Below are 57671 nucleotides of genomic sequence, written 5' to 3'. Positions count from 1 at the left end.
CGGCCCGATGGCGCCGGTCGAGGCGATCAGCATGCAGGGCGTCACGCACAACCTGCCTGTCGACGCCGCTCAGGTGATCCGCTTCTTCGGGCTGGACGGCACGACACCGCCGACCACGCCTCCGCCGACGACTCCGCCGCCGACCACGCCTCCGCCGACGACTCCGCCGCCGACGACTCCGCCGCCGACCACGCCTCCGCCGACGACTCCGCCGCCGACCACGCCGCCCCCGACGACTCCGCCGCCGACCACGCCTCCGCCCGGTGTGGATGCGTGCCGCGTCGGTTACACGGTCAACGCCTGGAACTCGGGCCTCACCGCGAGCGTGGTCATCACCAACACCGGCGCCGCCGCCGTGAACGGGTGGGCGCTGACCTTCACGCTGCCCAGCGGTCAGACCATCACCGGCGGCTGGAACGCCACCTACTCCCCGACGAGCGGAGCGGTGACCGCCCGCAACGCCTCCTACAACGCCACCATCGCCCCGAACGCGTCGGTCGAGATCGGTTTCCAGGCCACCCACCAGGGCGGCACCGGCAAACCCTCGTCGTTCGCCCTCAACGGGGCCACCTGCTCGGTCTCCTGACCGGGCACCACCACCGAGAAACGGAGCCGCAGGAGATGATTCGCACGAAATGGAGGGCGGCGTCGAGAGCCGCCCTCGCGCTGACCGGGGCGGGCGCGCTCGCCGCCGGTATGGCGCTGGTCCAGGTGGCACCCGCCGCCGCCGGCACCACCCTCGGCGCGTCCGCCGCCGAGAAGGGCCGCTACTTCGGTACGGCGGTGGCGGCGTACAAGCTCTCGGACAGCGCGTACACCACGATTTTGAACCGTGAGTTCACCATGGTGACGCCCGAGAACGAGATGAAGATCGACGCCACCGAGCCGCAGCAGGGCCGGTTCAGCTACGGCTCTTCCGAGCAGATCGTCAACCACGCGCGCAGCCACGGGATGCAGGTGCGCGGCCACACCCTGGCCTGGCACGGCCAGCAGCCGGGGTGGATGCAGGGCATGGAGGGCACCGCGCTGCGCACCGCGATGCTCAACCACATCACGCAGGTGGCGACCCACTTCAAGGGACAGATCTACTCCTGGGACGTGGTGAACGAGGCGTTCGCCGACGGCAACTCCGGTGGCCGTCGGGACTCGAACCTGCAGCGCACCGGCAACGACTGGATCGAGGCCGCGTTCCGGGCGGCGCGGGCGGCGGATCCGGGCGCGAAGCTCTGCTACAACGACTACAACACCGACAACTGGACCTGGGCCAAGACACAGGGCGTCTACAACATGGTGCGGGACTTCAAGTCCCGTGGGGTGCCGATCGACTGCGTGGGCTTCCAGTCCCACTTCAACAGCGACTCCCCGTACGCCAGCAACTACCGCACGACGCTGTCGAGCTTCGCCGCGTTGGGCGTGGATGTGCAGATCACCGAGTTGGACATCCAGGGCGCTCCGGCGAACACGTACCGCAGTGTGGTGGACGACTGCCTGGCGGTGGCCCGCTGCAACGGGATCACCGTGTGGGGCATCCGCGACAGCGACTCGTGGCGGGCATCGCAGACCCCGTTGCTGTTCAACAGCGACGGCTCGAAGAAGTCCGCGTACGACGCGGTCCTCGCTGCCCTGAACAACGGCACCCCGCCGCCGACGACGCCTCCGCCCACCACCCCTCCGCCGAGCGACCCGCCGCCCACCACTCCGCCGCCCAGCGACCCGCCGACCACGACTCCGCCTCCGGGATCGGGTGACTGCACCGCGACGGTGACGGTGAACCAGTGGACCGGCGGCTTCGTGGCGAACGTACGGGTGACGGCCGGCTCGTCGGCCCTCAACGGTTGGACCGTGACGATCGCGCTGCCGTCCGGCGCGACTGTCACCAACGCGTGGAGCGCCGACCGCACCGGCAACACCGGCACGACGAGTTGGAGGAACGTGTCGTACAACGGTCAGGTCGGCGCGGGGCAGTCCACCGAGTTCGGCTTCCAGGGCACCGGCACCGCAGGAAGCCTCAGCCCGACCTGCGCGGCGGGCTGACGGAACCCCGGTCGGTGCGGAGGGCGGCCCGGACCCTCCGCACCGGCCGGCCCGCAATGGCGGTCAACCGTCGATGCGGGTGATGTTGCGAATCTTGTTGGACGCGTCCAATGCGGCGACCTTGTACGCCTCGGCCAGGGTCGGATAGTTGAACACGGCGTCGACCAGGTAGTCGATCGTGCCACCGCAGCCGATCACCGCCTGGCCGATGTGGACGATCTCGGTGGCGGCGGTGCCGAACACGTGCACCCCGAGCAGCCGCCCGTCCTCGGGGGAGACGAGCAGCTTCAGCATCCCGTACGAGTCACCCACGATCTGGCCCCGGGCCAACTCGCGGTAGCGCGCGATGCCCACCTCGAACGGCGTCGACGCGTCGGTCAGTTCGGCCTCGGTCTGACCGACGAAACTGATCTCCGGGATGGTGTAGATGCCGATCGGTTGCAGGCCGTGCATCTCCCGGATCGGCTCGCCGCAGGCGTGCTGCGCGGCCAGCCGGCCCTGCTCCATCGAGGTGGACGCCAACGCCGGGAAGCCGATCACGTCGCCGACGGCGTAGATGTTGTCGACCGTGGTGCGGTAGTTGGCGTCGACGGCGATCCGGCCGCGCCGGTCCGCCTCCAGGCCGGCCGCCTCCAACGCCAGGTCGTCGGTCTGGCCCTGCCGGCCCGCCGAGTACATGACGGTGTCCGCGACGATCTTCTTACCGCTCTTGAGAATGCACAGGGCCGCCGTCTGGTGCTTCTCCACGGCGGCGACCTCCTCGCCGAAGCGGAACGCCACCGACAGGTCGCGCAGGTGGTACTTCAGCGACTCGACGACCTCGTCGTCGCAGAACTCGAGCATCCGCTCGCGGCGCTCCACGACTGTCACCTTGGTGCCGAGGGCGGCGAACATCGACGCGTACTCCATGCCGATCACGCCGGCGCCGACCACGACCATGCTGCGGGGGACGGCCTGGAGGTTGATGACGCCGTCGGAGTCCACGATGGTCCGGTCGTCGAAGTCGACGCTGTCCGGGCGGGCCGGGCGGGTGCCGGCCGCGATGACGGCCTTGTCGAACGTCACCTTCGACTCGCGCCCGGAGCCGGCGTCGACCCAGATGGAGTGCGCGTCCGCGAAGCGCCCGGTCCCGGTGATCATCGCGATCCGGTTGCGGGCGAGTTGGTTGCGGATGACGTCGGTCTGTCGGGTGATGACGTGCTGCGTACGGGCGGCCAGGTCGCTGACTGTGATGTCCTCCTTGACCCGGTAGCTGCTGCCGTACAGGTCGCGCTGGCTCAGGCCGGTCAGATAGAGCACCGCCTCGCGCAGCGTCTTGGACGGGACGGTGCCGGTGTTGATGCACACCCCACCGATCATGTCGCGGCGGTCCACGATGCCGACCCGCCTGCCGAGCTTCGCGGCGGCGATCGCGGCCTTCTGACCGCTGGGTCCGGAGCCCAGCACCAACAGGTCGTAGTCATACACGATCGTTAGCGTCGCAAGATGTCGCCGTCGACGCCAGACCCCGGACGCGAGCGTTACCTGTCTGCCACCACGCAGACGCCGCCGTTCAGCGTGAGCTCCTCGGGCAGCTGCGTACCGGTGGCGACGACGCCCAGCGACACCGCGCCGCCGGGCCTGATCACCGCGTTGTGGCCGGTGTTGCGCACCCGCAGGTAACTGTTGTTCGGTCGGTCGACGACCTGCGCGCCCCAGAGTGCCCGCAACTCCTGACTGGCCCAGAACCGCCAGGTCATCGTCCAGCCGTTCACCGCCGTCGTGCCAGTGTTCTCGACCGAGAGGTACGCCGCGAAGCCGCCCGACCTCTGCCGGACGACGGTGCGGACCGCGCAGCTCGGCGGAGGCGCCAAGGTGGTCACGGTGACCGGCGGCGACAGCGCCGACCAGTTGCCCGCCTCGTCGCGGGCACGGACCACGAAGGTGTACGTCGTGTTCGGCGTCAACCCGCTGACCTGGGTGACGGTGGGCCTCGGCGGGAACTGGTACGGCTCCCTGACCAGTGTCAGCTGACCGCCGGCGTCGACCCGGTACGCCTCGTACCTGTCGAGCACGACGTTCTCGGTCGAGGGGGCCCAGCGCAGCCACACCACTGTGGAGGCGACGTCGTACGCGACCGGCTGACCCGGTGCGCTCGGTGCCTGGTCGTCGCCCGGTGGCATGGTCAACGGCAACGTCGGGCTCGACGGTGAGCGGTTTCCCGCCGCGTCCAGCCCAGCGACGCCGAAGATGTAGGTGCGCGACGGCCCCAGGTCGGTGATGCGGATGCTGTTGGTGTCCGTCGACCACGTCCGGCCGTTGTCCTCGAACCGCGCCGAAACCACGTAGCCGACGACGCCCACGTTGTCGGTCGACGCGGCCCAGGTCAGCTCGAGCCAGGTGGTGCCGCTGGCCACGACCGAGATCGCGCCGGGGGCGGTGGGCGACTCGGTGTCATCGGCGGCGGCGTACGCCGGGTTCGCGCCCACCCCGCCCACCACACCCAGCGTGGCGAGCAGCGCGACGACGGCCAGTACGGCGACGGCTCTCGGCCGGGGCCTAACTCGGATTGGTTGATCGCGCACGATGAATCCCTCGCCTCCCGTTGTCCGCAGCGGGCCGGTGATTCACTGCAATCAATGCTAGGTCACCGACGAGCGGACGGATGCCCCGTCGACGCGGTCGCGCGTTCCACTGCGCCCACAGTGCGGGCTCGGCGACCCAGGGGCGGTGGACACGGCGGTGGCCGGATCGCCAGGACTCCGTGGCGGCGGCCACCACCTGGTGCCCACGTCAGGTGAGCGCGGCGTGGCCGCACTGGCCTCGGTTTGGTGTCACCCGGCCGTCTGCTCATGGCGCGCGAGCGCGAACACGAACCAGGCGATGGCGCAGACCGCGGCCGACATCAGCAGGGCCCAGCCAGTGCCCGCGGCGATCGCGGCACCCATGACGACGACGCCGAGGGTGGCGCCGACCTGCCGCACGGCATTGAGCAGGCCGCCCACCGCACCGGCCGTGCCCGCCGGGGCGACGCCGACAAGCGCGGCGACCAGAGCCGGCAGGGCGTAGGAGACGCCGAAGCCGGTCATCAGCAGGCCCACCGCGAGCCACCGGAGGCCGCCGTCGGCGAAGACCACGCCGGCCAGCACGGCACCTCCGGCGGCCAGCAGAGCCAGACCGGCCAAGACCGGACGGCGAGGACCCACCCGTGCCACGATCTTGCCCGTGAACGGCGGATTGGCCGCGAAGGGCACGGTCAGCGGAAGGAACGCCAGCCCGGTCTGCAGCGGGTCCAGGTGCCGCTCCCGCTGCAACAGCAGCGGCAGCACGAACAGCCCTCCGGTCAACGCGAAGTTCACCGCCGCGGCGGCCAGCAGACCAGCCCGCACCCGGGCCGACCGCAGCAGAGCCCGATTCAGAACCGGCGCCTGGCTGTGGCGCTCCAGGCCGCAGAACGCCAGCGCCGACACCCCGAACCCCACCGATGACCACGCGGCGTGGGCCCACGCCTGCGAACCGGCGGCGATCAGCGCGTCCGTGAAGAGGGCCAACACTGCGGCGGCTGCCAACTGGGCGGGCCAGTCGATTCGGCGATCACCGCGCGGGCAGGCCACCGCCCGACCCAGTGTCAGCGCCAGCACCGCCAGACCGATGGGCACGTTGACCAGGAAAACAGACCGCCATCCGGCCGCGCCGACCAAGGCGCCGCCCGCGATCGGACCGGCCGCGACGGCCGCGCCGCTGATCGCGGCCCAGGTCGAGACGGCGCGCGCCCGTGCCGCCGGTTCGGGGTAGAGCTGGGCGATCATCGCCATCGAGGCGGGTACACACGCCGCCGCGGCGACCCCCGAGATCGCCCGCAGGAGGACCAGGGCCCACAGCCCCGGGGCGAACGCGCTGAGCACGGATGTGAGAGTGAAGACCGCGATCCCGGCCCGGAAGAGCCGCTCGGCGCCGTATCGGTCCGCCGCCGCCCCCGCCGACAGCAGCAGCGCGGCGAACGCCACGGTGTAGCCGGCGGTCGCCCATTGCAACCCGGCGATCGAGGTGTCGAGAGAGGACGCTAGATCGGGCTCGGCGACCGACAGCACCGTCATGTCCAGCAGCACCATGAAGTAGCCCAGGGAAACGCCCGTCAGAGCCCTGGAACGCAACCGCGGCGGACGGAGGTTTACCGATGAACGTAAGAGGGTCATAACTGGGGGAGCTCCGCGAAGACGGCAGTGGGAAGGACGCCACCACTGTGCGGTTCGGCGGATCAACAGCTCCACCGCCGCAGCCGCACGACGCGTTCGGAATTCCCGAACCCCGCAGGCTGTTTCTCGGCCTGTGGAGCTACGCCAACTCAGGACCTTCGAGGCCGTCGTCCGCCACCGAACCGTGACCGATGCCGCCGTCGCGCTCGATCTCGCCCCCTCGTCCGTCTCCCAGCAGATCCGGACCCTCGAGGAAGCACTCGGCGTGGCCCTGTTCGTACGCCGTCCCACGGGCATGGACCTGACCCCCGCCGGTCAACGGCTACAAAGATGGGCACGGTCTCTGCTCGACCAGGCCAAGCAGGCCACCCGCGACGTCAGAGGCGATCGGCAACTGCTGCGGCTCGGCGCGCTGGAAACCCTCGCCGGCTCCTACGTGCCGGCGGTGTTCGCTCGATTCGCCGAACGCCGGCCCGACATCGACCTCGAAATCCACACCGAACGCGCCCGCGACGGCCTCCTTGCCGACGTGATCGAGCGACGACTCGAAGCCGCCCTGCTGCTGGACTCCGGCGACAACGTCGGCGGACTCGGCTTCCCCGCCCCCGCCGAGCCGCTCACCTTCATCGACCTCGACCCGGTTCCCCTCGCACTGGTATCCGCGCCCGCCCACCCGCTCGCCGCCCGAGCGGCACTGACTCCCGATGACCTCACGCACGAGCGGCTCCTGGTCAACGTGCCAGAATGCTCGTTCTGGATGGCCGGGAACAAGATCCTCGGACCCGGTCCTCAACGGGTCAAAGTCGGAGGCGTCCCGGTGATGCGCGCGTGGGCCGAGCACGGACTCGGAATCACGCTGCTACCCCGGTTCGCGGTCGCCGACAGCCTCCGCTCCGGCGCCCTGATCCAACTCGACCTCCCACTTCCCGACCTCAGCCTGCGGCTGGTCTGGCGAGAAGACCAGGAATCCTTGCCTGGCATGCGCGACATCCTGTACGCCGCGGCCCGTCCCTGAACCCCATGCCTAGTCGGCCCGCCGGGGAAGATTCCCGTCCGCCCCTGAGCCGATCTGCGCGTCCGCTCACAGGCTCGCCCCCCCCGGTCGCCGCCGCACCGCGGTCGGGCGGTCTGCCCGTCGCCTGTCGGGCCGCCGGTCTAGTGCTTTGACCGGGAAGGTTCGCCGGGTTGGCCGCTGTCGCGATTGGATGTAGCCCGACATCCGATCCGACACCTGGAGGCAAGGTGGCCGAGCCCGTCCGTGTGCGTAGGACCGGTTCCCGCAACGGGTGTTCGCGTTCGACGAGTTCGGGCCGCTCGGGATCCGACCCACATCGGCCCGCTGCGGCAGTTCACCATCGCCAACTCCCACCACCGCAACACCGCCCCGACCCGGGCACTGCACGCCTACCTGCGCTGGCGCAACACCAATGCCCGCCACCCCGACGTCCTCGCAGCCCAACGCCGTGAACGAGCCCGCGTTCGCAGCGAAAAGGCCTCCGCTGGGGCGGCCGACCGGCATATGCCGTGTGACGGGTTCGCCTTTCACCGCCTCACTGACCGCTTCTCAGATGCCCAGTCACGGAACAGGGTGAGGGCCTCGGTCAGGTTGCGAGGCCCGCATGCGAGGTGGAAGGTCTTTTCGGATGTCCAGGCCATCACCCAGTCATGCTCACCCCGTGTCAACTGCTGCCGGAGGTACTCCCGATCCGCCAACTCCGTCTCCTCTAGATCGATCGTGATCGACCAGCCGGGGTTGTCGAGCGTTTCGATCTTCAACCCCCACTCGTGTTCCCAGTCGCCGTCGCACTGCGAGGCATACCAGCTCTGCAACCAGCTAAGAACCTGCTCGGATTCGGACATGGACGTGGACGTTAACCGACCTACGCCGCTGGGCTGGCAACCCGGTGAACCTTCGCGGTCACCGCACTAGCCGACGAGGCGGCGTTCCCAGGCCCAGGCGGCGATCTCGACTCGGTTGCGGGCCGGGAGCTTCGTCTGCACGCTGGCGAGGTGGGTCTTGACGGTGCCGACGGCGATGAAGAGCTGGCCGGCGATCTCCGCGTTGGTCAGGCCCCGCGCGACGAGCTTCACGACGTCGAGTTCCCGCGGGGACAGGCCGGCGTCGTCCCGCGGCGCGGTGGGCGGGCTGAGGTGCTCCAGCAGTCGTACGGTGATGGACGGGCTGATCAGCGCGTCGCCGGAGACGGCCGCGCGGACCGCCTCGACGAGCAGCGCCGGGCCGGAGTCCTTCAGGAGGAATCCGCAGGCCCCGTTGGACAGCGCGGTGTGCACGTACTCGTCGAGGTCGAAGGTCGTCACCACGACCACCCGCACCGGGTCGGTGACGCCCGGCCCGGCGAGCAGCCGCAACGCTTCCAGGCCGTCGAGGCGGGGCATGCGGATGTCCAGCAGCACCACGTCCGGGCGCAGCCGCCGCGCCATCTCGACGGCGGCGACCCCGTCAGCGGCCTCGCCGACCACCGCCATGTCCGGCTGCGCGCCGATGATCATGCTGAAGCCGGTCCGGACCATCGCTTGGTCGTCGGCGATCAGCACCCGGATCATCGAGCCACCGCCGACCGCAGCGGGAACGCGGCGTCGAGCACCCAGCCGCCGGAGATGCCCGGCCCTGCGGTGATCGTGCCGCCGAGGGCACGTACCCGCTCGGTGAGGCCGAGTAGACCGAAGCCGTGCCCCCGGGCGGGAGCGGAACGCGGGGTCGCGCCGTCGTCGGCGACCCGGACCAGGAGCCAGTCCGGCGTACGACGCACGGACACGGCCACCGACCGGGCGTCCGGGGCGTGCTGGCGGGCGTTGGTCAGCCCCTCCATCACCACCCGGTACGCCGACGTCGACACCTCCACCGGCAGCCCGTCGAGCGGGCCGTCGACGTACAGCCGGGCCGGTGTGGTCGTGGTGCCGTTGTGGCCCTCCAGCAGCGGCGCGAGATCGGCCACGCCGGCCAGCGGAGCGAGGGGGGCGTCCGGCGGGGCGTCCGGATTGCGCAGGACGCCTACCATCCGCCGCATCGAGGCCATCGTCTCCGCGCCAGCCCGCTCGATCTGCTCCAGCGCGACGATCACCCGTTGCGGGTCCTGCTCGGCGACGAACCGGGCGCCCTGCGCCTGCACCACGATGCCTGTCACGTGGTGGGCGATGAAGTCGTGCAGGTCGCGCGCGAACTCGGCGCGCTGCTCGGCGCGTACCAGCGCGATGGCCCGCGCCCGCCCGGCGGCGACGACGCGCAGGTAGATCCCGGCGGCGGCGGCGCCGACAGCGCCGAGCGCCTGGAGCAGCCCGAAGATCACGTAGACGTACTCGGCGCCGGCGCGCAGCGGCAGCGCGGCGGCGGCGAGCGCGGCGAGCACGGCCGCCCACGGAGCGAGCCGTGCCGCGCCCCACCGGGTCACCACGAACACCACAGCGATCATCCCGGCGGACTCGGCCAGCCCCCAGCTGCCGCCGAACAGATAACTTCCGCTCGCGCTGAGCAGCACGAAGCCGAAGGTGACGGCGAGTGAGATCGCGCCGAGCACGAGCGCCGCGAGCGGCAACGACCGGGACCCCTGCCGGTGCACGGGAAGCCAGACCACAGCTGTCAGCACCGCCAGCACCACCTGCACCAGGGAGCGCAGGGCTTCGGCCGCGCCCGCCCCGGTGTAGAGGCCGTAGCGCAGATCGAAGGCACCGAGCAGGGCCAGCGCCGCCAGACCGGCGAGCTGACCCAGACGTACCCACCATGTCGAGAATCCCGGCGCGTTCATCGTGACCCAGCGTAGCCAGGCGGGCGGCGCGGGCAGATCAGCCGAAAGACAGACCCGGCGCGGGAGTTCCCCGACCGCGGGCCGATGCGGCGTCCACCCGGCCCGGGCGAGGCTTCCCGGGTCACATCGCAGCCACTGGAGGAACCCATGACACCCCACGCCCCGCCGCCGATCGGGCAGGCCGCCGTCGCCGCGGTCGACCTGGTGAAGGTGTACGGCAGCGGCGACACCGCGGTCCGCGCCCTGGACGGCGTCTCGGTCGGCTTCGGCCGGGCCGAGTTCACCGCGATCATGGGCTCGTCCGGGTCCGGCAAGTCGACGCTCATGCACTGCCTGGCCGGCCTGGACACGGCGACCTCCGGTCGGGTCCTGCTCGGCGGCACCGAACTGACCGGTCAGTCCGACCGCACCCTGACCCGCGCACGCCGCGACCGGATCGGCTTCGTCTTCCAGGCGTTCAACCTGCTGCCGCAGCTCACCGCAGCGCAGAACATCACGCTGCCGCTGGACCTCGCCGGCCGGGAACCCGACCGTGACCTGCTCGCGCACCTCGTCGACGTGCTGGGCCTCGGGCAGCGGCTCGGGCACCGGCCCAGCGAACTCTCCGGCGGCCAGCAACAGCGGGTGGCGCTGGCCCGGGCCCTGGTGTCGCGGCCCGAGGTCGTCTTCGCCGACGAGCCGACAGGCAACCTCGACTCCCGCTCCGGGGCGGAGGTCCTCGCCATCCTGCGCGACTCGGTACGCGACCTGGGCCAGACCGTCGTCATGGTCACCCACGATCCGATCGCGGCCGCGTACGCCGACCGGGTGGTGCTGCTCGCCGACGGCCGGGTCGCCGGCGAGATCGACGCGCCGAACCAGGGCTCGGTCACCGACGCGCTGCGCGAGCTGGCGGTGCCCGCGTGAGGGCGACGGTGCTGCGTACCCAGGTGAGCGCCGCGGCCCGACGGCCGGGCCGCCTGATCCTGACCGGTCTGGCGATCCTCGTCGCGTCGTTCGTCGTCTTCGGCACCGTCCTGGCGCAGGACATCACCGAACGGACCGCGCGGGACAACCTCAGCGGCACGCCGGCCGCCACCGACCTGGTCATCGGCGACCCGGAGCAAGCGCCGCCCACCGTGGCGGCCCTGCGCGACGTGCGCGCCCTGCCCGGCGTCACCGAGGCGGTGGGCCGGATGACCGTCGGAGTCTCCCTGGCGGAGGGCTACCTCAACCTGCGGGCCGACCCGGGCACCGGCCCGCTGGCGACCGTCCGCCTGGTCGAGGGCAGCTACCCGGACCGGCCCGGCGAGATCGCGGTGACCCGGCGTACCGTCGAGCGGCTGGGGCTGGCGGTCGGCACCGTGACCACCGGGACCGGCGGCGAGCGCACCACCGGGGCGCCGCTCACCGTCACCGGCGTGGTCGACACCCCGGACGACGGTGGCTACGACGCGTACGCCCCGGACGACGCCGTGGCCGCGTGGGGTCAGGTGAGCACGGTCGAGCGGATCGACGTGCGGACTGCCGCCGGCGCGGCGGAGACGGTTCGCGAGCGGGTGACCGCGGCGGTCCCGTCCGATCAGCCGATCCGCTCCGGCGCCGAGGTGCGCGACGCCGAGGCCGACGCGGCGGCCGAGCAGGTGGGAAGGCTGTTCGCGCTTGTCGGCATGTTCATCGCGGTCGCGGTGGTCGCCGCGGCGCTGGTGGTCACCTCCACGTTCCGCATCGTCTTCGCCCAGCGGATGCAGCACCTCGCGCTGCTGCGCGCGGTGGGCGCGGGCCGGGGCACGCTGGTGGGCGCGCTGACCGCCGAGGGCGCCCTGACCGGGCTGGTCGCCGGCGTGGTGGGAGTCGCCGGCGCCCTCGCCGTCGGTCAGCTCCTCCCCATCGCCCTCCGCGCCTCGGGCCTGGCGGTCTCGTCGCCGGGCCTGTCGCCGGGAGCGGCGGTCGCGGTGGTGCTCGGCGCGGTCGTCCTCACAGTGGTGGCGGTCCTGGCGCCGGCGTTCTCCGCCGCCCGGGTCTCGCCCCTGGAGGCGCTGCGGGCGGCGAGCGTCACCGCCGGGCGGCGCGGCATCGGGGTCCCGCGTCTGGTGTCCGGCGCGCTGCTGGTGCTCGGCGCGCTGCTGGCCGGCGTCGTGGCGGTGCGGCGGTTGCCGACGCCGGATCAGGAGTCCTACGACCCGAGCGCGGCGCTGCTGCTGCTGGTCACCTCGGGAGCGCTGGCGTTCTTCGCCCTGGTCGCCCTCGGGCCGCTGTTGGTGCGCCCGGTGCTGGCCGTGGCCGGTTGGCCGTTGCGCCAGGTCGGCCCGCTGGGACGGTTGGCGGTCGGCGGGATCGGTGGGACGCCCCGGCGGGCCGCCGCCGTCTCCGTCGTGGTGGCGCTCGGCGTGACCCTGATCTCCGGCGTGCTCATCGGCGGCGCGTCCATGCGGGTCGTCGCCGATCGCGACATGGCCCTCTCCGCGCCTGCGGACTTCGAGGTGTCCGCCAGCGAGGGCGCGACAGTACCGGTCGCCGTCGTGACGCGGGCGCGGGCGGCGCACGGCGCGCTGAGCCGGGTGGTGCCGTACCGGATGGTCTACGACGTCCTGCTGAAGCGGGGCGCCGAACGGCTCGGCGACGCCGAGTCCGGGTACTCGACGACCGACCTCGACATGTCGGCGCTGCCGAGGATCGCCGACCTGGACGTGGCGCAGGGCAACCTCGCCGACCGTGGACCCGGCCGGATCGTGCTCGGCGACTGGGTCGCCCGCAACGCCGGGCTGCACGCCGGCGACACCGTCACCCTCGCCCGCGACGGCCGGACGGTCGACGTACGGGTGGCTGCGGTCCTGCCCGACCGTGGCCCTCTGTACGCGGGCATCCTCGTCGACCGGGCCGACCTGGACCGGATCGGCGGGCCGACGGCGTACACCGGTCTGCTGGCCGACGCGGCCACCACGGGTGAGGATGGTCGTACCGCCGGGTTGCGGGCGCTGCGGCAGGCGATCGGGAACGGCGCCGGACTCGGCATCGGGGTGCTCGCGGACGAGCGGGATCGCAACGACGCGATGCTGAACGCCCTGGTCGGGATCACCGCCGGCCTGGTCAGCCTGACCGTGCTGATCGCGGTGGTCGGGGTGGGCTCGACGACCGCGCTGTCGGTGGTCGAGCGGGTACGCGAGTCCGGGCTGCTGCGCGCCGTCGGTCTGTCCCGGGCGGGCCTGCGCGCGATGCTCACCGTCGAGTCCGGCCTGTACGGGGTGATCGGTGCGAGCTTCGGTCTGCTGCTCGGCGTCCCGTACTCCTGGTTGGTGGTGCGGGCGCTCGGGCTCAACGCGCCGCTGTCGCTGCCGGTGCTGCCGCTGGTCGGGCTCTTCGCGGCGCTGGTCGGGCTGACCGCGCTGGCCGGTGTGCTGCCGGCGCGGCGGGCGTCGCGGGTCAGCCCGGTGGTGGCGCTGGGCACCGAGGGCTGAGCACCGCCCCGGCCCGGCGACTCACGCAGGCGGGTCGCCGGGCCGGAGCGGTCAGTTGGGGTTGCTGGCGTGGGTGAGCGTCTCCCAGGCGACGAAGAGGTTGTTGGTGCCGGCCGGTCGCTGTTGCAGCGTGAGGGTCTGCGTGTTGGTCATGACGTTGCCCAGCCGGTTGGCCATCGCGTTGAAGCCGACCTCGGTGATCGGGCCGAGGCCCCGGGTGAGGGTGCCGCCGCAGAGCCAGGACGGTGCCGCCTCGCCGAGCTGGTAGCGCGAGTGGAAGCCGAGCGCCTGCCGCAGCCGCTCACCGACCTGTGGGTACAGGTCGCGGCCCTGGATGCGGGAGGTCTCCGCGACGTGCGAGATGGCGGAGATCCCGTACCCGGTGTGGACGAAGTCCCGGCAGGTCTCCTGCGCGAGGCCGGCGACGAAGGTGGACTGGCCCTGCCAGTAGCCGATGATCTCCGAGCTGGTGTCCAGGCCGCTGCCGGGCACCGTGTACGGCAGCGCGCCGTCGCTGGGCAGGTAGATGAAGGCGCGGGCGCGGTTGAGGAAGCGGGTGACCGCCGCGTCGTAGGCGGTGCGGTCCTCCAGGAAGACGGCGATGCCGACGGCGGCCTCCATCATCGTCAGTTCCCAGTTGCCGTTGCTGTTCGAGCCGTTACGGACCACCGGCAGGTAGACGTTGCGCAGCATGGTGGCGAACCGGTTGGCGTTGGGCCAGCTCCCGTAGGTGTACTTGATGATCTCGGCGGCCCGGGGCCAGGTCGAGGCCGCCCAGCCGGTCTGCAGGGGCCCGTTGCTGCCGGTGTGCGAGGTGATCGTCGCCGACCAGGCGTCCATGATCTGGATCGCCTTCTGCGCGTACCGGGAGTCACCGGTGAGGTACCAGGCGAGCGCGTCGGTGTACGCCGCGATCGCGTCCTCGCGCTCGTCGGTGCACCCGTTGTTCGGGTTGGAGTAGGAGCCGCACTCGACAATGGCGCGGGGTGCCGGGGTGCGCGACAGCGAGGCGTACCTGCTGCTCATCATCTGGCTGTACGCCGCCGCCCACGGCTGCGCGCCCGCCTGCACCCGCCCCCTGACGAAGTCGAGCTGACCGCGGCTGACCAGCACCCCGGGGTGGGTGAAGCCGCTCGACGGTGGGGGAGTGGTGCCACCGCTGGGCAGGGTCCAGAGCTGGTTGGCGCTGCCGGTGCAGCTCCAGATCTGCAACGGGGTGCCGTCCGCCGAGCTGGTGCCGGTCGCGTCGAGGCACTTGCCGGAGGTCGGGTTGACCACCTGCCCGGCGCTGGACGACCACTGCTGCGCGTCGGTGCCGTTGCAGTCGTAGATCTGCACTGGGGCGCCGTTTGTGGTGCCGGCGGCGGCGATGTCGAGGCACTTGCCCAGGGCCCGGATGGTGCCGTCGTCGCCCACCGTCCACTGCTGGGCGGTGGAGCCGTTGCAGGCGTAGAGCTGCACCGGAGTGGAGTTGGCCGGGTTCGCGGCGGCCACGTCGACGCACTTGCCGCCGTACCCCGTGATGGCGCCGGTGGCGGCGGCCGTCGCGGCGGAGGCGCCGACGAACAGGCCGGTCGGCACGGCGAGCAGGGCCGCGGCGAGCGTGGCGGCCAACCTGATGCGGGGGCGGCGGGGCGGGGGCCCGGCCAATCGTCGCGCCATGTCGGGGTCCTTCCGGGCGGCGAAACAACTGTAAACTCTGTTAATCATTACAGTCGTACCCATCGATATCAATGTCTTCGCCGCGGCGGATGCGCTCACGGGTGCATGGCCGCGCCCTTGAGAACCTTGTCGACCACCGTGCGCGGCGCGTGCAGGGCCAGCCCCACCAGGTCGAGCTTCTCCCGGCCTACCGCCTGCACCGCCGCCCGGTTGTCGCGGTCGTTGCCGGTGGTGAACAGCTCGGACGTGAAGATCGCCAGGCGCAACCCGCGGGTGAGCGCCCGCGTGTGCGCGGCGGTGAGGGTGGCCCGGTCACCGGCGAAGACCAGCACCGGCTGGCGGAACATCGGCAGGTACGAGGTGCCGTCGGCGTCGCGGTACTCCTCGCCGAGCAGCTCCGGCTCGGCGTTCGCGAGACCACTGGTCAGGAAGGCGGTGACGTTGAGCCGCTGCCAGCCCGCCAGGTCGTCACGGAGCAGCACGGCGATCTTGGTGGGGAAACGGATCGGTTCGGTCATGCCGTCGAGCCTGCCCGCCCGGCACCCGCCCGTTCTTGTACGTTCTTAGCGTGGTCACCCGACCGACGGGCGCACAGGTCAGCGCGTGGCGACCCGCCGTCGCCGGGGTCGCCGAGGTCTTCCACGCCCATTTCCTCGATCACGCGTACCCGCTGCACACCCACGACGTGTGGACGCTGCTGATCGTCGACGACGGCGCGGTCCGCTTCGACCTGGACCGGCACCGCCACGGCGCGCTGCGGACGTCGGTGACGCTGCTGCCGCCGTACGTGCCGCACGACGGCCGGTCCGCCACACCGAACGGCTTCCGCAAACGGGTCCTCTACCTCGACACCACGGCGCTCGACGCCGAGCTGACAGGTCCGGCGGTCGACCGGCCGGACCTGGCCGATCCGCGCCTTCGGGACCGGATCCACCACCTGCACCGGGTGCTCGCCGCGCCGGGGGACGAGTTCGAGGCCGACAGCAGGCTCGCGCTCATCCTGGACCGGCTGCGCCAGCGGTTGCGTCAGCGCTCCCCGGTCAGCGTCCTGCCGGCAGCGCGGGGCGTCGCCGTCCGGCTGCGCGAGCTGCTGGACGCCCGGACCGTGGAGGGCCTCACGTTGCGGCAGGCCGCCGAGCTGCTGCACGCCCACCCGACCCACCTGGTCCGAGCCTTTACCCATACGCACGGGCTGCCGCCGCACTCGTACCTGACCGGTCGCCGGGTCGAGCTGGCACGCCGTCTGCTCCTCGCGGGGCAGCGCCCGGCCGAGGTCGCCGCCGCCGCCGGGTTCTTCGACCAGGCGCACCTGACCCGCCACTTCCGGCGACACCTGGGAGTCAGCCCGGCCCGCTACGCAGCACCCGCCCGCAGTCCCGACGAGCTGATCAGACGACCTGGCCGCCGATGACGGAGAGCAGCCGCAGCTTCTCGTCACTCTCCGAGCCGGGCGCCGCGGTGAAGACCAGCAGGGTTTGGGACGCGTCGGGGTCCACAAGGGTCTGGCAGTGCAGCTCCAGCGCGCCCACCTCGGGGTGCAGGAACCGCTTCACGGGGCAGTAGCCGCCGGGCACCGGGTGTTCCTGCCACAGGCGGACGAACTCCGGGCTGCGGGCCAGCAGGTCGTCGACGAGCGTCGCCGCCCGCGAACCCCGGCCGTCGCGGGTGTACGACTCGTGCAGGTGCGCCACGAGAAGCCGACTCTGCGTCTCGTGGTCCTCGGCGGGGTGCAGCTGTCGCGCCGCCGGGTCGGTGAACCAGCGGTGGTGCGCGCTGCGCGCCAATCCGGTGTGCCGGGTCTCGTCGCCGAGCAGGGCGATGGCCGGTGCGGTCTGCGCCAGGGTCTCCCCGAGGTGGTTCACCACCTGGGCGGGGGTGTCGTGCAGCCGGTCGAGGATGCGCATCATTCCCGGGTTGACGTGGTCGGCCCGGACGGCGCGGTGCGGGACGGCGTGACCGGCAAGGCGGAACAGGTGGTCCCGTTCGGCGAGGGACAGCCGCAGGCCGCGGGCGAGGGCGGCCAGCATCTGCTCGGAGGGGTGCGGCCCGCGCTGCTGCTCCAGCCGGCTGTAGTAGTCGGTGGACATACCACTCAACGCGGCTACCTCCTCGCGCCGGAGACCACCGGTGCGTCGGCGCAGACCGCGGGGCAGACCCACGTCCTCGGGTTGGAGCGCCTCGCGTCGGGTGCGGAGGAAGCTGGCGAGCTGGGCGCGGTTCACGGTGACTCCTCCTCCCACCCGCAGGTGGATCGGCACCTCGAGTGCAACAGCCGGCCCCGGTCGCGATGTTCCGGGGCGAGGGGGTGTTGCTCGCACGGCCGGCCGTTCGCGGCGGCCCGCGGCGGCGGCCGGCGCGGGTGCGCACGCGCCGAGTCGGTCCGTCGTCTGATCGACACCCCGACGACCGGCTGCAATCGGGCGGCCGATCGGTTCCGCCACGTGGTCGTCACGAAATCCGGCGGCAGACCGTCACAGTCCCCGGATAGTCTGCCTCGGCGCGTCGTCGCCCCGGCATGTCCTGTCCCGCGCCTGGTCGGCGCGACATTCGCCGCCACCGCCCACCATCCGCCAGATCAACCGACCTCAGGAGAGTTAGTGACACAGCAATCCGTCGCGACATCGGACAAGCTCGACGCCGCGGTGCTCAAGGTGGCGGGTGTCGTCGTCCTTGGCGCGATCATGTCGATCCTCGACGTGACGGTGGTCAGCGTCGCGCTGCCCAAGTTCCAGGATGAGTTCGACGCGTCGTACGCCCGCGTGGCCTGGACGATGACGGGCTACACGCTCGCCCTGGCCACGGTGATCCCCCTCAGCGGGTGGGCGGCCGACCGGTTCGGCACCAAGCGCCTCTACATGGTGGCGCTCGCCCTGTTCACGATCGGGTCCGGGCTCTGCGCCACCGCCGACACGATCGGCGAGCTGATCGGCTACCGCGTCCTGCAGGGCCTCGGTGGCGGCATGCTCATGCCGCTGGGCATGACGATCATGACGCGGGCGGCCGGGCCGCACCGGATCGGCCGGCTGATGGCAGTCCTCGGCATCCCGATGCTGCTCGGCCCGATCGGCGGCCCGATCCTCGGTGGTTGGCTGATCGACACGGCGAGCTGGCACTGGATCTTCCTGATCAACCTGCCGATCGGTGTCGTCGCCCTCATCTACGCGCAGATGGCGCTCCCGAAGGACGCCCCCGAGCCGTCGGAGTCCTTCGACTTCCTCGGCATGCTGATGCTGTCCCCGGGTCTCGCGCTCTTCCTCTACGGCGTCTCTTCGCTGCCGGAGGCGGGCACCTTCAGCGCGGCCAAGGTGTGGGCCCCGATGCTCGTCGGCGGGGTCCTGGTGGTGGCGTTCGTGCTCTACTCGTTCAAGCCCCGGTACCCGCTGCTCGACCTGCGCCTGTTCCGCAACCGCAGCCTGACCATCGCCTCGTTGACGCTGTTCGTGTTCATCATCGCGTTCATGGGTGCGGGCCTGCTGTTCCCGAGCTACTTCCTGCAGGTGCGCGGCGAGTCGACGCTGGCCGCCGGCCTGCTGATGGCACCCCAGGGCATCGGCGCGATGATCACCATGCCGATCGCCGGCACGCTCGCCGACCGGGTGCCCATCGGTCGCACGGTTCCGTTCGCGTTGGCGCTGATCGTCGTCGGGTTCTTCGGCTTCACCCAGGTCGACCCGCACACCTCGTACTGGCTGCTCGGCGGGTCCCTGTTCGTGATGGGTCTGGGCATGGGCGGCACGATGATGCCGATCATGACGTCGGCGCTGCGGACGTTGCAGGCACCGGAGGTGGCGCGGGGCTCGACCCTCGTCAACATCCTCCAGCAGATCGGCGGCTCGGTCGGCGCCGCCGTGATGTCGGTGATCCTCACCAACGAGCTGAACGGCTCCCGGCCGATCCCCGGCGCGGTGGACCCGAGCGGCAAGCCGATCACCGAGGCCGGCCTGGCCATCGCGGCCCAGCAGCGGCCGGAACTGCTCCAGCAGATGCCGGTGGACCCGTCGATCATCGAGCGCGGCCTCGACTTCGCGGCGAAGTCGTTCGCCCACACGTTCTGGGTGGGGTTCGCGCTGGTGCTGGCCACGCTCATCCCGGCGCTTCTGCTGCCGCGTCGGCGCAAGCCCGAGCAGCCGCTCGGCGACGAGCAGGCCGAGCTGGCCAAGGCGCCCGTCATCATCCACTGACCGACGGGCTTGATCACCCGCCGCGCTCGACGCCCGTTGAGGCGTCGAGCGCGGCGGTGCGCAGGTCAGCGCAGCGGACCGTCACCCGGGCCGTCGGGGTCCTCGATCACGTGGACCGCCGCCTCCTCGGCGCTGGCGGCGCCCGCGTCGATCCCGGCGTCCCACGCCACCGACTCGGCCTCGTCGTCCTCGCGGACGCCCTCGTCGTACTCGACGAGACGGCCCGCGCGCGCTTCGGTCTCGTACCCTCGGCGGGTCAGCTCGTCCTCGTCGTCGCCGCCCTCGGCGTACGGGTCGACGTCCGGCTCCTCCTGGGCGAGGTACTGATCCAACGACTCGCCCGCCCGCTCCTCGGCGGGGGTGGTGCCGAACCGGTTCGCCGCCGTCCAGTGGTCCGCGGCGACGATGCCGGTGTCGAGGGGGTCGCCGACGCGGTCGTCGTCGAGGGTGTCGGAGGCGTCCAGCACGCCGTCGTCCTCGGCCACGTTCCACTCGTCGACGGAATCCGTCTGGCTCACGGCTGTTTCTCCTTCGTCACGGCGCAGCGAAGTGCCAAGCCTATGACCGTGCAACGCCGCCGCCCCCCGAGGCCTGCCCGCTGTGACGAACGGACCTGGGGGCGGCGCGAGCGTCACCGCTTCAGCAACTCCACCACGGCCTCGGTGAACTCCGCCGGCTGCTCGATGTGCGCGAAGTGCCCGCTGTCCTCCAGCACCACCAGGCGCGAGTCCTTGAGGCCCGCGTGCAGCTCCTCGGCGTAGCGGGGACCGCAGATGAAGTCGTACGCCCCGACGATCACCACGGCCGGCACGGTGATCTCACCAAGGCGGTCGCGCACGTCGAAGGGCGTCGGGTCCTGCGCGCCGGCCGGCGCCGCCGAGATCCGCACGGCCGCCTGGAACGGGGCGAACTCGGCCTGCCGACCCCAGAAGTCCGCGAAGTACACCGGAAGGGCGGCGCGCAGCGCGGTTCCCAGGGACTCGTCATCGGTGGCGGCGCCGATCTGCGCGAAAGCGGCCGGGATCTCCGCCGCCTCCGGCCGGTCCGGGTGCCGCTGCGGGTACGCGGCGAGGTTTGCCATCGCCTCGGCCCAGAAATCGGCGCCGGTGACGGGTGACGTGTCGTACAGGGCGAGGCCGGCGACCCGGTCCGGGTGGTCCAGGGCGTACCGCTGGATGACGAACCCGCCGTACGAGTGGCCGAGGAGGTACACCCGGGGCTCGCCCAGGTGCTCGATCACGGCATCGAGGAACCGGACATACGTGACGAGGCGGTAGTCTTCGGTGTTGTCGAGCCGCCCCGACGCGCCCGTGCCGACCGGCTCGACGTAGACCATCGTGAAGTGTTCCTCGAGGCCGGGCGCCCGCAGGTAGGCCCACTCGATACCGGGACCGCCGGAGTGCGCCACGCACACCGGGCCGGTGCCGGCGACGTGGTAAACCTGCTCGACGCCGTCGACGCTGAAGGTGTGCGCGCCGGGTGCGAGGGCGTCGACATCGTGGCTGGTGGAACCCATGAACTGTCTCCCGATCCGTGACCCGCGCGGCGGGTGTCCACCGCGCGGCTGGTGACTGACACGGACCAGATGCACGGGTCGACGGGAAAGTTCGCTCGGTCCGCGACGTTTTCTCAGGCCAGCGCCGGGACGGGGTGGAAGAGGGTCATGCGGCGTACCCGCCCCTCGTGCAGGTGCTGCAACCACAGCGCCCCGGGCGGGCAGTGCTCCGGATCGTCCGGCGGGCTGATCAGGTCGGTCTCCCAGATCAGCACGTCGCCGCTGGCGACGACGTTGCGCAGCCGCTGGCGTACCCCGGCCTCCAGGTCGCTGGTCATGCCGCGGATCGCCAGGTCGCGGCCACCGCGTGGCCCACCCGGCACCACCATCTCGGCGTCCGGCCACCAGCTCTCGTGCACGACCCGGTCGAAGTGCCCCCGCATCGCCGTGGCGATCATGTCGCGGCCCTCGCGCCAGCGGGCGTCGCCGGCCGCGCGCACGTCGGCCTGGGCTGCGGTCGCCGCCGTCCGCAGACCACCCGCGAGGGCCCGGCGGGCGTGGCTGAGGCGGCTGCGAACGGTGCCGACCGGCACGCCGCACACGGCCGCGATCTGCTCGTACGAGGACGCGTCGCTGAAGTAGCGCAGCAGGGTGACCAACCGGTCGGACTCGGACAACTGCCCGATGGCGTGCCACACCCAGTCGCGCAGGGCGGCGGAGTCCAGGGCCTCCTCGGGGGTGGGGCTGGTGGCGGGCTGGGCGAACCATTCCGGCTCGGCGACCGGCACGGGGCGCGGCCCGCGCAGGGCCATCCGGACGTTGTTGCGGACGATCGTGCGCAGCCACGGGCCGACGGCGGCCGGATCACGGACCTCGCCGATGCGCCGCAGCGCCGTCACCAGGGCGTCCTGCACCGCGTCCTCGGCGTCCGGTCCGTAGCCGAGCATGCTCAGCGCGACGGCTCGCATCCCTGCCTCGTGGCGACTCAGCAGCACACCGAGCGCCCCCGCGTCGCCCGCCTGCGCGAGTGCCACCAGTTCCGCGTCACCCTGCGTCACGCCCAGTTCCTCCCCGAACCGCCTGTTCTGAACGCTTCTGCTCATTCAAGCGTACGGCGCACCGGCTCGCCCTCGCCGAGGGTGGGGCGGCCCGTCTCCGCAGCCTGCGGGTCGGCGGCGCGGGTGGCCCGGGCGCCGATCAGCCGCAGGTACGCGATCAACTCCGGCGGCTCGTGCACCTCGACGTCGCAACCCAGGGTCAGCAGGCGCCACGCCAGCCACTCCAGGGTGTCGGCGTCGCTGCGCAACAGGCACGACGTGTCGTCGATCGGCTCCAGGTCGACCCCGGCACCGCCCAGCGGGCCGGCCATCCGCTCGACAGGCGCGTGCAGCGTCACCACGGCCCGGTAGACGGGCGTCAACTCCAGGAGCTTCTCCGCCATGAAGGACGCGGCGTCGGAGGCCGGCAGTCGGCGGGCGGGGACCCGGGTCCGGGTGGGCCGCTGGTCGGTGATCCGGTCCACCCGGAAGATCCGCCAGTCGTCGCGATCGTTGTCGTAGCCCACCAAATACCAGCGCCGGCCCGCCGACACCAGCTTGTACGGCTCGACGAGCCGTTCGCGGTCCACGCCGTCGCGGCGGCGGTAGCTGAACCGCAGTTGCGCGCGGCTGTTGACGGCGGCGGCCAGGGCGCTCAGGTGCTCGGGGTCGACCGTCGGCCGACCCCAGGTGAGCAGCGGTTCGGTGGCCGCCCCCAACGCGCCGACGCGCTGACGCAGCCGGGACGGCAGCACCTGTTCGAGCTTCGCCAGCGCCCGTACCGAGGCCTCCTCGATGCCGGCCACCGCGTGACCGGCGGCGGTACGCAGACCGATCGCGATCGCCACCGCCTCCTCGTCGTCGAGCAACAGCGGCGGCATCGCCTTGCCCGCGACCAGGCGGTATCCGCCGATCACGCCCATCGTCGCCTGCACCGGGTAGCCGAGGTCGCGCAGTCGCTGCACGTCGCGGCGGACGGTGCGCAGGCTGACGCCGAGCCGGGTGGCCAGCTCGCTGCCGGGCCACTCCCGAGGGGTCTGCAACAGCGACAGGAGGCCCAGCAGCCGGGCGGGGGTGTCGGACACATCTCCACAATGCCAGCGATGTGTGTCAGCTCCTGACCTACATCGGTCATAGCGTTTCGGCATGACGCCTTTTCGCATCGACATCCCCCAGTCGGACATGGACGATCTGCGGGACCGGCTCGCCCGCACCCGGTGGCCCCGCTCGCTGCCCGGCGCAGGCTGGGAGCGAGGGGTGCCGGTGGGCTACCTCCGCGAGCTGAGCGAGCACTGGGCGAACGGGTACGACTGGCGGGCGCACGAGGCGCGCCTGAACGGCTTTCCCCAGCTCATCACCGAGATCGACGGCCTGGACGTGCACCTGCTGCACGTCCGCTCGCCGGAACCGGACGCGCTGCCGTTGCTGCTGACGCACGGCTGGCCGAACTCCGTGGTCGAGTTCACCGAGCTGATCGGCCCGCTGACCGACCCGCGTGCCCATGGTGGGGACCCCGCGCAGGCGTTCCACGTGGTGGCGCCGTCGGTGCCCGGCTTTGGCTTCTCGCAGGCGCCACCGGCCGGGTTCACGATCGACCGGCTCGCCCGGATGTGGGCCGAGCTGATGGCCCGCCTCGGCTACCACCGCTACGGCACCCAGGGCGGCGACCTCGGCGCGTACGTCGCGCCCGCGGTGGCGAGGGTGGCCCCGCAGCAGGTGGTAGGCGTACACATCGACGGTGGTTTCGGCTTCCCGACCGCCGCCGACGTGGCGGACCTGAGCGAGGCGGAACGCGCCGAGTGGGAACAGATGCAGCTGTGGATGAGCGGTGGCGTGGACCACCACGCGCTGCTGCGGGCCGCGCCACAGACCTTCGCGTACGCCTGGAGCGACTCGCCGGTCGGACTGTTGGCCTGGATGATGCAGAAGTTCAAGGAGTTCACCGTGACGGTACCGACACCGGAGCAGGCCATCGACCGGGACCAGCTGCTCACCAACGTGAGCCTCTACTGGTTCACCGGCACATCGGGAACCTCCTCGTGGCCCATGTACGAGCGGCTCACCATCGCCGACGACGGCGGTTTCGCCTGGCCCCAGGGTCAGCGGCGGGTGCCGTCGGGCGTCTACGGCGGCGGGACCGCGCTGATGCGTCGCCTCGCCGAACGGGACAACACCATCGTCCACTGGCCCCAGGGCAACCCGGGCAGCCACTTCGTGGCGATGGACGAGCCGCTGGCCCACGCGGCGGACATCCGGGCGTTCTTCGCGGGCCGGCGATGACCGAGCTGAGCTGGGATCAGGTGTCTGCGCGACGGCTTGCCCGGCACCGGCTGCCCCCGTCGGCGGCGGGTAGGGGACCGGACGCCGGGAACCTCGCCGACGTGGTGTCGGCGATCGGTGGCGCGCACGCCCAGATCGCGTCGGCCGCTGAACTGTCCATCGGGCTGCGGGTGCCGGGCGCGACCCGCGATCTGGTGCGCCGGGCACTGTGGAGGGACCGCACGCTGGTCAAGACCCGTGGGCCGCGCGGGACCGTGCACCTCCTCGCCGCTGCGGACCTGCCGATGTGGGTCGGCGCGCTGAGCGCGGTGCCCGCTCCACCCTGGGAGCGGAGTGCGGCCCTGTTGACTCCCCAGCAGACCGAGCGGGTCCTCGCGGCCATGGCCGAGGCACTGGCCGAGGCCGAGCTGACCACCGCCGAGTTGACCGAGGAGGTCGTCGCCCGCACCGGCGAGTGGGCGGGCGAGCGGGTCATGGAAGCCTTCCAGGACAGGTGGCCCCGATGGCTCGCCGCGATGGGGCCGGCCTCCCGGAGCGGAATCGTCTGCTTCGGCCCGAACCGGGGCCGCGCCGTCACGTACACCAGCCCGAACCGCTGGCTGCCCGGGTTCGCCCCCATGGCCGGTCGGGCCGCGCTGGCCGACCTCGTCCGTCGCTACCTGTACGCGTACGGGCCGGCCACCCCGGCCCAGTTCGCCCAATGGCTGTCGACGCCACTGCCGTGGGCGACGTGGCTGTTCTCCTCGCTGGACCTGACCGAGGTGACCGTGGAGGGCACGCCCGCGTGGGTGACCGCCGACGACACCGACTTTCCGGACGACCCGCCGTCCGGGCTGCGGTTACTGCCCTACTTCGACGCGTACGTGGTCGGCTGTCATCCGCGCGACCGACTCTTTCCCGGTGTCGCCGCCGACCGGGCGTTGGCCCGTGGGCAGGCGGGCAACTACCCGGTGCTGCTGGTGGACGGGACCGTCGCCGGAGTGTGGCACCAACGCCGCTCCGGCCGCAGGATCAACGTCACGGTCGAGCCGCTGCGCTCCCTCGACGCCGGTCGACGCCGGCAGTTGGCCGAGGAGGTCGAGCGGGTCGGCCACATCCTGGAGGGTGACGCCGCACTGACCGTCGGAACGGTGCGGGTCGGCCCGCACGCCTGAGTCAGGATGGGGGCGTGGACATCGAACCGGTCGACCATGCGCCCCGACAGGCGTTCCCCTGGGCGCTCCTGCGCCAGCGCTGGGAGGACCTCACCTTCCTGCACTGGGCCGTCGACCCGGCGACCGTCGCGCCGCTGCTGCCCGCCGGCACCCACCCGGACACGCTGGACGATGTCAGCTACGTCGGGCTGATCGGCTTCCGGATGGTCGGCCTGGGCTTCGGTCGCGGGCCGGGAGTGCCGTACTTCGGCACCTTCGCCGAGACGAACGTCCGGCTCTACTCGGTCGACGACACCGGCCGACGGGCCGTCGTGTTCCGCTCGCTCGACGCGTCCCGCCTGGTGCCGGTGCTGGTGGCACGGGCGACGCTGCGTCTGCCGTACCTCTGGTCGCGGATGCGGTTGGACCGCGACGGCGACCGGCTCACCTACCGGTGCCGGCGTCGCTGGCCCGGCCCGGCGGGTACGACGAGCCGGATGGCGGTCCGGGTGGGGGAGCGGATCGCCGAGCCGACCCCACTGGAACATTTCGTCACCGCCCGGTGGGGGCTGCACACCCGGGCGTACGGCCGCACGCTGCACCTGCCGAACTGGCATCCCCGCTGGCCGCTGCACCGGGCCGAGTTGCTGCACCTGGACGACGAGCTGGTCGCCGCCGCCGGGCTGCCGGCACCGGTCGGACCGCCGGTCAGCGTGCTCTACTCGCCCGGCGTCGGGGTCCGGTTCGGCGCACCGGTGACGGCAGGGCGGCCCGGCTGAGCGCCGAGCCACCGGATCCCTCGACCGCCGCTGGATGCCGCCGCGAGTCGGTGTGCGTCATCGTCCGAGAATGCGCGTACGGCGTGCCGGATCTCCTCGGGCGACAGCCGCCGCCCCTGCTCGTGGGCCAAGGTGAAGTCCTCGTCGCCCAGCGCCGCCACGGCCAGGGCTGTCGCCCGTTCGACGTCTGGCCGGTCGGCGAGGGCCAGCGGGAGCCCCGTCGCCTCCCGACCCGCCGCCGCCGCGCCGAGCAGACGGGCCGCATCCTGTGGACGGCCACCGGTGGCGGCCACACCGACCAGGACCTGCCAGGGGACCTGCTCGGCACCGAGTTCCGCGGCGACCTCGGCGGCCCGCAGGTGCCAGTCCAGGGCCGCCCTCGGGTCGCCGCGTAGCTCAGCGACGTACCCCAGCTCGCCCAGGACCCCGGTCAGGTAGAGCGGCTGGCCCGGCCCGTCCTGCTGCCGCCCGGCGGCATCCAGCAGGTTCTCGAGGTGTGCCTCCGCCGTGTCGAGGCTGCCCTCCCGGCGTGCGGCGGCGGCCAGGCACAGCTCCGCGAACACGATGCCGAGCGGAGATCCCTGCTCGGTGGCCAGCCCCAACCCTCGACCGCTGAGCTGCCGAGCCCGCGAGTAGTCACCCCGCTGCAACGCCACCCAGCCCAGCCAACACAGTTGGCCGGACATCTCGAACCGCAGTCCCAGGTCCTCCGCGACGCGCAGCCCTTCCTCGTACAGCCGGTTCGCCTGCTCGTAGTCACCGGCCATGCCCGCCTGGGCGCCGAGCCACTCGGTGGCCTGCAACACTCCCCACCGGTCGCCGAGCCGACGGAACAGCGCGGCGCTCTCGGCGCCGTCGCGCGCCACCGCGGGCGCGTCTCCACGGATGTGCGCGTGCTTGGCGCGCAGGCTGAGGGTGGCGGCCACGACCCACTCGTCGGGCAGCGCGCGTGCCTCGGCCAGCACCTCATCGAGCAGGTCGCCGGTGGCCGTCACGTCACCGAGGTCGACCTCCGCGTACGCGAGGAACCACAGCGCCCGGAGCCGGCCGTGCGGATCGTCGACGTCGTCGTAGCGCCGCAGGACCGCGCGGTGGCGCGTCACCCAGTCCCCGACGTCGCCGGACAGGAGGGCGAAGCCCAGGTGCCACGCGGCGGCACGGGCGCCGGCGGCGGCCCCGCCTCCGGGCCGGCAGTCGAGCGCCGCCGCGAGCCACCGCCGCGCCTCGGCGAACCGACCCCGCAGGAACCAGTACCAGCTCAGCGCGTTGGCCAGGCGCAGCGCGAGGTCCGCGTCACGCTGACGTACCGCCGCGTCCAGCGCCGCGCGCAGGTTGGCGGCCTCGACGTCGAGCCGCCGCAGCCACAGGCGTTGCTCCGGGCCGGGCAGACCCTCGTGCGCCCGCTCGGCCAGCTCCACCTGGTAGCGGTGGGCCCGGGAGCGAACGTCCTCAAGCTCTCCGGCGGCGCGTAGCTGGTCCAGGCCGAAGGCGGCGACGGATTCCAGCAGCCGGTAGCGCGGTGTGCCCTCGCGGGGCGCGACGACGACCAACGAGCGGTCGACGAGGCGGGCCAACAGATCCGCGATGCTCGCGGCGGGCACGCCATCGGGCGCGCAGACCGCCCGCACCGCGTCGACGTCACAGCCGTCGGCGTACGCGGCCAGCCGCCGCAACACCACCCGTTCCGGCTCGGTGAGCAGTTGCCAGCTCCAGTCGAGCATCGCCAGCAGCGTCCGCTGCCGGGCCGGCACGCCTCGATGCCGCGCGCCCAGCAGCCGGAACCTGTCGTCGAGCCCGGCGATCAGCCCCCGCACACCCAGCCCGCGCACCTGAGTGGCGGCCAGTTCCAGCGCGAGCGGGATCCCGTCGAGCCGGCGACACACGGTGGCGACCGGCACCGCGTTCTCCACACCCAACGCGAAACCGCGATCCGCGGCGGCGGCCCTGGCGACGAAGAGCCGCACCGCGTCGGAGCGTGCCAGCGCGGCCAGGTCCGTTCCGTCGGCCGGGTCGGGCACCGGCAGCGGCGGCACGGCCCACACGATCTCGCCGGCCAGCCCGAGCGGCTCGCGGCTGGTCGCCAGCACGCGCACGCCGGGTGCCGCGCCCAGCAGGGCGGCGGTCAGGTCCGCCAACGGGTCCACGAGGTGCTCGCAGTTGTCCAGCACGAGCAGGAGCCGTCGGTCGCCCAGCAGCCGGGAGAGCCGGTCCACAGGCGTGACGGCCCCACCCGCCTCGGTGGCGTCCCGCACGTCGAGCGCCGCCAGCACCAGGCCCGCCAACGCGTCCACCGTCTCGGGCGCGTCGGAGCGGTCGACGCCCGCCAGCTCGACCAGAGCCACCCCGTCCGGGTACGCGGACGTCCCCGCACGAGCCACCTCCACGGCCAGCCGTGTCTTGCCGACCCCGCCGATGCCGACGAGGGTGACCAGCCGGTTGCGTCCCAGCTCCATGACCAGCTCGGCGACCGCCGCGTCACGGCCGATCAGCTCGGTCAACGGGGTCGGCAGGTTCGGCCGCGCGGTGACGACCCCGTCCACCGGCCGGCGGGGCGGAGCGACAGCCGCCACCGGGGGCACGGCGAGCGTCGGATCGTGGGCGAGGACGGCCCGGTGCAGCGTGACCAGGTCGGGGCCGGGATCGAGCCCCAACTCGTCCCGGAGTCGGACGCGCAGCTCGTCAAAGCTGCGCAACGCCTCGGACTGCCGTCCGGCCCGGTACAGGGCGCGCATGTGCAGTCCACGAGCGCGTTCGCGCAGCGGTTCCCGGGCCAGCAGATCGCCGAGGTCACCGACGACGCTCGCGTGCTCGCCCAGCGCCAGCCGGTCGTCGAGACAGTCCTCCAGTGCGGTGAGCCGTTGCTCCTCCAGACCGGCGATCGTGGCGGCGGCGAACGATTCGTCGCGGAAATCCGCGAAGGCGGGCCCCCGCCACAGTGCTAGAGCCGCCGAGAAGAGCGCGACGCGCGAGCGGACGTCCTGAGTGCCGCGCGCATCCGACACCAGCCGTTGGAAGTGGCAGGCGTCCACCTCGTCGCGGTCGGCCAGGAGCCGGTAGCCGGGCGGTGGTGACCGCACCAGCTCCCGACCGCCGGGCTCGGCCTCGGCCAGCACCCGGCGTAGCTGGGACACCTTGGCCGACAGCGCGCCTGCGGCGTTCGTCGGCGGGGCGTCACCCCACAGGTGGTCGATCAGCCGATCCGCCGGAACCGGTTGCCCCTCGTGCAGCAGCAACGCGGCGAGCAGGAGCCGGACCTTCAACCCCGGGACGGCGACCACGGCACCGTGCGTGGTCCACACCGTCAACGGACCCAGCACCCCGAACCGCATGGCGGCCAGGATACGGCCCCTGACCTGCCGCACGAGGCCCCGACGGTGGCGGCGGTTCGGCGGGCCAGAAGACCGTAAAGAAACGGTAAGGCGGTCGGCGCAGGGTGAACCACATCGGTCGGCCGTCGCGGGCGGCCCCAGCGTCCACCCACCCCGCTCCCCGAAGGGACACCTCCGTGTCGATGTCGACAGGTCGCATTCTTCCCGTCCTCACCGCCCTGTTCCTGCTGGCGCAGGCCGCCCCGGCGAACGCCGCGCCCACCGGACCCGACCGGCCGGGCACCTGGTCGACGGCCTGGTCGGTCGCCCACCACCACCCCGTGCCGAGCAGCGACTGGCTCGGCACGAACTGGTCCGTTCCCGGCTTCGCCGACGAGTCGGTCCGGCAGGTGGTCCGGGTCAGCGCGGCCGGCTCCCACATCCGGATCCGGGTGTCCAACCGCTACGGCAGTCAACCGCTGCGGCTGACCGGCGCCACAGTGGGCCGCAGTTCCTCCGGGGCGGCGGTGCGGCCCGGCACCCTGCGACCGGTCACCTTCGACCAGCGGCGCTCGACAAGCGTGGCCATCGGCACCGAGAGCACCTCCGACCCGGTGCTCCTGCCGGTCCGGGCGCTGGAGTCGTTGACCGTCACGCTGTACTTCGCCGGCCCCACCGGCCCGGCGACCTACCACCAGGACGGACTCACCACCTCGTACCGCGCGGCGGGCGATCACCGCTTCGACGACCGCGCGGCCGCGTTCGCCGGCGAGACCAGCCAGTCCCGATACCACCTGGCCGGCGTGGACGTCGCCGGGTCACCGCGTACCCGGGGCACTGTGGTGACGTTCGGCGACTCGCAGACCGACGGCTACGGCTCCACCCCCGGCGCCGACAATCGCTACCCCGACCAGTTGGCCGAGCGGCTGGTCGCCACCGGCCGCCCGCTGGCCGTCGCCAACGCCGGCGTCGGCGGCAACAAGCTGCTCGCCGACTCACAGTGCTTCGGCGAGCGAGGCGTCAGCCGGTTCCGGCACGATGCGCTCGGGCAGCCGGGCGTACGGTCGGTGGTCGTGCTGATCGGCATCAACGACATCAACGGCGGTGGCTACCCCGACTTCGGCTGCGGCGCCTCGCCAGTGGTGACCGCCGCACAGCTCATCGACGGCCACCGGGCGCTGATCCGGGCCGCCCGGGCCCACCGCGTCACCGTCATCGGCGCCACACTGCCGCCCCTGAACGGCTCGTACGGCTACACCCAGGAGAAGGAGACGGTACGCGACGAGGTGAACCGCTGGATCCGCACCAGCGGCGAGTACGACGCCGTCGTCGACCTCGACCGGATCCTCGCCGACCCGGCCGACCGGGACGCCCTGCGACCCGGGTATGCCGCCGACGACCTCGTGCACCTCAACGACGCCGGGGCGACCGCAGCCGCCGTCGCCGTCGCCGCCCAGATCCGTTGACCATCCGTCGACCGGGCCGTGCAGCTCGACCGGGGGCGACCGGCGACGGTCCGAACCTGGCCGGAAAAAAGTTCGGCGGCGTGTCGAGGACGGCAGAGCCTGCTTCGACCTTGGAGTGAGGGCCGGGCACGACCGGCCCCACCGGCAGGCTGACACCGCATAACAAGGAGTGGACCGATGACGAAGGTGACGACCGGGGCGACGATGTCGTTGGACGGCTACATCGCGGACGCCTCCCACGGCGGCTTCGAGCACCTCTTCCAGTGGTACGGCAGCGGCGACGTCGAGACGCCGACGGCCAACCCCGAGATGACGTTCCGGACGTCCGCCGCGAGCGCCCAGCACCTGCGGGACCTCAACGAGCGCACCGGCGCACTTGTCGTCGGCCGACGGCTGTTCGACATGACCAAGGGGTGGGGCGGTCGGCACCCGATGGACGTGCCCGTCGTGGTCGTCACGCACAGCGTGCCGGAGGGCTGGGAGCCGGAGAGCGACTCCTTCGTCTTCGTCACCGACGGCATCGCCAGCGCCATCGACCGCGCGAAGGCGCTCGCCGGTGACAAGGAGGTCGGCGTCAACGGCGGCACCATCGCGGCCCAGGTCGTCGAGGCCGGCCTGCTCGACGAGGTCCATGTCGACCTCGTCCCGGTCGTGCTCGGCGCCGGCATTCCGCTCTTCGCGGGCCTGACGATCGCACCACTGCAGCTCGACGGCCCGTTCCGCGTCGTCGAGGGCGAGGGCGTCACACACCTGGCCTACCGCGTACGCCCGGTGGCCTGAACGCTCCGGGGGGCCGGCCAGCACGGCCGGCCCCCCCGCATCCGTCTGTCGGCGTGGAGCTTGATCGGAATTGGTGTGGCGCGCTGGTGCGCGTGTCGGGACACTGCGTCGGTGACTGGTTCTGCATCGCCTCGGCTGCTTCGACCGCCTGCCCTACGGCCCGGCGATCTGGTCGTTGTCGCCGCGCTGTCCGGGCCGCTGCACACCGCCTACGAGCCAGACCTCGCGCAGGCGGTGGTCGTGCTCGAGCGGATGGGGTTCCGGGTGCGGCGGGCACCGCTCGTCGACGCGGGGCGGCAGCGCTGGTGGAGCGCGGCCACGCCAGCGGAGATCGCCGCCGAATTCAACGGGCTCCTGCGTGATCCCGAGGTGCGCGCCATCATCGCCCACGACGGCGGTCAGACGGCGCTCGGCTACCTCGACCTGATCGATGTCGAGGCGATCGCCGCCGACCCCAAGCCGATCCTGGGCTACAGCGACATCTCGCTGCTGCATCTGGTGCTGTACGTGCGTACGGGTCTGGTCGGGTTCCACACCGACCTGGCCACTCCCGGGCTCGGCGGCGCGTGGCAGCGTGCGTCCGCGGCGCGCAGAGCAGAGCTGGAGAGGCTCTACTCGGCGCTGCTGACCGGCACGGAGCCGCTCGGCGCGCTGCCTGCCAGCCCGTCCTGGGAGTGCTGGCGTCCCGGCCGTGCCGAAGGTCGGCTCATCGGCGGGGTGATCAATCGCATCGCGCTGGTGCAGGCGACGCGGTACGCGCTACCGCTCGACTGGTTCGACGGCGCCGTGCTGTTCTGGGAGGAGACGGGCGGCCAGGCGTCGTACGTGTGGAGTTATCTGCACGTGCTGCGGCACGCCGGCATCCTCGACCGGATCGGTGGCATGGTCGTGGGCGTACCGCACGCGATCGACGGGCTCGACGCGCCCGACGCGTCCCCGACCCTGTCCGAGATGGTGCTCGACGTCCTCGGCGACCGTGACATCCCGGTCCTGGGCAACGTCGAGTTCGGACACGCGGGCCCCAATCTGCCGATGCCGGTCGGCGTCCGTGTCGCCCTCGACGCACGGCAGCGGACGTTGTCGCTGCGGGAACCGGCGGTACGGCCGCACCTGACGACCGGCCCGGTCGACTGAGGCCAGCGGGCGCGCAGACGCGAGGCTGTCGGTGCGATGTGCTGAGCTGGACAGCATGGACTACTCGCGATATCTCGACTGCCTCGCGGACGACTTCGCCCGCCTGCGCTCCCTCGCCCCGACCAACCCCGCGGCGCCGGTGCCGACCTGTCCCGGCTGGACCGTCGCCGACCTGGCCCGGCACGTGGGCGAGGTCTACCTGCACAAGACCCTGGCGATCCGCGACGGCGTCGAGGCCGAGCCGTGGCCCTCGGCGGAGCTGGCATCCGAGGCGCCGCTGGCGCTGCTCGACCGCGCGTACGCCGAGCTGCGGGCGGAGTTCGCCGCCCACGACCCGCAGGACCCGGCTGGCTCGTGGTACGCGCCCGGGCGGTCCGTCGGTTTCTGGATCCGCCGGATGGCGCAGGAGACAGTCATCCACCGCATCGATGCCGAGCTGGGCGTCGGAGCGCCGGTCGCGCCCGTTCCGGACGACCTCGCCGTGGACGGCGTCGACGAGCTGCTCCGCGTGTTCGTGGAGTACTCGGTGGCCGAGTGGGCCGATGCCTTCCGCGAGATCCTGGCCGGCTCACCGGGTTGGACGTTCGCCGTCCGCGCCGACGACACGGCGTGGTCGGTGCGTACCGGACCGGCGGTGTTCCGCGTGACCGACGGCGTGGCCGACGCCGCCGACGTGACGGTGACCGGCCCGTCGACGGCGATGTTGCGTTGGGCGTGGGGGCGGGAGCTGGCCGGCGAGCCGAGCGGCGTGCGCGTCGACGGGCCTGCGGAGGCGGTGGCCGAGCTGCGCCGGTGCATCGTCGTCGCCACTCAATGAGGCGGCGCGAGGGCGGCCCTAGAATCGATTGACCTCACTGCTTCGGTGGTGGAGGGCTGGGGGCTACCACGAAGGGCGGTGCGGACGATGGGACCGGACGAGCGGCGACGGTTGTTCGAGCAGGCACGGGAGCGCGGGACGCGACAGGACACCTGGGCGGAGGCGGACCGGCTGTGGATCCGGGTGATCGAGGCGTACCGGGAGGCCGTGCGGGGTCCGGGTCGGGTGGCCCTACAGGACCAGCAGCAGTTGGCCCGGGCGCTGTGGCGGCGCAGCATGCTGCTGTCCGCGCTCGGCAGGGCCGCCGACGGGATGGCTCCCGGCGGTGAGGCCGTGGTCGTCTTCGAGCGGGCGTACGACGCCGTGGCGGCCGAGGGCGGGAACGTGGCGGCCGCGCCCCGGGACGACGCTCTCGCCGAGCTGATCACCGCACTGGTGGACCTGGCCGAGGTCTCGTTCGCCGCCGGTCAGCCGGCCACGCGGCGTGACCTGCTGGAACGGGCCGTGACGGTGGGCCTGATCTCCGCCGGGAATCCGCCGTCCGCCGGGCCTCGCACCCGGGAGGCGATGGGCACGGCCTACCACAACCAGGCGACGGCGCTGCTGCACCGGCACCTCACCCGGCCGTCGTCGGGCGACGGCGCCCAGGAGGCGGCGTTGGCGGCGTCGCGGGCCTGCGAGCTGCGGCAAGGGCTGCTCGACCTGGCGCGTCCGCTGACCTTCTGGGAGATGGCCAACACCTACGGGGTGTACGCCCAGTGCCTGATCCTGATCGGCGACCTCGACCGGGCGGCGATGGTGCTGGCGATGGGCAACCGCTTCGTGGAGACGCTGGGTCCGGCCGCCGAGGAGCCCGCCCAGAAGCTGCGGGTCGCGGCCGAGATGCTGGCCCGGGAGAAGGGTGGGTCGGGGGGCGCGACCGGCTCGCGCCGTTGGGGCTGGCGGCGGGGCTGACCTGTCGATCGGCCGGCATCCGTCCGCCCCCGGCTTGCATGACATCGTCGTTGATCGATACTGTGCGTGCAGGCGCCGCCCCGCCGCAGACCACCACCGTCGATCCGAAGCGGGTTCCGCATGCGCACACTGAGACTTGTCACGTCGCTGGCCGTCGCCGGCCTGCTCGCCGGCACGGTGGCGATGATCGCCACGCCGGCCAGCGCGGCAACGGCCGCGTTCTCCGTGACGAACAGCTGGGGCAGTGGCTATCAGGGCCAGGTCACGGTCACCAACGACACCTCCGCGCCGATCAGCAGTTGGCGGGTCGAGTTCGACCTGCCGGCCGGGTCGACAGTCAGCCAGTCGTGGAACGCCCAGCAGGTGACCTCGGGCAGCCACTACACCTTCAGCAACGTGTCGTGGAACGGCGCGCTCGGCGCCGGTGCGTCGACGTCGTTCGGCTTCCTGGTCAACGGCTCCAGCACTCCGGTGAACTGCACGGTCAACGGCATCAGCGTGTCCTGCACCGGCGGCACGCCACCCACGACTCCGCCGCCGACGACCCCGCCACCCACCACTCCGCCGCCGACCACTCCGCCACCCACGACCCCGCCTCCCACCACCCCGCCGCCGACGACCGGCACGCCTGTGCAGCGGTACGGGCAGCTACGGGTCTGCGGCACGACGATGTGCGACAAGAATGGCGCGCGGGTGCAACTGCGCGGCGTCAGCAGCATGTGGCTCAACTGGGAGACCGCTCCCTACGCCGAGAACCTGTCCGCGCTGACCTGGATGCGCGACAACTGGAACCTCCAGGTGATCCGCGCGGCGATGGGCGTGGAGCCGGCCGGGGCGTACCTGAGCGATCCGGGCAGGGCACGGTCGCAGGTGGAGACCATCATCAACAACGCCGTCACCGCCGGGGTGTACGTGATCGTCGACTGGCACGCGCACGAGGCGCAGAACAACCAGTCCCAGGCGGTGGCGTTCTTCGGCGACCTGGCTCGCCGCTACGGTCACCTGCCTAACGTCATCTGGGAGACGTGGAACGAGCCGTTGCAGTTCAGCTGGACCGGCGTCATCAAGCCGTACCACCAGGCGGTCGTGTCCGCGATCCGTGCCGCCGACCCGGACAACATCGTCGTGCTCGGAACGCCGACGTGGTCGCAGGACGTGGACGCCGCGGCGGCCAGCCCCGTCTCCGGCACCAACCTCATGTACACGCTGCACTTCTACTCGTGCACCCACGGCGCGTCGCTGCGCGCCAAGGGTGACGCGGCGATCCGGGCCGGCCTGGCGCTGTTCGTCACCGAGTGGGGCGCCAGCAACGCCGACGGCGGCCTCGACGGCCGGGCCTGTCTGTCGGAGGCGCAGTCCTGGATCGACTGGATGAAGGCGAACGGCATCTCCTGGACGGCGTGGAAACTCGACGTCGGCACCGACACCACCAACCTGCTCAACCCCGGCGCGCCCGTGACCGGCGGATGGAACAACTACCTGCACGGCCACGCGCCGTTCGTGGTCGCCAACATGAGGTAACCCAGATCGCTGATGTCGGGGTGTCCCGCTGACCAGGACACCCCGACATCGGCGATCCCGTGTCGATCACCCCACGCGTGGCCCTCGCCGGGGCGGTCGCCCCGAGCGCCGTTCAGGGTGTGAAGGCCCGCCGGTACGCGGTAGGGGTGGTGGCGAAGGCCCGCTGGAAATGCGCACGCAGGTTGGTGGCCGTGCCCAACCCGGTTCGCCGAGCGATCTCGTCGACGCTGATCCCGCCGTCTTCGAGCAGCGTGCAGGCGGCGCGCAGACGTTGCTGGATCAACCAGGCTCGGGGGCTCATCCGGAACCGGCTCTGGAACGCGCGGTGCAACGTGCGAGTGGACATCACCGCCTGCCGGGAAAGGTCGGCGACGGTGATCGGGCGGTGCAGGTTGTCGCTCGCCCAGGCGGTGACCACAGCCAGCTCGTCGTCCTCAACCGCCGCGCCGGCCGGGATGAACTGCGCCTGGCCGCCCGCTCGGTGCAGTGGGGTGACCAGGTGCCGGGCCCGCTCGATGGCGACCGCCTGCCCGTGGTCACGGCCGACGAGGTAGAGGCACATGTCGAGGCCCGCCGCGAGTCCGGCGCTGGTGACCACCTGGCCCTCGTCGACGTACAGGGCATTGGCGTCCACGTGCACCCGGGGGTGTTCGCGGGCAAGCGCTTCGGCGTGCACCCAGTGGGTGGTCGCACGGCGACCGTCGAGCAGGCCGGCCTGAGCCAGCGCGAACGCCCCGGTGCAGATCGACGCGATGCGCGCGCCCCGACGGTGTGCCAGCCGCAGCGCGTGCAGAGCGCGCGCCGGTGTCGGGCCGCGGCGGAATCCGGGCACGATCACGGTGTCGGCATCGCCGAGGGCGTCGAGCGTCGAGGCGACTGTCAGGTTCAGGCCCTCGGTCGTGGTGCGGACCTGACCCCCGTCCAGTGCGGACACCGTCATCGCGTACCGGCCGTGACCCTCGTGGCCGAACACGTGCGTCGCGATGGTCAGGTCGAAGGCGACGACCCGGGGTAGGGCGAGGACGACGACCCGATGCGTGGCGGAACTCTTACGCATGATGGCAAGGATGCCACTCGTCACCCTCCGGTCGACGGGAGATCCTGACCGGGTGCGAATTGAGATCGTGGTGTTCGACGGCTTCGACGAGCTGGACGTCTTCGGGCCTTTCGAGGTGCTGGCGATTGCCGGGTTCGACGTGGGCCTGGTCGCCGTCGAGCGGCCCGGGTCCGTCACCAGCATGCGTGGAGTGCAGCTCCAGCTCCCCGAGGTGCTGGGTCGGGCCGACGGCGTGATCGTCCCCGGTGGCGGATGGCTGAACCGGTCCGCCGAGGGCGCCTGGGCGCAGGCGCAGCGCGGCGTTCTTCCGGCGAAGCTGGCCGCGCTGGCGCCATCGACACGGTGGACGGCATCGGTGTGCACCGGCGCGCTGCTCCTCGCGGCCGCCGGTCTGCTGACCGGCCGCCGGGCGACGACCAACCGCGAGGCGTACGACGAACTGCGCGCCTACGACGTCACAGTCCTCGACGAGCGCGTGGTCGACGACGGCGACCGAGTCACGGCGGGCGCGCTCGCGGCCGGGCTCGATCTGGGACTGTGGCTCACCGAACGGGAACTCGGCGCCGCCACCGCCAGCCGTGTCGCCGCGACGATCGAGTACGCACGGCCCTCGGGCCGGTAGCCGGGTTCGGTCAGCGTGAGCGTGGCGTGGGCGGCCGGGACGTGTCGGCCGGGAAGTCGACCCGCATGACCACCCGACGCAGCGTGGGATGGCTGACCTCGGTGAACCCGGCCTCCTCGAAGACCTGCCGAACCCCGACGTGCGCCTCGCCCCAGGTGATCTGCTTGCCGGCCTCGGCGAGCATCGGGTACGCCTCCAGCGCCCGGGCGCCACGCTCCCGCGCGAAGGCGACCGCGGCGCGGGCCAGGGGATAGGTCAGGCCGCGACCCCGGTAGCCCTTGCGGACCACCAGGCAGGTCACCGTCCAGACGGCGTCGTCGTCCTTGTCCTCGTCGCGACCGAGCCAGGGCACCCGCTGGTTGCGCAGCTTGGGGTACGCCGTGCGCGGCTCGACCGCCACCCACCCCACCGGCTGGTCGTCGAGGTACGCGACCAGCCCACTGGTGCCCGTGGCGTCCGGCTCACCGCAGCGGGTCTGCTCGCGGGATGCGGCGTTCCGCTCCTCCTGCGTCGACGCCTGCCACAGCCAGCCGCGGACCTTGAACCACTGGCACTGGCACCGGCCCGCGTCGGCCGTGCCGAAAATGTCCTGGAGATCGTCCCGGGACGCCTCGTTGGCCGGCACGATCCGGACGTCCTGGTCGCCGATCGGCCCGTGGGCCACATCGCTCAGAGCAGTCATGCCGCACCTCTCCGGTGAGCCTCTCGGTCAGGTCTGTCGATTCTGCCTCGGTCGAGATTCGAGTGTCCGAAGGGGATCAGCGGCGCGCCTCATCGCTGAGCGACCCCGGGGCAGAACGGTGCGTCACCTTAACGCGCCGGAAACACCCCCGGTACCAAGCCTGGGAACGCTCGTCGGACAGTCGAGACCACCGACACGCGAACCGGGGTGACCATGGTCGACAACACCACGAACGCGGCGACGTTCGACGGGCCCGTGGGCCGGTCCAACAACGGCCGGGCCGTGCCGACGTCCCGTTCCGCACCGACGGACGCAGTGCAGGACGACCCGGCCGACCTCGCCACCATCGGCGTCGAAGAGGAGTTCCACGTCGTCGACCTGCACACCCGGGAGCTGGTGCCCCGGGCCGGGGAGCTGCTCGACCGCCTGCCGGCCACATCGTTCACCGCCGAGCTGCACCGCAGCGTCGTGGAGACCAACACCGCGGTCTGCCGCACCCTGGACGAGATCCGCGCCGAGCTGACCCGGCTGCGTCAGTCGGCGGTGCAGGTCGCCGACCGGGCCGGGCTGGGCATCGTGGCGGCCGGTACGGTCCCGCTGCGCGCCGACGGCGACCCGAGCGTCACTCCCACCTCGCGCTACCGCCGGATGCTCGACGAGTACCAGATGCTCGCCCGGGAGCAGTTGATCTGCGGCGCGCAGGTGCACGTGGGCGTCTCCGACCGGGACCTGGCGGTGGCCGTCACCAGGCGGGTCCAGCCGTGGCTGCCGGTGCTGCTCGCCCTGTCCACCAGCTCGCCGTACTGGATGGGTCAGGACAGCGGCTACGCCAGCGTCCGTTCGCTGGTCTGGCAGCGCTGGCCCACGGCCGGCGACCCGGGCGAGGTGACGAGCGCCGCCGACCACGAGGCGCTGGTCGCCGAGCTGATCTCCTCGGAGACCATCACCGATCCTGCCATGATCTATTTCGATGTCCGGCCGTCGGCGCACGTGCCCACCGTGGAGCTGCGGATCACCGACGCCAACGCCGACGTGGAGACCATCGTCCTGCTCACCGGCCTGTTCCGGGCGCTGGTGCGCCGGGAGGTCGCCGCCCTGCGCGCCGGGGTCGAGCGCACCGCCGTCCGGCCGCCGGTGCTGCGCGCCGCCGTGTGGCGGGCCGCCCGCTCCGGGCTGGAGGGTGACCTGCTCGACCTGCCCCGCTCGGCCCGGCCGGTGCCGGCCGCCGAGGCGGTACGCCGCCTGGTGACCGATCTGCGTCCGCAGTTGGAGGCGACAGGCGACTGGGAACAGGTCAGCGAGCTGACCCGGTACGCGCTGGAACGCGGCAGCTCCGCCGCGCGGCAGCGGCGGGCGTACGAGCGGCGGGGCCGGTTGGCCGACGTGGTCGACCTGCTGCTCGACGAGACCCGGGGCCGGGTGCGTCCCCCTCTGCCCGGTATGTCGCCGCCGCCCGCGCTGTCCACGTACACCGACGTCGGCGACGAGGTCTTCGGCCCGGACGGGCCGGAGCCGGCGTTCCGTCCGCTGCTCGCCGCCCTGCGCACCCTCGGCGCCGCCGGCCTGCGCCAACGCGAGCACGACCGGGACGAGGAGCAGCGCGCCCGGGGCGTGACCTTCAGCGTGGCCGGCGAGGCCAGCACCCGGCTCTTCCCTGTCGACCTGGTGCCCCGGGTCGTGCCTGCCGACGACTGGCGGACGCTGCGGACCGGCCTGGTGCAGCGCGCCCGCGCGCTCGACGCGTTCCTGCGCGACGTGTACGCCGACCGGGCGGTGGTGGCCGACGGGGTCGTGCCGGCCTGGGTGGTGGAGTCCTCACCGGGGCTGCGCCCGACCGGGGCGCTGATGGGCCGGCGCGGCACACGCGCCCAGGTGTCCGGAACCGATCTCGTCCGCGACCCGGACGGCGGCTGGTACGTGCTGGAGGACAACCTGCGGGTGCCCTCGGGAATCGGCTACGCCGTGCAGAACCGCCGGCTCACCCAGGCGGTGCTGCCGGAGCTGCCGGTGCCCGACGACCTGCTGCCCGCCGACGAGACGCCCGCGATGCTGCACCGGGCGCTGCTCGCCGCCGCGCCCGCCGCCGCCGACGACCCCGCCGTGGTGGTGCTCAGCAGCGGCCCGGGCGACCCGGCCTGGTTCGAGCACCGGCTGCTCGCCGACGAGATGGGCGTGCCGCTGACCGAGAGCAGCGATCTGCTGGTGTCCGACGGCCGCGTCCACCTGGTCCGGGAGGGTCGCCGCAGCCAGGTCGACGTGCTCTACCTGCGGATGGACGAGGAGGCGTTGCTGCACGCCCCGGGCGCCGACGGCGTGCCGCTGGGCTGGCCGCTGCTGGCGGCGGTGCACGCCGGGCGGCTCACGCTCGCCAACGCGCTGGGCAACGGCGTGGGCGACGACAAGGCGCTGTACGCGTACGTGCCGCGGCTCATCGAGTACTACCTGGGGGAGAAGGCGCTGCTCGGCGACGTGCCGACGTACCTGTGCGGGCTGCCCGAGCAGCGCGCCGAGGTGCTGGGCCGGCTCGACGAGTTGGTGCTCAAGCCGGTCGACGGGTACGGCGGGGACCGGGTGGTGATCGGCCCGCGCGCCGAGGCGGAGGAGTTGGACGCCGTCCGGGAGCAGATCCTCGCCGCCCCGCACCGGTGGATCGCCCAGGAGGTGGTGGCGCTGACCACCCACCCGGTCTTCGACGGTACGGCCCTCGCGCCGCGCCACGTTGACCTGCGGGCGTTCGTGTTCCTCGGCGAGACTGCGGAGGTGGCGCCGGTGGCGCTGACCCGGGTCGCGCCGGCCGGCAGCATGATCGTCAACTCGTCGCGGGGCGGTGGGTCGAAGGACACCTGGCTGCTCGGCGGAGCCGATCGGCCCCCGGTGTAACTCACGCTTGACGCAGATGTCATCGGGACGCAACCCGGTCCGCCAAGCCTGGACCGGTCAGCGGCCCGAGCGGACCGAGCCGATGAGAGGTGTGTGCCATGTGCGGTATCGGAGGCGAGTTCCGCCTCGACGGGGCGCCACCGGACCTGGCGGCGGTGCAGCGGATGCTCCCCGTCCTGTCCTCCCGGGGCCCGGACGGTGAGGGAAGCTGGCAGCACGGCCCGGCGGCGCTTGTGCACCGCCGGCTGCGCATCATCGACCTGTCCGACACCGGCGCCCAGCCGATGGTCGACCCCGAACTGGGCCTCGCCCTGGTCTTCAACGGTTGCATCTACAACTACCGGGAGCTGCGCGACGAGCTGACCGCCGCCGGCTACTCCTTCCGGTCCACCTCCGACACCGAGGTGATCCTCAAGGCGTACCACAGGTGGGGAGCCGCCTGCGTCGAGCGCTTCTACGGGATGTTCGCGTTCGCCCTGGTCGAGTTGGCCACGCACACGCTGGTGCTGGCGCGCGACCGGCTCGGCATCAAGCCGCTCTACCTGGCCGAGACGCCGGGCCGGATCCGCTTCGCGTCGACCCTGCCGGCGCTGCTCGCCGCCGGTGACGTGGACACCGACCTCGACCCGGTGGCGCTGCACCACTACATGAGCTTCCACTCGGTGGTGCCGCCGCCGCGCACCATCCTGGCGGGCGTCCGCAAGCTGCCCCCGGCCACCGTGCGGGTCGTCACCGCCGACGGCCGCAGCACCGACACCGTCTACTGGCGGCCGGATTTCACCCGTGCCGCCGCGCCGGCCATGTCCCCGCAGGAGTGGCAGGAACGGATCATGGCGGCGCTGCGCACCGCCGTACGCCGTCGGATGGTCGCCGACGTGCCGGTCGGCGTGCTGCTCTCCGGTGGCCTCGACTCCAGTCTGATCGTCGCCCTGCTCGCCGAGGAGGGCCAGACCGGGCTGGCCACCTTCAGCATCGGCTTCGAGGCGGCGGCGGGGGAGAGCGGCGACGAGTTCCACTACTCCGACCTGGTGGCCCGCGAGTACGACACCGACCACCACCAGATCCGCATCGGCGCGGCCCGGTTCGTGCCGGCGGTGCACGAGGCCATCGCGGCGATGAGCGAGCCGATGGTCAGCCACGACTGCGTCGCGTTCCACCTGCTCTCCGAGGAGGTGTCGCAGCGCATCACCGTGGTGCAGTCCGGCCAGGGCGCCGACGAGATCTTCGCCGGCTACGACTGGTACCCGCCGATGGCCAACGTGTCCCGCGCGGACGCCGTCGAGGCGTACGCCCGGGTGTTCTTCGATCGTCGGCACGACGCGCTGGCCGGGCACCTGGCGCCGGAGTGGATGCTCGACCACGACGCGAGCCTGGAGTTCGTCACCGCCCACTTCGGCGCGGCGGGCGCGGACACCGCGCTCGACGCGGCGCTGCGCCAGGACAGCCTGGTGATGCTCGTCGACGATCCGGTCAAGCGGGTCGACAACATGACGATGGCGTGGGGGTTGGAGGCCCGGGTGCCGTTCCTCGACCACGAGGTCGTCGAGCTGGCCGCCGCCTGTCCACCGGCGCTCAAGCTGGCCCAGGGCGGCAAGGGCGTGCTGAAGGCCGCGAGTCGGGGCATCGTGCCCGACGAGGTGATCGACAGGCCGAAGGGCTACTTCCCGGTGCCCGCCATCCGGCACCTGTCCGGCCCGCTGCTCGACGACGTCCGGGACGCGCTCACCGCCCGCCCGGCGCGCGAGCGCGGCCTGTTCCGCAAGGACTACCTGGAGGAGTTGTTGGACGCGCCGAACGCCCGGCGGACCACGTTGGGCTCCAACGCGCTCTGGCAGCTCGGGCTGCTGGAGCTCTGGTTGCAGCGAATCGGGGTTTAGATGAGCGTACGGACGCAGGCGCCGCTTACCACCCGCCTGGCCCACCTGACCGCGCACCGGCCGGTGCCGCCGCTGCCGGCCGGCGAGGACTTCGCGCCCGCGCCGTCGCCCGACGGCCGACGGGTGGCGTACCTCTCCGACCGGGCCGGAACCCCGGCCGTCTGGGTACGCGACGTCGGTGCCGCCGAGGCCGTCGCGCTGCCCAGCGGCGACGAACCGGTGCTGGCGGTCAGCTGGTCCCCGGACGGTCAGTGGCTGGCCTACGTCGTCGCGCCCGGTGGCGCTCCCCGCACCGAGCTGTGGGTGCTGAGCCCGGACGGCACGCAGCGCCGCCAGGTCGCCGGGTTCGGCCGGCGCAGCGCGGCCCTGTCCGGTTGGCTGCCCGGCGGCGCGCTGATGGCGGTCACCGAGACCGCCGAGCGGGGCGCCGCCGTGCTCGTCGACGCCGGCACCGGGCACCGGCGGGTGCTCGCCGAGGGCGACCTGCTCACCCTCCTGGACGTCAGCCCGGACGGCGGGTCCGCCCTGCTGCGGCGCGGTCCGCGCAACGCCCGCTGGCTGGAGCTGCTGGACGTGGCCACCGGCGACCGGGTACGCCTGCTGCCGGACACCGGCCGGGGCAGCACCGACCAGGGCTGGTTCGGCCCCGACGGGACGAGCGTGCTGGCGCGTACCGACGCGTTCTCCGAGCTGGCCGCGCTGGTACGCGTCGACCTCACCCTGCCAGCGGCGATGCCGACGCCGACGCGGCTCGCCGGCCGCCCGGACGCCGAGCTGGAGCACGTCGCGCTCAGCGCCGACCGGCGACGCGCCGCGCTGCTGTGGAACACCTACGGCGGGCGCAGCGAACTGAGCCTGCTCGACCTCACCAGCGGTGTGCAGCGGGCCGTCGCCGCCCCGGGCGAGGTGCTCGACGGCGCCGTCTTCGCCGCCGACGGTGACCTGCTCTGCCTCACCGCGCAGGGGCCGGTGCAGCCCCGGGAGGTCTGGCTGGTTGATCCGGTCACCGGCACACCGGGCCCGCTGCGGCCGGACACTCGCGCCGCGCGTACCGGCGGAAGCGGTGTCGCGCCGCAGCTCGTCGACCTGCGCGCCCGCGACGGGATGCCGCTGTCCGGCTGGCTCTACCGCCCGCCCGGTCCGGGCCCCTGGCCGACGGCGATCAGCCTGCACGGCGGCCCCGAGGCGCAGGAGCGTCCCGGCTACAACCCGCTGTTCCAGGCCCTCGTGGCGCAGGGCGTCGCGGTGTTCGCGCCCAACGTGCGCGGCTCGTCCGGTTTCGGCCGCACCTTCGTCGCCGCCGACAACCTCGCCGGCCGGTACGGGGCCATCGCGGACGTGGCGGCGTGCGCCGACCACCTGGTCGACAGCGGTGTCGCGATCCCGGGCCGGCTCGGCTGCCTGGGCCGCTCCTACGGCGGCTACCTGGTCCTCGCGGTGCTGGTGAACTTCCCCGGCCTGTTCGCCTCCGGGGTGGCCGAGTGTGGCATCTCCGACTTCCGCACGTTCTACGCCGGCACCGAGCCGTGGATCGCCGCCGCCGCCGTCAGCAAGTACGGCGATCCGATGCGCGACGCCGACCTGCTGCGGGACCTGTCGCCGATGACCCACATCGACCAGCTCGACGTGCCGGTGCTGCTGATCCACGGCGCCAACGACACGAACGTGCCGGCCGGCGAGTCGGCCCAGGTGGCGCAGGCCCTGGCCGCGCGGGACGTGCCGCACGGGCATCTCGTGCTCACCGGCGAGGGGCACGACTTCCTGGCCCGCGACAACGCCGAGACGGCGCGTACGGCCACCACCGCCTGGCTCACCCGGCACCTCGCCGTGACGGCGGCCGCCCTCGGCTGAGGCGTTATCCTGCGCCCGTGGACGTTGCGGCGCAGGGTGAGCGGCTGGCCGCCGACCTGGGCCGGTGGCTGGCCGAGCTGACCTTCGTCGACCTGGACGCCGACGACGTCACCGCGCGGGTCATCGACGCGGTGGCACGGTGGGGGCAGGCGAGGGGCTGGCGGGTCTACCGGCGCGCGCCAAGTGTCGTGCCGCTTCCGCCGCCGATGCAGCAGCGGCACTCCGTTCTCGACGTGGCGTGCGCCCGCCCGGACGGCCCGCCGGTGGTGATCGAGGTCGACCACACCGACCGGGCCCGTACGGTGCAGAAGCTGACAGCCGAGGCAGAGGCCGGCCGGATCCCTATCTGGGTGCGCTGGGGCGTCGGCCGCTTCACCGCGCCGCCACCGCCGGTGCGGATGGTGACAGTCGAGGTGACCCGCCGCGCCGGGCCGGCCGGGCGCGGACGCCTGCACAGCCGCACCGACGACCGGCCCGCGCCGGCGCACTCGACCGGTGGCGGCACGGCGGCCCCGCAGGCGCTGCCGATTCCGCTTGTCGACCCGGCTTCAGGCGCGGCCGGGGACGCGGGTAAGGGCACCTGAAGCGAATCGTAAGCGGGGGCCGGCAGTGTTCCGGGTGTCAGCAGAACACGACAGACACCCAGGAGATTCCGATGCGCAAGCTCATCAACTCGACCTACATCACCCTCGACGGCGTCATCGAGAACCCGATGTGGACCGGCCCGTACTTCGACGAGGAGTCCATCGTCGTTGCCGGCGAGCTGACCGACGCCGCGGACGCGATGCTGATGGGTCGGGCCACCTACGACGGCATGTCCGTCGCCTGGCCGCAGCAGGACGAGAACGACCCGATGACCGGGGCCGCCTACTTCAACAACGTCAAGAAGTACGTCGCCTCGACCACCCTCACCAACCCCACCTGGAACAACACGGAGGTGCTCCAGGGCGACCTGGTCGAGGCGGTCACGGCGCTCAAGGCCCAGCCCGGCAAGAACATCATCCAGTACGGCTTCGGCTCGGTCACCGCCCAACTGATCACCGCGGGCCTGGTGGACGAGGTCCGCTTCTGGATCCACCCGGTGCTGCAGGGCACGCCCAGCCTCACGGTGCCGCTGACGGACTTCCAGACGTCGTTCGACCTCGTCGACACCCGGGTGCACAAGAGCGGCGTCATCGTCGCCTCGTACCGGCCGAAGACCGCCGCCTGACCGACCCTGACCGTCGCCTCAGAGCTGAGCCCGGGCCTCGCCCGGGCTCAGCTTCGTGCCCTCGTCGACGAGCGCGTCGAAGCGCTCCGGCCCGAGGTCGGCCCGCACGCGTCCGGTCACCCGGTCGACCTCGTCGCGTTCGCTCGGGGAGGCCGGGGCCTCCAGGGCCACCCGGGCGGCTGCCGCAGAGCCGAGCAACCGGGCGGCCGCCTCCGGCGAGCGCACCGCCGACGCCATCCCCTCCACCGCGGCGACCCCGTCGCGGGGCGAGACCATCGCCTCGGCGGCCGCGTACGCCTCGACGTGCAGGGCCAGCGCGGCGTCCCGGTCGCCGCCCTGCTCGACGGCGTACCCCAGCTCCACCAGGACCATCGGCAGGTAGAGCGCGGGCCGCGTCTCGCCGCGCCCCCGCTCGGCGAGGTGGGTGAGGTGGGTGACGGCCAGGTCGAGCTTGCCGTCGCGGCGGGCGGCGAACCCGAGGCTCATCTCGGCGAAGACCAACGCGCCCGGCGCGTCCTGCTCGACCGCCAGCCGGTACGCGCGCTCGGCGAACTCCCGGGCCTGCGGGTAGTCGCGGGTCTGCACCGCCAGCCAGGCCAGCCAGGACAGTTCGGTGCCAACCTGCGGCCACAGCTCCAGTTCCTCGGCCCAGCGCAGCCCTTCGCGGTGCAGGTCGACCGCGCGTTCGTGTTCGCCGCGCATCTCGGCCAGCCCACCCACCCACTCGGTGGCCTGGAGGCGACCCCACCGGTCACCGAGGTCGGCGAACAGCACGGCGCTGCGCGTCGAGGCGTACTCCAGGGTGCTCTGGTCGCCGGCGGCGTGCGCGAGCATGGCCCGGGAGGCGAGCACCGCCGCCTCGGTCCACGTGTCGGCCGGAGCGCGGGGCAGCAACTCCGCGGCCAGGGCCAGCTCGCTGTGCGCGATGACCGCGTTCGCCGCGAACCAGGCGCCCCGGCCGTCCGGGTCGGGGGCCAGCGCGGCACGGATGTCCTCCGGCGCGACCGCCTCGCCGCGCAGCAACGCGAAGCCGACCCGCCAGGGGGCCGCGCGGGACTCCTGCGCCGGGTCGCCCGCGACGGCGAGGGCCCGTCGCGCCTCGGTGAGCCGGCCGCGCAGATACCAGTACCAGCTCAGCGCGACGGCCAGCCGCAGCCCGCCGCCGTGGGCCAGCGCGGACCGCAGGTTCGCCGTCTCGGCGTCCAGCAGCGCCAGCCACCGCCGCTGGTCGGCTCCCCGCAACTGCGGGTCGGCGCGTTCGGCCAGGTCGGTGTAGTAGGCGGCGTGCCGCGTCCGCACGTCGTCGGCGTCGGCGAGGCGGTCCAGGCAGAACGCGGCCACCGATTCGAGCAGCCGGTAGCGCGGACCGGCCGGGGAGTCGTCAAGCACCACAAGCGAGCGGTCCACCAGCCGGGCGAGGGCGTCCAGGTCGGCCCGGCAGACCTGTTCGGCGGCCTCCGGCGTGCAGCCGTCGCGGAACACCGCGAGCCGGGCGAGCACCGCCCGGTCGGCCTCGTCGAGCAGGTCCCAACTCCAGCCGATCACCGCGGTCAGCGTCCGCTGTCGCGACGGCACGTCGCGCTGAGACGTGGTGAGCAGCCGGAACCTGTCGTCGAGCCGGTCCACCACACCCCGCAGGCCCAGCGCGCGGACCCGGGTCGCGGCCAGCTCCAACGCCAGCGGCAGGCCGTCCAGGCGACGGCAGAGCTGGGCGACCACCGGCGCGGTGTGCTCATCGAGACGGAAACCGCGGTGCTGGGCGGCGGCGCGGGCGGCGAACAACCGGGCCGCCGCCGAGCGCCGGACCGCGTCCGGGTCGCTGTCCTGGGGCAGCGACAACGGGGGTACCTCCCAGAGCAGTTCCCCGGTCAGGCCGAGTGACTCCCGGCTGGTGGCCAGCACGCGTACCCCGGGCGCGTCGCGCAGCAGCCGGGCCACCAGCGCGGCGACGGGCTCGATGACGTGTTCGCAGTTGTCCAGCACGAGCAGCAGGTGTCGCTGCCGCAGCGCCGCGACGAGTCGGTCGGTGGCCGACAGGCTCGTGCCGGCGGCCTCGCGGGCGTCCAGCGCGCCGAGCACCTGCTCGGCGACGCCCGGGTCACCGGCCGGCAGCGCCGCCAGCTCGACCAGCAGGACACCGTCGGGAAGGGACTGGGTACGGGCGGTCTCGGTGGCCAGCCGGGTCTTGCCGACGCCACCCGGCCCGATCAGCGTGACCAGGCGCTGCGCGGGCAGCAGGGCCCGCAGCTCGGTAAGCGCCTCGGCTCGGCCGACCAGCTCGTCGAGCTGGGCGGGCAGGCTGTTACGGATGATCGCGGCCTTCGGCGGCGCGCTCAGGCCGGCGTCCTGTTCGAGGATCCGGCGGTGCAGGGCGACCAGTTCGGGGCCGGGGTCGAGACCCAGCTCGTCGGCGAGCCGGTCCCGCAGGTCGGTGTAGCTGTCCAGGGCCTCGGACTGGCGACCGGCCGCGTACAGCGCGCGGAGCTGCACCGCCCGCAGGCCCTCGCGCAGCGGGTGCCGGGCGACCAACTCGGCCAGGTCGGCCGCGACGAGGTCGTGCTCGCCCCGGGCCACCCGGGCCTCGGCCAGTCGCTCGTGCACGGCGAGACGCTGCTCGGCGAGGCGGGTGGCCTCCGCGCGGACGAACTCGGCGTCGGCCACGTCCGCGTACGCCTCGCCCCGCCACAGCGCGAGGGCCTCGGTCAACCTGTCGACGTCGGTGTGCCGGGCCAGCTCGGCGAACCGGTCGGCGTCGACAGTGCCGGCCCGTAGCAGATAGCCGGGAGTGCGGGACTCGACCAGGTCGCGGGCACCCGGCTCGGCGTCGTTGAGCGCCTTGCGCAGCTGCGACACCCGGACCTGGAGGGCGCCGGCGGGGTTGGCGGGGGCGTCGTCGCCCCACAGGTCGTCGATGAGCCGGTCGGCGGAGACGACCTGGTTGCGGTTGGTCAGCAGGTCGGCCAGGAGGGCGCGGACCTTGGTGCCGGGCACCACCACCGGCTCGCCGGCGTCCGTGGTGACGGCGAGCGGCCCGAGCACCCCGAACTGCACGGCGGACATCCTATCGCCGGTAAGTCGACCTGAAGCAGACCGTAAGCGCGCCGGCGCACCGTGTGGGCATGGAGATCTATCACGAGACACATGGCAGTGACGAGGGCCGGCCGCTGGTGCTCATCCACGGCGCGCTCTCCGGCATCGGCACCTCGTTCGGCACGATCCTGCCGTACCTGGCGAAGTCCCGGCGGGTCATCGCCGTGGAGTTGCAGGCGCACGGCCACACCCCGGACGCCGACCGGCCGCTGACCGTGGAGCACTTCGCCGCCGACGTGGTCGAACTGCTCGACCGGCTGGGTGTCGAGCGGGCGGACGTGTACGGCTGGAGCATGGGCGCTGCGGTGGCGCTGCGCCTGGGCACCGACCACGCCGAGCGGGTCGGGCGGCTGGTCCTCGCCTCGGTGAGCTTCGAGGACGCCGGCCTGCACCCGGGGCTGCTCGACGGGATCCAGGATCTGCAACCGGAGCACCTGCACGGCTCGGAGTTCCACGAGGAGTACCTGCGGACCGCGCCGGACCCGGCGGGCTGGGCCAACCTGGTCACCAAGATGAAGGTGCTGGACGCGAACCTGCCGCGCTGGACGCCCGAGCAGATCCGGGCCCTGGCCGCGCCCACCATGATCGTGCTGGCCGACTCGGACATCGTCCAGCCCGAGCACGCGGTACGGATGTTCCGGCTGCTCGGCGGCGCGGTGCCCGGTGACCTGACCGGTCTGCCGGCCTGCCGGCTGGCCATCCTGCCGGGCACCACCCACACCACGATTCCGCAGCGCGCCGACTGGCTGGCCCCGATGATCGACGAGTTCCTGAGCGACGGGTGAGGCCCGCCTGGGCGGTGGACGCCGGAGTGGCTACTTCTCCAGGAGCAGCGCTTCGGCGCCCACCGGTCGAAAGCCGGCCGCCTGGAAGGCCCGCACACTGCGCGCGTTGCCGGCGGCCTGCTGCGCCCAGACCGGCTGACCGTCGGGCACCAGATGCCGGGCGGCGGTCGCCAGCGCCCGGCCGAGGCCCCGGTGGCGCACGTCCTCGTCGACCTCGATCGCCGCCTCCCAGCGACCCGCCACTCCACGGCCGAGGACGACCACGCCGCCCTCGGCCGCCCAGACGCGGACGTCGTCACGGCGTTTGCGCGCCCGGGCCTCGCGGGGATGGTCGACGTCGGTCAGCTCGCGCAGCGCGACCGGGGGAGCGCCGGTGAGCGGGGAGGCGACGGTCAGCAGGTCGATCGTGTCCGTCGACCGGCCGGTGCGATCGAGCAGCGCGCCGAGGAAACGCGGATTCATCGTGGCCGCCAGACCGTCGCAGTCGAGGGCGGCCAGGGTGTCGCGGACCCAGTCGGGGTCCTCGTCGGTGAACACCACGGAGTGCGCGGTGAACGCGATGACCCCGGCGTCCCGACGGCTGTGCTGCGCCACGATCGTGGTCCCGCCGTCCGGGGGCCGGAAGTGCCCGCGTGCTGCCGCGGCCAGGATGTCGGCCAACGTGTCACCCACGATCGTCGCCTCCCCGTTGCGAGCCAGCGTCCATTCTCACCGGTCAGAGGGGAAGTCCGCCGCCCCACTGTCGATCCGCATCTGGTGGGCCAGTCTGGTTGACCTCGTTCTCCCTTCGATGCACGCGGCGCAGCGGGCATCGGACAGCCGGCCAGCAGGCTGTCGCTAGAGTTGGTAATTCGGTCGGTGCTGTCGCCGATGGCTGTCGGGAGAGCATGTGGCCATACGGGTGGCGAGTGCGATGTTTGGGGGAGGTAGCCGCTTGACGACCGAGCATCGGATGCTGCTTCCCACCGACGAGCAGATCCGGGCGCTGCATGAGCGGTTCGCGCCGACCGAAGAGGCCTTCGAGCTCGTCTACACCCATTGCGAGATCATCTGCGCGGTGGCCGAGCAGCTCCTGGCCGACTACCCCCTGCCCCTCAACGCCGCTCTCATCCGTGCGGGCAGCCTCCTGCACGACATCGGCGTCTACCGCCTGTACGACGCGGCGGGACAGCTCGACCACGGGACGTATGTCCGGCACGGGATTTTGGGGCACACGTTGCTGCGTGATCTCGGGTTCCCCGAGTTGGTGAGCAGGTTCTGTTCTCATCACACCGGGGTCGGGCTCACCCGTGAAGACGTGCTGCATCAGGGCCTGCCGCTGCCAGTTCGCGACTACACGGCTGACACGGTGGAGGAGCAACTGGTGATGTATGCGGACAAGTTTCACAGCAAGACGACGCCGCCAACGTTTGTGACGGCGAGTTCCTACGCTGCCAGCGTGCGGCGGTTTGGTGACGACAAGGTTGACCGCTTCGCGGCAATGGTGGAGATGTTCGGTGAGCCGGACCTTCTGTCCCTGTCCCGCCGCTATCAGCATCCGATGGTCTGACATGTTCGGGCGTTTCTACGCGGGAGGTGCTGGCTGCCCTGGGACGTAAGTCAGCGTCGGGGGTGAACTAAAGTCACGTCGGGGTAGACGTGCGGTAGATGTGGCTGACCGGCCGAGACGCGACGATCGGGGAGTGAATACACCCAGCCTCCCAGGGCGGCGCGACCTGCTCATACCGGTACAGGTCACCGCGATGGCGGCGCTCAGCGCGGTGAGCGCGGAGTTGTTGGCGGCGTACGGCGACAGTAGTGGGCATCTGGGCCTGGCCGCGTTCTCTGTTGTCTACTTCTCCGCGCTCTACGGCGCCCCGGCGCTGCTCGCACGAGAGGTTGCCCGGCGAGCGGGTTGGGGCTGGCCGTCGCTGTTGTTGCTCTTCCTCGCCCTCGGCCTCACTCAGGCCTGCATTATCGACCAATCCATGTTCAGCGACGACTACGGGGGATACGACGGCTGGGAAGAGAGCTGGAAGGCCACCCTTGTTCAACCTCTGGGAATCAACGCCTCCAACACTCTGAACTTTCTCGTGGGCCACATAGTCTTCAGCTTCGGCGCGCCAGTCGTCCTCGCCGAGGCCTGGCGTCGCGACCGCGCCCGCGCGCCGTGGCTTGGGCGACGTGGCTTGATCATCGCCGGACTTGCCTACCTCGCGGCTGCGACCCTCATCATGTTCCAGCCCGGGTCGCACGCGGCGTCGCAGACCCAGTTGGTGGTGTCGGTCGGACTGGTTGTCGGCTGCGGAGGGCTGGCTGCCCTGGTCGGCCGGCGCCATCGTCAGCGACCCGCGCCGGAGGTGCGACGCGGTCGCCCGGCGCCGACCATCGCGGTGACCTTCGCGATCGCGCTGGTCCTCGCCGTGGCACGGGCGCTCGTGGCCGAGACCTGGGCGGGATTAGCGCAGGGCGTCGTCGTGACCGCCCTCGCGGCTGCCTTTGTCTGGTGGTCGGCACGCCGTCCGGGATGGGGGATCCGGCACGCAGCGGCAGTCGCGCTCGCGTTCCTGGTGGCCAACGGCCTGCTGGCCTTCACCTACTTTCCCCTGCTGGGCGAGGTCTCGGCCGGCGCCAAGTACGCCCACAACGTGGTGATGCTGCTCGTCGTCCTCACCGCTGGCTGGTTCGCGCTCAGGGCGGGCGGGCGCCGGGCCTGACATCTCACGACGAGGTGGGCGAAGATGTCCAATCCGCCGCCCGTGACGACATGGCGTGGGGCCGGAGAACCGGGTAGAAACATCAGAGAGCGCTCTCACCGCCCCCAGCTGCGCCGGGAGCACGCCCCGGCCAGCGGAGAGGACGAACCACATGACAAGCCCGTCCCGACGTACCCTGATCCTCGCTCTTCTGGTCGCCACCACGGTCGCGACGAGCGGCACCGCCGCGACCGCCGGCCGCCCCACGCACGGCGCACCCGACTTCGGGCCGAACGTGACGATCTTCGACCCGACCATGCCGGTCGGCGAGATCCAGCAGACCCTCGACGCCGCGCACGCCCGACAGGTCGACAACGAGATGGGCACCGAGCGGCACGCCTACCTGTTCAAGCCGGGCGCGTACGGCACGGCCGAGCAGCCGTTGCAGGCCAAGGTCGGCTACTACACCGAGGTTGCCGGCCTGGGCGCCGCGCCCACCGACGTCGCCGTGAACGGCAAGCTGGAGGTCTACAACCGCTGCCTGGCCGACGGCGGCACCGGCAACTGCCTCGCGCTCGTCAACTTCTGGCGCACCCTGTCCAACCTCTCGCTCACCGTCAACGGCGCCGGGCAGGACGGCTGCCGATCGACGGCGAACTTCTGGGCGGTGTCCCAGGCGGTCTCGATGCGCCGGCTCAACATCACCGGCGGCGGCCTGTCCCTGATGGACTACTGCACCGCCGGCCCGCAGTACGCCAGCGGCGGTTTCATCGCCGACTCCCGGCTGCCGGCCACCACCAACGGCTCCCAGCAGCAGTGGCTCACCCGCAACAGCGAGGTCGCCGGGTGGTCCAACGCCGTGTGGAACCAGGTCTTCGCGGGTGTCGAGGGCGCACCTGACGACGCCACGTTCCCGGACCCGCCGTACACCACGCTCGACACCACCCCGCTGAGCCGGGAGAAGCCCTACCTGTACGTCGACGGCAAGGGCCGCTACAACGTGCGGGTGCCGGCGGCGCAGCGCGACAGCCGGGGCGTCTCCTGGGCCGACGGCATGACCCCCGGGCGGTCCATCGGGATCGACGACTTCTTCGTCGCGAAGCCGTCCGACCCGGTACGACTGATCAACAGCCAACTGGCGCGGGGTAAGAACCTGCTGCTCACCCCCGGCGTCTACGACATCGGCCGCAGCATCGAGATCCGGCGGGCCAACACGGTGGTGCTCGGCATCGGCCACGCCACCCTCACCGCGGTGAACGGCGCCGTCCCGCTGGACGTCGCCGACGTGCCCGGCGTGATCGTCGCCGGCGTCACGATCGACGCCGGCACCGTCGAGTCGCCGGCTCTGCTGCGAGTGGGCCGCCAGCACGGCCACGGTCACAGCAGCCCGGCAAACCCGACCACGCTGTCCGACGTGTACTTCCGCGTCGGCGGCCCGCACATCGGCCGGACGAACACCGCGCTGGAGGTCAACAGCGACAACGTGCTCATCGACCACACCTGGGTGTGGCGCGGCGACCACGGCGTCGAGGGCTTCACCGAGGGCGTCAACGGTGACACCGACCGCTGGCGCACCAACACCGGCCGCTACGGAGCTGTCATCAACGGCGACCATGTGACCGCCACCGGCCTGTTCGTCGAGCACTTCCAGCGGTACAACACCGTCTGGAACGGCGAGCACGGCACCACGATCCTCTACCAGAACGAGCTACCCTACGACCCGCCGACGCAGGCCGACTGGATGAACGGCACGGTCGAGGGCTTTGCCGGCTACAGGGTCGGCGACCGGGTCCGCCACCACGACCTCTACGGCGGCGGGGTGTACGTCTTCAACCAGAACAACCCGTCGATCCACACCGAGAACGGCTTCGAGGCGCCTGTCACGCCGGGAGTGCGACTGCACCACGTCATGACCGTCAACCTCAGCGCCGGCACGATCGACCACGTGGTCAACGGCGTCGGCGACGCGGCCGACATGACAAAGGTCGGCGAGCCGGTCTTCGTCACGCAGTACCCGACGCCGTAGCCGTTTCGGGGCGTACGACAGGGGGCCGGAGCCGGTGTGGCTCCGGCCCTCGACGGCCCCGCTGCGGGTCAGCGCCGTTGTCAGGCCCGCAACGAGCCCGTGGCCGACCCGTAGTCCGGCAGCGGCCGGATCCTGGGCTGTAGGCGGCGTTCCACTCCGGCCATCGTTGCGAGCAGTGGCAGCCGGGCCATCGTGTTGCGAGCCCAGATGCCGCGGCGGCTCTTCGGCGCGATCATGCCGATGAAGAGGTTCGACTGGCTTCGCTCAACAGTCGTGCGGTAGCCCTGCTCGTACCGGCGAAAGGCGATCCGGTGATCCCCGGCAGCCGACGAGAGCTCGCCCGCGAGTCGATACGCGCCGACGAGAGACAGCGTCGCCCCGGCACCCGCAGCCGGTGAGGCACAGTGCGCGGCGTCTCCGGCGAGGGCCACCCGCCCCGACGACCACGACGCCATCCTCACCTGGCTCAACGCGTCGAAGTAGAAGTCAGGATCGGCGAGTGCGCCTGCCAGCAGGTCCGGTACGAGCCATGGCAGGCCCGCGAACGCTTCGCTCAACAGGCGCTTCTGCTGCTCCACGTCGCGGTGGTCGTACGGTATCGGCCGGCTGCGGAAGATGAAGTTCGCCTTCGCCCCGGCGTGGGTGCCGGAGCGGTAGATCGAGGCGGCCCGGCCGGGCCGGTTGTAGAGTGTCACCCACCGCTGCTCACCCAGGGCGGGGTCCGCCTCGGCGAAGGCGAAGTAGTAGCCCAGGTGCTTGACGAACTGTGCTTCCGGGCCGAAGGTCAGGTGCCGCACCGTGGAATGCGTGCCGTCGGCGCCAATGACCAGGTCGAAGCGGCGTGTCGGACCGTGCTCGAAGCCGACCGTCACTCCGTCCTCGTCCTGCTCGATGGCGCGGATGGAATCACCGAAGACGTACTCGACGTCCCTCGTCGCCTCGTAGAGGATCGCGGCCAGGTCACCGCGCATGATCTCTACCTCGGCGCTGGCGGCCCGCCGTTGGATGGCCCGCATGTCGATGCGGGCCACACTTCTGTTGGCGGCGTCCACGAACGACAGGCCGGTGACGTCGGCTGCCGCCGCTCGGATCCGCGGCATGATCCCCATCCGCTCGGCGACCTCAACTGCCTGTCCACGTACGTCAACTCCGTTGCCGCCCTCGCGCAGTCGAGGTGCACGCTCGACCACCGTCGGCGTAAATCCGTACCTGGCCAGCCAGTACGCCAGCGTCGGTCCAGCGATGCTGGCCCCCGAGATCAGAATCCGCCGGTTCATTGACTCCTGCCTTCTGGCATGACGAGGAGCACGCGGGTAGGGCGCGCGGCTTGCGTCATCCGGTGAGGGTTCGTAGTCTAAGTGAAATGCATGTTCCACTTCACGATATGGAACGGACGTTTCAGATGTCAACCCCTGCCGGGAACGGTGTGACCCGACGTCGGGCGGATGCCGTCCGCAACCACCACCTCGTCCTGGAGGCGACCAAGGCGCTCCTCGCCGAGGGTGGCGCCGCCCTGACCGTCGACGCGATTTCGCGCAGGGCGGGCGTCGGGGCGGCTACCGTCGTTCGCATCTTCGGCAGCAAGGAAGCGCTCGTCGACGCCGCCGTGGCCGAGTTGCTCGAACCGCTCATTCAACGAGGCCGAGATGCGCTCTCCGAGCCAGGTGCCGAGCAGGCCCTTCGGGGTTTCCTCATCGAGGCGATCGCGTTCCAGTCCGCCCACTGGGTCATGGGCGAGCGGCTCGGGGGGATGGAGTTGCCCGCCACGACGGCGCAACGAGCCGCTCTGGATCGGGTGGGGCTCGATCTGATCCGCCGGGCCCGCGACGACGGTGCCATCCGTACCGACATCGACGCCACGGTCGTCGCCACGCTGATCAGCGAACTGACCTATGCGATTGCGAGGTCGGCGTCGGCGTCGCGCGCTCTCGCCGAGAGCTACCTGACGGTGATCATGGACGGCCTCCGCCCCCAGCGGGATCGGCCGCTTCCGGCTCCCTGATTCAAATTTTCATCGATCAGTCGCACTCTTGCGGGGAAGCATCCACTGCTGCCACGATGGCCGTCAATGCCTTCCGTCCCGAAGGAGTGGTCCTCATGGCGGTCTCCCGCCGCAGGTTCGTCACGTCCGTCCTAGCGGGGTCCGCCCTCGCCGCCACCTCCACCAGCGAACTGCTCACCACAACGGCGACACCGGCCGCCGCCGCGAGCCCTGTGGGGGACGTGGTCGGCAAGGTGACTGTCGGCTACCAGGGCTGGTTCAGCGCGCCCGGCGACTCGGCGCCCATCGGCGGCTGGTGGCACTGGAGCCGCGACCGCTTCCAGCCGCCGTCGCCGTCGAACACCACGATCGTGTCCTGGCCGGACATGCGCGAGTACACGCGCAGCTATCCCACCGCGTACCCCAACCTCGGCAACGGCTCGCCGGCCACCCTCTTCTCCTCGTACGACCAGCAGACGGTGGACACCCACTTCCGCTGGATGCAGGAGTACGGCTGCGACACCGCCGCGCTGCAACGGTTCAACCCGACGGGCGACGAGGGGCCGACCCGCGACGCGATGACGCAGAAGGTCCGCTCGGCGGCCGAGCGCTACGGCCGCAAGTTCTACATCATGTACGACGTCACCGACTGGTTGACCATGCAGACCGACATCAGGACCGACTGGACGACGAAGATGTCGGCGCACACCGCGTCCAGCGCGTACGCCCGCCAGAACGGCAAGCCTGTCGTCTGCATCTGGGGCTTCGGCTTCAGCGAGTCGAGCCGACCCTTCACCCCGGGGCCCTGCCTGGACGTCATCAACTGGTTCAAGGCGCAGGGCTGCTACGTCATCGGTGGCGTGCCCACCTGGTGGCGGCAGGGCATCGAGGACTCCCGCCCCGGCTTCCTCGACGTCTACCACGCCTTCCACGCCATCTCGCCGTGGATGGTCTACCGGGCCCGGACCGTGGAGGAGC

Annotated in this window: 47 protein-coding genes and 1 pseudogene (2 of these 48 only partly in view); 29 read left to right on the top strand and 19 right to left on the bottom strand. The window is 72.2% G+C overall.

Going from position 1 to position 57671, the window contains the following annotated elements:
* Together AB0K10_RS10715 and AB0K10_RS10710 are read left to right on the top strand one after the other, a co-directional pair.
* Positions 1 to 586: the 3' portion of a PHB depolymerase family esterase gene (locus tag AB0K10_RS10715; RefSeq protein ID WP_363682064.1), read on the top strand. It extends 815 nt beyond the left edge of the window; the window shows 586 of its 1401 coding nt (coding positions 816-1401); its start codon lies beyond the left edge, outside the window; it ends in the stop codon at positions 584 to 586.
* A gap of 110 nt (positions 587 to 696) precedes the next feature.
* Positions 697 to 2034, top strand: coding sequence for an endo-1,4-beta-xylanase (locus AB0K10_RS10710; protein WP_363682222.1), 1338 nt, complete (start codon positions 697 to 699; stop codon positions 2032 to 2034).
* Positions 2035 to 2097: 63 nt separating this feature from the next.
* On the opposite strand, the gene sthA is transcribed toward AB0K10_RS10710, so the two are convergent.
* From sthA to AB0K10_RS10695, 3 genes are all read right to left on the bottom strand, one after another.
* Positions 2098 to 3501 carry a Si-specific NAD(P)(+) transhydrogenase gene (gene sthA / locus AB0K10_RS10705; protein ID WP_363682062.1) on the bottom strand — a complete coding sequence of 468 codons (1404 nt, stop codon included), beginning with the start codon at positions 3499 to 3501 and terminating at the stop codon, positions 2098 to 2100.
* Positions 3502 to 3554: 53 nt separating this feature from the next.
* The gene (locus tag AB0K10_RS10700) at positions 3555 to 4598 is read right to left on the bottom strand and encodes a fibronectin type III domain-containing protein (protein ID WP_363682060.1); all 1044 of its coding nucleotides are present in this window, start codon (positions 4596 to 4598) and stop codon (positions 3555 to 3557) included.
* 249 nt (positions 4599 to 4847) lie between these two features.
* Positions 4848 to 6209 (bottom strand): MFS transporter, encoded by a 1362-nt coding sequence (locus AB0K10_RS10695; protein WP_363682220.1) that lies wholly within the window; start codon positions 6207 to 6209, stop codon positions 4848 to 4850.
* A 133-nt stretch (positions 6210 to 6342) separates the two neighbouring features.
* On the opposite strand from AB0K10_RS10695, the gene AB0K10_RS10690 reads away from it, so the two are divergent.
* Entirely contained in the window at positions 6343 to 7224 is an 882-nt protein-coding gene (locus tag AB0K10_RS10690; RefSeq protein WP_363682058.1) for a LysR family transcriptional regulator, read from the top strand.
* Positions 7225 to 7542: 318 nt separating this feature from the next.
* Positions 7543 to 7701 (top strand): annotated as a pseudogene (locus AB0K10_RS10685) (IS630 family transposase); the annotation flags it as partial.
* Positions 7702 to 7751: 50 nt separating this feature from the next.
* On the opposite strand, the gene AB0K10_RS10680 reads toward AB0K10_RS10685, so the two are convergent.
* The 3 genes from AB0K10_RS10680 to AB0K10_RS10670 all read right to left on the bottom strand — a co-directional run bounded on the left by AB0K10_RS10680 (position 7752) and on the right by AB0K10_RS10670 (position 9973).
* The gene (locus tag AB0K10_RS10680; RefSeq protein ID WP_363682056.1) at positions 7752 to 8069 is read right to left on the bottom strand and encodes an immunity 53 family protein; all 318 of its coding nucleotides are present in this window, start codon (positions 8067 to 8069) and stop codon (positions 7752 to 7754) included.
* A 66-nt stretch (positions 8070 to 8135) separates the two neighbouring features.
* Positions 8136 to 8774: a response regulator transcription factor gene (locus AB0K10_RS10675; RefSeq protein WP_358099566.1), complete on the bottom strand. Its 639-nt coding sequence runs from the start codon at positions 8772 to 8774 to the stop codon at positions 8136 to 8138.
* Entirely contained in the window at positions 8771 to 9973 is a 1203-nt protein-coding gene (locus tag AB0K10_RS10670) for a histidine kinase (RefSeq protein ID WP_363682054.1), read from the bottom strand. The genes AB0K10_RS10675 and AB0K10_RS10670 overlap by 4 nt, the downstream gene beginning before the upstream one ends.
* Positions 9974 to 10120: 147 nt before the next feature.
* Between AB0K10_RS10670 and AB0K10_RS10665 the strand changes: the two genes are divergently transcribed.
* Together AB0K10_RS10665 and AB0K10_RS10660 are read left to right on the top strand one after the other, a co-directional pair.
* Positions 10121 to 10879 (top strand): ABC transporter ATP-binding protein, encoded by a 759-nt coding sequence (locus AB0K10_RS10665; protein ID WP_007461325.1) that lies wholly within the window; start codon positions 10121 to 10123, stop codon positions 10877 to 10879.
* Complete coding sequence (locus AB0K10_RS10660) at positions 10876 to 13410, top strand: FtsX-like permease family protein (RefSeq protein ID WP_363682052.1); 2535 nt, start codon at positions 10876 to 10878, stop codon at positions 13408 to 13410. The genes AB0K10_RS10665 and AB0K10_RS10660 overlap by 4 nt, the downstream gene beginning before the upstream one ends.
* Before the next feature lie 51 nt (positions 13411 to 13461).
* Here the strand turns inward: AB0K10_RS10660 and AB0K10_RS10655 are convergent, their stop codons facing one another.
* The gene (locus tag AB0K10_RS10655) at positions 13462 to 15072 is read right to left on the bottom strand and encodes a ricin-type beta-trefoil lectin domain protein (RefSeq protein ID WP_363682050.1); all 1611 of its coding nucleotides are present in this window, start codon (positions 15070 to 15072) and stop codon (positions 13462 to 13464) included.
* 95 nt (positions 15073 to 15167) lie between these two features.
* Entirely contained in the window at positions 15168 to 15590 is a 423-nt protein-coding gene (locus AB0K10_RS10650) for a DUF2000 domain-containing protein (RefSeq protein WP_363682048.1), read from the bottom strand.
* A 50-nt stretch (positions 15591 to 15640) separates the two neighbouring features.
* On the opposite strand from AB0K10_RS10650, the gene AB0K10_RS10645 reads away from it, so the two are divergent.
* Positions 15641 to 16483, top strand: coding sequence for an AraC family transcriptional regulator (locus AB0K10_RS10645; RefSeq protein ID WP_363682046.1), 843 nt, complete (start codon positions 15641 to 15643; stop codon positions 16481 to 16483).
* Here the strand turns inward: AB0K10_RS10645 and AB0K10_RS10640 are convergent.
* Positions 16461 to 17294, bottom strand: a complete 834-nt coding sequence (locus tag AB0K10_RS10640) for a helix-turn-helix transcriptional regulator (protein ID WP_363682044.1) — start codon at positions 17292 to 17294, stop codon at positions 16461 to 16463. The genes AB0K10_RS10645 and AB0K10_RS10640 overlap by 23 nt on opposite strands.
* A 375-nt stretch (positions 17295 to 17669) precedes the next feature.
* Here AB0K10_RS10640 and AB0K10_RS10635 point away from each other — a divergent pair, with 375 nt between their 5' ends.
* Complete coding sequence (locus tag AB0K10_RS10635; protein WP_363682042.1) at positions 17670 to 19253, top strand: DHA2 family efflux MFS transporter permease subunit; 1584 nt, start codon at positions 17670 to 17672, stop codon at positions 19251 to 19253.
* 65 nt (positions 19254 to 19318) lie between these two features.
* Here the strand turns inward: AB0K10_RS10635 and AB0K10_RS10630 are convergent, their stop codons facing one another.
* From AB0K10_RS10630 to AB0K10_RS10615, 4 genes are all read right to left on the bottom strand, one after another.
* Positions 19319 to 19771, bottom strand: coding sequence for a DUF5709 domain-containing protein (locus AB0K10_RS10630; RefSeq protein WP_007461315.1), 453 nt, complete (start codon positions 19769 to 19771; stop codon positions 19319 to 19321).
* A 113-nt stretch (positions 19772 to 19884) separates the two neighbouring features.
* Positions 19885 to 20769, bottom strand: a complete 885-nt coding sequence (locus AB0K10_RS10625; RefSeq protein WP_363682040.1) for an alpha/beta hydrolase — start codon at positions 20767 to 20769, stop codon at positions 19885 to 19887.
* Positions 20770 to 20882: 113 nt separating this feature from the next.
* Entirely contained in the window at positions 20883 to 21851 is a 969-nt protein-coding gene (locus AB0K10_RS10620) for a sigma-70 family RNA polymerase sigma factor (protein ID WP_363682038.1), read from the bottom strand.
* Positions 21848 to 22870, bottom strand: a complete 1023-nt coding sequence (locus tag AB0K10_RS10615) for a YafY family protein (protein ID WP_363682036.1) — start codon at positions 22868 to 22870, stop codon at positions 21848 to 21850. The genes AB0K10_RS10620 and AB0K10_RS10615 overlap by 4 nt, the downstream gene beginning before the upstream one ends.
* Before the next feature lie 61 nt (positions 22871 to 22931).
* Here AB0K10_RS10615 and AB0K10_RS10610 point away from each other — a divergent pair, with 61 nt between their 5' ends.
* Genes AB0K10_RS10610 through AB0K10_RS10600 form a run of 3 tightly spaced genes read left to right on the top strand, consistent with a single transcriptional unit; the run spans position 22932 to position 25977 of the window.
* Entirely contained in the window at positions 22932 to 24065 is a 1134-nt protein-coding gene (locus AB0K10_RS10610) for an epoxide hydrolase (protein ID WP_363682034.1), read from the top strand.
* A 20-nt stretch (positions 24066 to 24085) separates the two neighbouring features.
* Complete coding sequence (locus tag AB0K10_RS10605) at positions 24086 to 25219, top strand: winged helix DNA-binding domain-containing protein (RefSeq protein WP_363682032.1); 1134 nt, start codon at positions 24086 to 24088, stop codon at positions 25217 to 25219.
* Positions 25220 to 25233: 14 nt separating this feature from the next.
* Complete coding sequence (locus AB0K10_RS10600) at positions 25234 to 25977, top strand: DUF2071 domain-containing protein (protein WP_363682030.1); 744 nt, start codon at positions 25234 to 25236, stop codon at positions 25975 to 25977.
* Here AB0K10_RS10600 and AB0K10_RS10595 read toward each other — a convergent pair.
* Positions 25917 to 29306, bottom strand: coding sequence for a BTAD domain-containing putative transcriptional regulator (locus tag AB0K10_RS10595; RefSeq protein ID WP_363682028.1), 3390 nt, complete (start codon positions 29304 to 29306; stop codon positions 25917 to 25919). The genes AB0K10_RS10600 and AB0K10_RS10595 overlap by 61 nt on opposite strands.
* Before the next feature lie 182 nt (positions 29307 to 29488).
* On the opposite strand from AB0K10_RS10595, the gene AB0K10_RS10590 reads away from it, so the two are divergent.
* The 6 genes from AB0K10_RS10590 (at position 29489) to AB0K10_RS10565 (ending at position 35957) form a co-directional block, all read left to right on the top strand.
* Positions 29489 to 30751 carry an SGNH/GDSL hydrolase family protein gene (locus AB0K10_RS10590; RefSeq protein ID WP_363682218.1) on the top strand — a complete coding sequence of 421 codons (1263 nt, stop codon included), beginning with the start codon at positions 29489 to 29491 and terminating at the stop codon, positions 30749 to 30751.
* A gap of 177 nt (positions 30752 to 30928) precedes the next feature.
* A complete protein-coding gene (locus tag AB0K10_RS10585; RefSeq protein WP_363682026.1) occupies positions 30929 to 31531 on the top strand; it encodes a dihydrofolate reductase family protein in 603 nt (200 codons plus the stop codon).
* A gap of 111 nt (positions 31532 to 31642) precedes the next feature.
* A complete protein-coding gene (locus AB0K10_RS10580) occupies positions 31643 to 32665 on the top strand; it encodes a S66 peptidase family protein (protein ID WP_363682024.1) in 1023 nt (340 codons plus the stop codon).
* Between the two features lie 55 nt (positions 32666 to 32720).
* On the top strand, positions 32721 to 33482 hold the full coding sequence (locus AB0K10_RS10575; RefSeq protein ID WP_363682022.1) for a maleylpyruvate isomerase family mycothiol-dependent enzyme: 762 nt from the start codon (positions 32721 to 32723) through the stop codon (positions 33480 to 33482).
* 87 nt (positions 33483 to 33569) lie between these two features.
* Positions 33570 to 34436 carry a hypothetical protein gene (locus tag AB0K10_RS10570; RefSeq protein ID WP_363682020.1) on the top strand — a complete coding sequence of 289 codons (867 nt, stop codon included), beginning with the start codon at positions 33570 to 33572 and terminating at the stop codon, positions 34434 to 34436.
* A 120-nt stretch (positions 34437 to 34556) separates the two neighbouring features.
* Positions 34557 to 35957, top strand: coding sequence for a cellulase family glycosylhydrolase (locus tag AB0K10_RS10565; protein WP_363682018.1), 1401 nt, complete (start codon positions 34557 to 34559; stop codon positions 35955 to 35957).
* Positions 35958 to 36069: 112 nt separating this feature from the next.
* Here AB0K10_RS10565 and AB0K10_RS10560 read toward each other — a convergent pair whose 3' ends face one another.
* Positions 36070 to 37014 carry a DJ-1/PfpI family protein gene (locus tag AB0K10_RS10560; protein ID WP_363682016.1) on the bottom strand — a complete coding sequence of 315 codons (945 nt, stop codon included), beginning with the start codon at positions 37012 to 37014 and terminating at the stop codon, positions 36070 to 36072.
* Positions 37015 to 37066: 52 nt separating this feature from the next.
* Here AB0K10_RS10560 and AB0K10_RS10555 point away from each other — a divergent pair, with 52 nt between their 5' ends.
* A complete protein-coding gene (locus tag AB0K10_RS10555; RefSeq protein ID WP_363682014.1) occupies positions 37067 to 37636 on the top strand; it encodes a DJ-1/PfpI family protein in 570 nt (189 codons plus the stop codon).
* 10 nt (positions 37637 to 37646) lie between these two features.
* Here the strand turns inward: AB0K10_RS10555 and AB0K10_RS10550 are convergent, their stop codons facing one another.
* A complete protein-coding gene (locus AB0K10_RS10550; RefSeq protein WP_363682012.1) occupies positions 37647 to 38318 on the bottom strand; it encodes a GNAT family N-acetyltransferase in 672 nt (223 codons plus the stop codon).
* Between the two features lie 213 nt (positions 38319 to 38531).
* On the opposite strand from AB0K10_RS10550, the gene AB0K10_RS10545 reads away from it, so the two are divergent.
* The 5 genes from AB0K10_RS10545 (at position 38532) to AB0K10_RS10525 (ending at position 46136) form a co-directional block, all read left to right on the top strand.
* Complete coding sequence (locus tag AB0K10_RS10545; protein WP_363682216.1) at positions 38532 to 41198, top strand: carboxylate--amine ligase/circularly permuted type 2 ATP-grasp protein; 2667 nt, start codon at positions 38532 to 38534, stop codon at positions 41196 to 41198.
* A 98-nt stretch (positions 41199 to 41296) separates the two neighbouring features.
* Positions 41297 to 43075: an N-acetylglutaminylglutamine amidotransferase gene (locus AB0K10_RS10540; protein ID WP_363682010.1), complete on the top strand. Its 1779-nt coding sequence runs from the start codon at positions 41297 to 41299 to the stop codon at positions 43073 to 43075.
* Positions 43076 to 44926 carry a prolyl oligopeptidase family serine peptidase gene (locus tag AB0K10_RS10535; protein WP_363682008.1) on the top strand — a complete coding sequence of 617 codons (1851 nt, stop codon included), beginning with the start codon at positions 43076 to 43078 and terminating at the stop codon, positions 44924 to 44926.
* Positions 44927 to 44943: 17 nt separating this feature from the next.
* Positions 44944 to 45510: a hypothetical protein gene (locus tag AB0K10_RS10530; RefSeq protein ID WP_363682006.1), complete on the top strand. Its 567-nt coding sequence runs from the start codon at positions 44944 to 44946 to the stop codon at positions 45508 to 45510.
* Between the two features lie 71 nt (positions 45511 to 45581).
* Positions 45582 to 46136, top strand: a complete 555-nt coding sequence (locus AB0K10_RS10525) for a dihydrofolate reductase family protein (protein ID WP_363682004.1) — start codon at positions 45582 to 45584, stop codon at positions 46134 to 46136.
* Positions 46137 to 46154: 18 nt separating this feature from the next.
* Here the strand turns inward: AB0K10_RS10525 and AB0K10_RS10520 are convergent, their stop codons facing one another.
* On the bottom strand, positions 46155 to 49196 hold the full coding sequence (locus AB0K10_RS10520) for a BTAD domain-containing putative transcriptional regulator (RefSeq protein WP_363682002.1): 3042 nt from the start codon (positions 49194 to 49196) through the stop codon (positions 46155 to 46157).
* Between the two features lie 59 nt (positions 49197 to 49255).
* Between AB0K10_RS10520 and AB0K10_RS10515 the strand changes: the two genes are divergently transcribed.
* Positions 49256 to 50011 (top strand): alpha/beta hydrolase, encoded by a 756-nt coding sequence (locus AB0K10_RS10515; RefSeq protein WP_363682001.1) that lies wholly within the window; start codon positions 49256 to 49258, stop codon positions 50009 to 50011.
* Between the two features lie 30 nt (positions 50012 to 50041).
* Here the strand turns inward: AB0K10_RS10515 and AB0K10_RS10510 are convergent, their stop codons facing one another.
* On the bottom strand, positions 50042 to 50683 hold the full coding sequence (locus AB0K10_RS10510) for a GNAT family N-acetyltransferase (protein ID WP_363681999.1): 642 nt from the start codon (positions 50681 to 50683) through the stop codon (positions 50042 to 50044).
* A 262-nt stretch (positions 50684 to 50945) separates the two neighbouring features.
* On the opposite strand from AB0K10_RS10510, the gene AB0K10_RS10505 reads away from it, so the two are divergent.
* The 3 genes from AB0K10_RS10505 (at position 50946) to AB0K10_RS10495 (ending at position 54712) form a co-directional block, all read left to right on the top strand.
* Positions 50946 to 51560, top strand: coding sequence for an HD domain-containing protein (locus tag AB0K10_RS10505; RefSeq protein WP_363681997.1), 615 nt, complete (start codon positions 50946 to 50948; stop codon positions 51558 to 51560).
* Positions 51561 to 51753: 193 nt separating this feature from the next.
* Complete coding sequence (locus tag AB0K10_RS10500) at positions 51754 to 52707, top strand: hypothetical protein (protein ID WP_363681995.1); 954 nt, start codon at positions 51754 to 51756, stop codon at positions 52705 to 52707.
* Positions 52708 to 52858: 151 nt separating this feature from the next.
* Positions 52859 to 54712, top strand: a complete 1854-nt coding sequence (locus AB0K10_RS10495; protein ID WP_363681993.1) for an adenylyl cyclase — start codon at positions 52859 to 52861, stop codon at positions 54710 to 54712.
* A gap of 80 nt (positions 54713 to 54792) precedes the next feature.
* Here the strand turns inward: AB0K10_RS10495 and AB0K10_RS10490 are convergent, their stop codons facing one another.
* Positions 54793 to 55989: an FAD-dependent monooxygenase gene (locus tag AB0K10_RS10490; protein ID WP_363681991.1), complete on the bottom strand. Its 1197-nt coding sequence runs from the start codon at positions 55987 to 55989 to the stop codon at positions 54793 to 54795.
* Between the two features lie 62 nt (positions 55990 to 56051).
* Between AB0K10_RS10490 and AB0K10_RS10485 the strand changes: the two genes are divergently transcribed.
* Together AB0K10_RS10485 and AB0K10_RS10480 are read left to right on the top strand one after the other, a co-directional pair.
* Entirely contained in the window at positions 56052 to 56714 is a 663-nt protein-coding gene (locus AB0K10_RS10485) for a helix-turn-helix domain-containing protein (protein ID WP_363681989.1), read from the top strand.
* 95 nt (positions 56715 to 56809) lie between these two features.
* Positions 56810 to 57671, top strand: partial view of a discoidin domain-containing protein gene (locus tag AB0K10_RS10480; RefSeq protein WP_363681987.1) — the 5' end (the start) only. The gene runs 1526 nt beyond the window's last position; only the first 862 of its 2388 coding nucleotides appear in the window; its start codon is at positions 56810 to 56812; the stop codon falls past the right edge of the window.

It is taken from the genome of Micromonospora sp. NPDC049274 (assembly GCF_040678875.1).
GTDB lineage: Bacteria > Actinomycetota > Actinomycetes > Mycobacteriales > Micromonosporaceae > Micromonospora.
The sequence above is the reverse complement of the archived record's forward strand: the minus strand, read 5'-3'. Positions and strand labels throughout refer to the sequence as shown.

Bases quoted from the DNA above. Each gene is read 5' to 3' on its own strand.
- AB0K10_RS10710 (WP_363682222.1), top strand. From the start codon at position 697: ATGGCGCTGGTCCAGGTGGCACCCGCCGCCGCCGGCACCACCCTCGGC.
- AB0K10_RS10695 (WP_363682220.1), bottom strand. From the start codon at position 6,209: ATGACCCTCTTACGTTCATCGGTAAACCTCCGTCCGCCGCGGTTGCGT.
- AB0K10_RS10680 (WP_363682056.1), bottom strand. From the start codon at position 8,069: ATGTCCGAATCCGAGCAGGTTCTTAGCTGGTTGCAGAGCTGGTATGCC.
- AB0K10_RS10675 (WP_358099566.1), bottom strand. From the start codon at position 8,774: ATGATCCGGGTGCTGATCGCCGACGACCAAGCGATGGTCCGGACCGGC.
- AB0K10_RS10670 (WP_363682054.1), bottom strand. From the start codon at position 9,973: ATGAACGCGCCGGGATTCTCGACATGGTGGGTACGTCTGGGTCAGCTC.
- AB0K10_RS10665 (WP_007461325.1), top strand. From the start codon at position 10,121: ATGACACCCCACGCCCCGCCGCCGATCGGGCAGGCCGCCGTCGCCGCG.
- AB0K10_RS10655 (WP_363682050.1), bottom strand. From the start codon at position 15,072: ATGGCGCGACGATTGGCCGGGCCCCCGCCCCGCCGCCCCCGCATCAGG.
- AB0K10_RS10650 (WP_363682048.1), bottom strand. From the start codon at position 15,590: ATGACCGAACCGATCCGTTTCCCCACCAAGATCGCCGTGCTGCTCCGT.
- AB0K10_RS10625 (WP_363682040.1), bottom strand. From the start codon at position 20,769: ATGGGTTCCACCAGCCACGATGTCGACGCCCTCGCACCCGGCGCGCAC.
- AB0K10_RS10620 (WP_363682038.1), bottom strand. From the start codon at position 21,851: ATGAGCAGAAGCGTTCAGAACAGGCGGTTCGGGGAGGAACTGGGCGTG.
- AB0K10_RS10610 (WP_363682034.1), top strand. From the start codon at position 22,932: ATGACGCCTTTTCGCATCGACATCCCCCAGTCGGACATGGACGATCTG.
- AB0K10_RS10595 (WP_363682028.1), bottom strand. From the start codon at position 29,306: ATGCGGTTCGGGGTGCTGGGTCCGTTGACGGTGTGGACCACGCACGGT.
- AB0K10_RS10590 (WP_363682218.1), top strand. From the start codon at position 29,489: ATGTCGACAGGTCGCATTCTTCCCGTCCTCACCGCCCTGTTCCTGCTG.
- AB0K10_RS10585 (WP_363682026.1), top strand. From the start codon at position 30,929: ATGACGAAGGTGACGACCGGGGCGACGATGTCGTTGGACGGCTACATC.
- AB0K10_RS10575 (WP_363682022.1), top strand. From the start codon at position 32,721: ATGGACTACTCGCGATATCTCGACTGCCTCGCGGACGACTTCGCCCGC.
- AB0K10_RS10570 (WP_363682020.1), top strand. From the start codon at position 33,570: ATGGGACCGGACGAGCGGCGACGGTTGTTCGAGCAGGCACGGGAGCGC.
- AB0K10_RS10565 (WP_363682018.1), top strand. From the start codon at position 34,557: ATGCGCACACTGAGACTTGTCACGTCGCTGGCCGTCGCCGGCCTGCTC.
- AB0K10_RS10560 (WP_363682016.1), bottom strand. From the start codon at position 37,014: ATGCGTAAGAGTTCCGCCACGCATCGGGTCGTCGTCCTCGCCCTACCC.
- AB0K10_RS10550 (WP_363682012.1), bottom strand. From the start codon at position 38,318: ATGACTGCTCTGAGCGATGTGGCCCACGGGCCGATCGGCGACCAGGAC.
- AB0K10_RS10545 (WP_363682216.1), top strand. From the start codon at position 38,532: ATGGTCGACAACACCACGAACGCGGCGACGTTCGACGGGCCCGTGGGC.
- AB0K10_RS10540 (WP_363682010.1), top strand. From the start codon at position 41,297: ATGTGCGGTATCGGAGGCGAGTTCCGCCTCGACGGGGCGCCACCGGAC.
- AB0K10_RS10535 (WP_363682008.1), top strand. From the start codon at position 43,076: ATGAGCGTACGGACGCAGGCGCCGCTTACCACCCGCCTGGCCCACCTG.
- AB0K10_RS10525 (WP_363682004.1), top strand. From the start codon at position 45,582: ATGCGCAAGCTCATCAACTCGACCTACATCACCCTCGACGGCGTCATC.
- AB0K10_RS10520 (WP_363682002.1), bottom strand. From the start codon at position 49,196: ATGTCCGCCGTGCAGTTCGGGGTGCTCGGGCCGCTCGCCGTCACCACG.
- AB0K10_RS10515 (WP_363682001.1), top strand. From the start codon at position 49,256: ATGGAGATCTATCACGAGACACATGGCAGTGACGAGGGCCGGCCGCTG.
- AB0K10_RS10500 (WP_363681995.1), top strand. From the start codon at position 51,754: ATGGCGGCGCTCAGCGCGGTGAGCGCGGAGTTGTTGGCGGCGTACGGC.
- AB0K10_RS10495 (WP_363681993.1), top strand. From the start codon at position 52,859: ATGACAAGCCCGTCCCGACGTACCCTGATCCTCGCTCTTCTGGTCGCC.
- AB0K10_RS10490 (WP_363681991.1), bottom strand. From the start codon at position 55,989: ATGAACCGGCGGATTCTGATCTCGGGGGCCAGCATCGCTGGACCGACG.